Source organism: Burkholderia sp. FERM BP-3421 (assembly GCF_028657905.1).
In the GTDB taxonomy this organism is placed as follows: domain Bacteria; phylum Pseudomonadota; class Gammaproteobacteria; order Burkholderiales; family Burkholderiaceae; genus Burkholderia.
On sequence record NZ_CP117780.1, the window covers coordinates 1 to 56,127 of the forward strand.

Annotated in this window: 53 protein-coding genes and 3 pseudogenes (1 of these 56 only partly in view); 24 read left to right on the plus strand and 32 right to left on the minus strand. The window is 66.5% G+C overall.

Going from position 1 to position 56,127, the window contains the following annotated elements; genetic code table 11:
• Positions 1-732, plus strand: coding sequence for a response regulator transcription factor (locus tag Bsp3421_RS01185; protein ID WP_273995393.1), 732 nt, complete (start codon positions 1-3; stop codon positions 730-732).
• A gap of 173 nt (positions 733-905) precedes the next feature.
• Here Bsp3421_RS01185 and Bsp3421_RS01190 read toward each other — a convergent pair whose 3' ends face one another.
• Both Bsp3421_RS01190 and Bsp3421_RS01195 read right to left on the minus strand, forming a co-directional pair.
• Positions 906-1,193, minus strand: a complete 288-nt coding sequence (locus tag Bsp3421_RS01190; RefSeq protein ID WP_273995394.1) for a hypothetical protein — start codon at positions 1,191-1,193, stop codon at positions 906-908.
• Positions 1,194-1,243: 50 nt separating this feature from the next.
• A complete protein-coding gene (locus Bsp3421_RS01195) occupies positions 1,244-1,954 on the minus strand; it encodes a YadA family autotransporter adhesin (protein ID WP_273995396.1) in 711 nt (236 codons plus the stop codon).
• 832 nt (positions 1,955-2,786) lie between these two features.
• Here Bsp3421_RS01195 and Bsp3421_RS01200 point away from each other — a divergent pair.
• Together Bsp3421_RS01200 and Bsp3421_RS01205 are read left to right on the plus strand one after the other, a co-directional pair.
• Complete coding sequence (locus Bsp3421_RS01200; protein WP_273995397.1) at positions 2,787-3,110, plus strand: hypothetical protein; 324 nt, start codon at positions 2,787-2,789, stop codon at positions 3,108-3,110.
• 21 nt (positions 3,111-3,131) lie between these two features.
• A complete protein-coding gene (locus tag Bsp3421_RS01205) occupies positions 3,132-3,530 on the plus strand; it encodes a hypothetical protein (RefSeq protein ID WP_273995398.1) in 399 nt (132 codons plus the stop codon).
• 77 nt (positions 3,531-3,607) lie between these two features.
• Here Bsp3421_RS01205 and Bsp3421_RS01210 read toward each other — a convergent pair whose 3' ends face one another.
• From Bsp3421_RS01210 to Bsp3421_RS01220, 3 genes are all read right to left on the minus strand, one after another.
• Positions 3,608-4,930, minus strand: a complete 1,323-nt coding sequence (locus Bsp3421_RS01210; protein WP_273995399.1) for an autotransporter strand-loop-strand O-heptosyltransferase — start codon at positions 4,928-4,930, stop codon at positions 3,608-3,610.
• A 220-nt stretch (positions 4,931-5,150) separates the two neighbouring features.
• Entirely contained in the window at positions 5,151-5,534 is a 384-nt protein-coding gene (locus Bsp3421_RS01215; RefSeq protein ID WP_273995401.1) for a hypothetical protein, read from the minus strand.
• A gap of 631 nt (positions 5,535-6,165) precedes the next feature.
• Positions 6,166-6,846 carry a helix-turn-helix transcriptional regulator gene (locus tag Bsp3421_RS01220; protein WP_273995402.1) on the minus strand — a complete coding sequence of 227 codons (681 nt, stop codon included), beginning with the start codon at positions 6,844-6,846 and terminating at the stop codon, positions 6,166-6,168.
• Between the two features lie 475 nt (positions 6,847-7,321).
• On the opposite strand from Bsp3421_RS01220, the gene Bsp3421_RS01225 reads away from it, so the two are divergent.
• The 7 genes from Bsp3421_RS01225 to Bsp3421_RS01255 all read left to right on the plus strand — a co-directional run bounded on the left by Bsp3421_RS01225 (position 7,322) and on the right by Bsp3421_RS01255 (position 16,769).
• A complete protein-coding gene (locus Bsp3421_RS01225; RefSeq protein WP_273995403.1) occupies positions 7,322-8,377 on the plus strand; it encodes a deoxyribonuclease II family protein in 1,056 nt (351 codons plus the stop codon).
• A 79-nt stretch (positions 8,378-8,456) separates the two neighbouring features.
• Positions 8,457-11,417, plus strand: coding sequence for a phosphorylase family protein (locus Bsp3421_RS01230; protein WP_273995404.1), 2,961 nt, complete (start codon positions 8,457-8,459; stop codon positions 11,415-11,417).
• Positions 11,414-12,196: a hypothetical protein gene (locus Bsp3421_RS01235; RefSeq protein WP_273995405.1), complete on the plus strand. Its 783-nt coding sequence runs from the start codon at positions 11,414-11,416 to the stop codon at positions 12,194-12,196. The genes Bsp3421_RS01230 and Bsp3421_RS01235 overlap by 4 nt, the downstream gene beginning before the upstream one ends.
• Positions 12,193-12,990 carry a hypothetical protein gene (locus tag Bsp3421_RS01240; protein ID WP_273995406.1) on the plus strand — a complete coding sequence of 266 codons (798 nt, stop codon included), beginning with the start codon at positions 12,193-12,195 and terminating at the stop codon, positions 12,988-12,990. Before Bsp3421_RS01235 ends, Bsp3421_RS01240 begins: the two co-directional genes overlap by 4 nt.
• Positions 12,987-14,624 (plus strand): metallophosphoesterase family protein, encoded by a 1,638-nt coding sequence (locus Bsp3421_RS01245; protein ID WP_273995407.1) that lies wholly within the window; start codon positions 12,987-12,989, stop codon positions 14,622-14,624. The genes Bsp3421_RS01240 and Bsp3421_RS01245 overlap by 4 nt, the downstream gene beginning before the upstream one ends.
• 43 nt (positions 14,625-14,667) lie before the next feature.
• Positions 14,668-15,597 carry a hypothetical protein gene (locus tag Bsp3421_RS01250; RefSeq protein ID WP_273995408.1) on the plus strand — a complete coding sequence of 310 codons (930 nt, stop codon included), beginning with the start codon at positions 14,668-14,670 and terminating at the stop codon, positions 15,595-15,597.
• 23 nt (positions 15,598-15,620) lie between these two features.
• Positions 15,621-16,769 carry a ferritin-like domain-containing protein gene (locus tag Bsp3421_RS01255; RefSeq protein WP_273995409.1) on the plus strand — a complete coding sequence of 383 codons (1,149 nt, stop codon included), beginning with the start codon at positions 15,621-15,623 and terminating at the stop codon, positions 16,767-16,769.
• A gap of 126 nt (positions 16,770-16,895) precedes the next feature.
• On the opposite strand, the gene Bsp3421_RS01260 is transcribed toward Bsp3421_RS01255, so the two are convergent.
• Positions 16,896-17,912 carry a 1-aminocyclopropane-1-carboxylate deaminase gene (locus Bsp3421_RS01260; protein WP_273995410.1) on the minus strand — a complete coding sequence of 339 codons (1,017 nt, stop codon included), beginning with the start codon at positions 17,910-17,912 and terminating at the stop codon, positions 16,896-16,898.
• A 198-nt stretch (positions 17,913-18,110) separates the two neighbouring features.
• Here Bsp3421_RS01260 and Bsp3421_RS01265 point away from each other — a divergent pair, with 198 nt between their 5' ends.
• Positions 18,111-18,611, plus strand: coding sequence for an Lrp/AsnC family transcriptional regulator (locus Bsp3421_RS01265; protein ID WP_273995411.1), 501 nt, complete (start codon positions 18,111-18,113; stop codon positions 18,609-18,611).
• Positions 18,612-18,898: 287 nt separating this feature from the next.
• Here Bsp3421_RS01265 and Bsp3421_RS01270 read toward each other — a convergent pair whose 3' ends face one another.
• The 6 genes from Bsp3421_RS01270 to Bsp3421_RS01295 form a co-directional block, all read right to left on the minus strand.
• On the minus strand, positions 18,899-19,189 hold the full coding sequence (locus tag Bsp3421_RS01270; protein ID WP_273995413.1) for a hypothetical protein: 291 nt from the start codon (positions 19,187-19,189) through the stop codon (positions 18,899-18,901).
• Positions 19,190-19,246: 57 nt separating this feature from the next.
• Positions 19,247-19,756 (minus strand): DoxX family protein, encoded by a 510-nt coding sequence (locus tag Bsp3421_RS01275; protein ID WP_273995414.1) that lies wholly within the window; start codon positions 19,754-19,756, stop codon positions 19,247-19,249.
• Between the two features lie 5 nt (positions 19,757-19,761).
• The gene (locus Bsp3421_RS01280; RefSeq protein ID WP_273995417.1) at positions 19,762-20,553 is read right to left on the minus strand and encodes an HvfC/BufC N-terminal domain-containing protein; all 792 of its coding nucleotides are present in this window, start codon (positions 20,551-20,553) and stop codon (positions 19,762-19,764) included.
• Positions 20,543-21,439: an MNIO family bufferin maturase gene (gene bufB, locus Bsp3421_RS01285; RefSeq protein WP_273995655.1), complete on the minus strand. Its 897-nt coding sequence runs from the start codon at positions 21,437-21,439 to the stop codon at positions 20,543-20,545. Before bufB ends, Bsp3421_RS01280 begins: the two co-directional genes overlap by 11 nt.
• 57 nt (positions 21,440-21,496) lie before the next feature.
• Positions 21,497-21,811, minus strand: coding sequence for a BufA1 family periplasmic bufferin-type metallophore (locus Bsp3421_RS01290; protein ID WP_273995419.1), 315 nt, complete (start codon positions 21,809-21,811; stop codon positions 21,497-21,499).
• A gap of 438 nt (positions 21,812-22,249) precedes the next feature.
• Complete coding sequence (locus Bsp3421_RS01295; protein WP_273995421.1) at positions 22,250-22,639, minus strand: hypothetical protein; 390 nt, start codon at positions 22,637-22,639, stop codon at positions 22,250-22,252.
• Between the two features lie 181 nt (positions 22,640-22,820).
• Between Bsp3421_RS01295 and Bsp3421_RS01305 the strand changes: the two genes are divergently transcribed.
• Positions 22,821-24,266 (plus strand): hypothetical protein, encoded by a 1,446-nt coding sequence (locus Bsp3421_RS01305; RefSeq protein ID WP_273995423.1) that lies wholly within the window; start codon positions 22,821-22,823, stop codon positions 24,264-24,266.
• Between the two features lie 208 nt (positions 24,267-24,474).
• Positions 24,475-24,801: a hypothetical protein gene (locus tag Bsp3421_RS01310; protein ID WP_273995424.1), complete on the plus strand. Its 327-nt coding sequence runs from the start codon at positions 24,475-24,477 to the stop codon at positions 24,799-24,801.
• 379 nt (positions 24,802-25,180) lie between these two features.
• Here the strand turns inward: Bsp3421_RS01310 and Bsp3421_RS01315 are convergent, their stop codons facing one another.
• The 8 genes from Bsp3421_RS01315 to Bsp3421_RS01350 form a co-directional block, all read right to left on the minus strand.
• A complete protein-coding gene (locus Bsp3421_RS01315) occupies positions 25,181-25,993 on the minus strand; it encodes a hypothetical protein (RefSeq protein WP_273995425.1) in 813 nt (270 codons plus the stop codon).
• A gap of 76 nt (positions 25,994-26,069) precedes the next feature.
• The gene (locus tag Bsp3421_RS01320; protein ID WP_273995426.1) at positions 26,070-26,534 is read right to left on the minus strand and encodes a hypothetical protein; all 465 of its coding nucleotides are present in this window, start codon (positions 26,532-26,534) and stop codon (positions 26,070-26,072) included.
• 266 nt (positions 26,535-26,800) lie between these two features.
• Positions 26,801-27,103: a hypothetical protein gene (locus Bsp3421_RS01325; protein ID WP_273995427.1), complete on the minus strand. Its 303-nt coding sequence runs from the start codon at positions 27,101-27,103 to the stop codon at positions 26,801-26,803.
• A gap of 257 nt (positions 27,104-27,360) precedes the next feature.
• Entirely contained in the window at positions 27,361-28,575 is a 1,215-nt protein-coding gene (locus Bsp3421_RS01330) for a patatin-like phospholipase family protein (protein ID WP_273995429.1), read from the minus strand.
• Positions 28,572-29,357, minus strand: coding sequence for a 3-hydroxybutyrate dehydrogenase (locus Bsp3421_RS01335; RefSeq protein ID WP_273995431.1), 786 nt, complete (start codon positions 29,355-29,357; stop codon positions 28,572-28,574). Before Bsp3421_RS01335 ends, Bsp3421_RS01330 begins: the two co-directional genes overlap by 4 nt.
• A 221-nt stretch (positions 29,358-29,578) precedes the next feature.
• Complete coding sequence (locus tag Bsp3421_RS01340) at positions 29,579-30,511, minus strand: hypothetical protein (RefSeq protein WP_273995433.1); 933 nt, start codon at positions 30,509-30,511, stop codon at positions 29,579-29,581.
• Positions 30,512-31,591: 1,080 nt separating this feature from the next.
• On the minus strand, positions 31,592-32,698 hold the full coding sequence (locus Bsp3421_RS01345; protein WP_273995434.1) for a chitosanase: 1,107 nt from the start codon (positions 32,696-32,698) through the stop codon (positions 31,592-31,594).
• A gap of 229 nt (positions 32,699-32,927) precedes the next feature.
• On the minus strand, positions 32,928-33,743 hold the full coding sequence (locus tag Bsp3421_RS01350; RefSeq protein WP_273995435.1) for a polysaccharide lyase family 7 protein: 816 nt from the start codon (positions 33,741-33,743) through the stop codon (positions 32,928-32,930).
• Positions 33,744-33,880: 137 nt separating this feature from the next.
• Here Bsp3421_RS01350 and Bsp3421_RS01355 point away from each other — a divergent pair, with 137 nt between their 5' ends.
• Positions 33,881-34,204, plus strand: coding sequence for a hypothetical protein (locus tag Bsp3421_RS01355; RefSeq protein WP_273995436.1), 324 nt, complete (start codon positions 33,881-33,883; stop codon positions 34,202-34,204).
• Positions 34,205-34,359: 155 nt separating this feature from the next.
• Here the strand turns inward: Bsp3421_RS01355 and Bsp3421_RS01360 are convergent, their stop codons facing one another.
• Entirely contained in the window at positions 34,360-34,725 is a 366-nt protein-coding gene (locus Bsp3421_RS01360; protein ID WP_273995437.1) for a hypothetical protein, read from the minus strand.
• A gap of 165 nt (positions 34,726-34,890) precedes the next feature.
• Here Bsp3421_RS01360 and Bsp3421_RS01365 point away from each other — a divergent pair, with 165 nt between their 5' ends.
• From Bsp3421_RS01365 to Bsp3421_RS01375, 3 genes are all read left to right on the plus strand, one after another.
• Entirely contained in the window at positions 34,891-35,628 is a 738-nt protein-coding gene (locus Bsp3421_RS01365) for a class I SAM-dependent methyltransferase (RefSeq protein ID WP_273995438.1), read from the plus strand.
• A gap of 194 nt (positions 35,629-35,822) precedes the next feature.
• The gene (locus Bsp3421_RS01370; RefSeq protein ID WP_273995439.1) at positions 35,823-36,932 is read left to right on the plus strand and encodes a GNAT family N-acetyltransferase; all 1,110 of its coding nucleotides are present in this window, start codon (positions 35,823-35,825) and stop codon (positions 36,930-36,932) included.
• A 5-nt stretch (positions 36,933-36,937) separates the two neighbouring features.
• Entirely contained in the window at positions 36,938-38,332 is a 1,395-nt protein-coding gene (locus tag Bsp3421_RS01375; RefSeq protein WP_273995440.1) for an FAD-binding oxidoreductase, read from the plus strand.
• Positions 38,333-39,359: 1,027 nt separating this feature from the next.
• Here the strand turns inward: Bsp3421_RS01375 and Bsp3421_RS01380 are convergent.
• Together Bsp3421_RS01380 and Bsp3421_RS01385 are read right to left on the minus strand one after the other, a co-directional pair.
• Positions 39,360-39,971, minus strand: coding sequence for a LysE family translocator (locus Bsp3421_RS01380; RefSeq protein WP_273995441.1), 612 nt, complete (start codon positions 39,969-39,971; stop codon positions 39,360-39,362).
• Entirely contained in the window at positions 39,971-41,569 is a 1,599-nt protein-coding gene (locus tag Bsp3421_RS01385) for a B12-binding domain-containing radical SAM protein (protein WP_273995442.1), read from the minus strand. The genes Bsp3421_RS01380 and Bsp3421_RS01385 overlap by 1 nt, the downstream gene beginning before the upstream one ends.
• Before the next feature lie 298 nt (positions 41,570-41,867).
• On the opposite strand from Bsp3421_RS01385, the gene Bsp3421_RS01390 reads away from it, so the two are divergent.
• The gene (locus tag Bsp3421_RS01390; RefSeq protein ID WP_273995443.1) at positions 41,868-42,026 is read left to right on the plus strand and encodes a DUF5993 family protein; all 159 of its coding nucleotides are present in this window, start codon (positions 41,868-41,870) and stop codon (positions 42,024-42,026) included.
• Between the two features lie 15 nt (positions 42,027-42,041).
• Positions 42,042-42,620 (plus strand): disulfide bond formation protein B, encoded by a 579-nt coding sequence (locus Bsp3421_RS01395; protein ID WP_273995444.1) that lies wholly within the window; start codon positions 42,042-42,044, stop codon positions 42,618-42,620.
• Positions 42,621-43,163: 543 nt separating this feature from the next.
• Here Bsp3421_RS01395 and Bsp3421_RS01400 read toward each other — a convergent pair.
• Positions 43,164-44,591, minus strand: coding sequence for a phospholipase D-like domain-containing protein (locus Bsp3421_RS01400; RefSeq protein ID WP_273995445.1), 1,428 nt, complete (start codon positions 44,589-44,591; stop codon positions 43,164-43,166).
• Positions 44,592-45,013: 422 nt separating this feature from the next.
• Here Bsp3421_RS01400 and Bsp3421_RS01405 point away from each other — a divergent pair, with 422 nt between their 5' ends.
• Complete coding sequence (locus tag Bsp3421_RS01405; protein ID WP_273995446.1) at positions 45,014-45,901, plus strand: patatin-like phospholipase family protein; 888 nt, start codon at positions 45,014-45,016, stop codon at positions 45,899-45,901.
• 119 nt (positions 45,902-46,020) lie between these two features.
• On the opposite strand, the pseudogene Bsp3421_RS01410 reads toward Bsp3421_RS01405, so the two are convergent.
• Positions 46,021-46,254: pseudogene (locus tag Bsp3421_RS01410) on the minus strand (Tn3 family transposase); the annotation flags it as partial.
• On the opposite strand from Bsp3421_RS01410, the pseudogene Bsp3421_RS34155 reads away from it, so the two are divergent.
• From Bsp3421_RS34155 to Bsp3421_RS01425, 4 genes and pseudogenes are all read left to right on the plus strand, one after another.
• A pseudogene (locus Bsp3421_RS34155) lies at positions 46,252-46,560 on the plus strand (POTRA domain-containing protein); the annotation flags it as partial. The pseudogenes Bsp3421_RS01410 and Bsp3421_RS34155 overlap by 3 nt on opposite strands.
• Positions 46,539-46,778, plus strand: a pseudogene (locus tag Bsp3421_RS34160) (ShlB/FhaC/HecB family hemolysin secretion/activation protein); the annotation flags it as partial. The pseudogenes Bsp3421_RS34155 and Bsp3421_RS34160, both read left to right, overlap by 22 nt.
• A complete protein-coding gene (locus Bsp3421_RS01420) occupies positions 46,778-46,945 on the plus strand; it encodes a hypothetical protein (protein ID WP_273995447.1) in 168 nt (55 codons plus the stop codon). The pseudogene Bsp3421_RS34160 and the gene Bsp3421_RS01420, both read left to right, overlap by 1 nt.
• 82 nt (positions 46,946-47,027) lie before the next feature.
• On the plus strand, positions 47,028-48,131 hold the full coding sequence (locus Bsp3421_RS01425) for a hypothetical protein (RefSeq protein ID WP_273995448.1): 1,104 nt from the start codon (positions 47,028-47,030) through the stop codon (positions 48,129-48,131).
• Here Bsp3421_RS01425 and Bsp3421_RS01430 read toward each other — a convergent pair.
• The 7 genes in view from Bsp3421_RS01430 to Bsp3421_RS01460 are tightly spaced (at most 52 nt apart) and all read right to left on the minus strand, a layout consistent with a single transcriptional unit that may run on beyond the window.
• The gene (locus tag Bsp3421_RS01430) at positions 48,099-49,130 is read right to left on the minus strand and encodes a hypothetical protein (protein WP_273995449.1); all 1,032 of its coding nucleotides are present in this window, start codon (positions 49,128-49,130) and stop codon (positions 48,099-48,101) included. The two genes, Bsp3421_RS01425 and Bsp3421_RS01430, sit on opposite strands and share 33 nt — an antisense overlap.
• Before the next feature lie 34 nt (positions 49,131-49,164).
• Positions 49,165-50,451 (minus strand): lipopolysaccharide biosynthesis protein, encoded by a 1,287-nt coding sequence (locus Bsp3421_RS01435; RefSeq protein WP_273995450.1) that lies wholly within the window; start codon positions 50,449-50,451, stop codon positions 49,165-49,167.
• Positions 50,445-51,698, minus strand: a complete 1,254-nt coding sequence (locus Bsp3421_RS01440) for a polysaccharide pyruvyl transferase family protein (protein ID WP_273995451.1) — start codon at positions 51,696-51,698, stop codon at positions 50,445-50,447. Before Bsp3421_RS01440 ends, Bsp3421_RS01435 begins: the two co-directional genes overlap by 7 nt.
• Positions 51,695-52,924 carry a glycosyltransferase gene (locus Bsp3421_RS01445; protein ID WP_273995452.1) on the minus strand — a complete coding sequence of 410 codons (1,230 nt, stop codon included), beginning with the start codon at positions 52,922-52,924 and terminating at the stop codon, positions 51,695-51,697. The genes Bsp3421_RS01440 and Bsp3421_RS01445 overlap by 4 nt, the downstream gene beginning before the upstream one ends.
• Positions 52,921-55,194: a polysaccharide biosynthesis tyrosine autokinase gene (locus Bsp3421_RS01450; RefSeq protein WP_273995453.1), complete on the minus strand. Its 2,274-nt coding sequence runs from the start codon at positions 55,192-55,194 to the stop codon at positions 52,921-52,923. The genes Bsp3421_RS01445 and Bsp3421_RS01450 overlap by 4 nt, the downstream gene beginning before the upstream one ends.
• A 52-nt stretch (positions 55,195-55,246) precedes the next feature.
• Positions 55,247-55,705 (minus strand): arsenate reductase/protein-tyrosine-phosphatase family protein, encoded by a 459-nt coding sequence (locus Bsp3421_RS01455; RefSeq protein WP_273995454.1) that lies wholly within the window; start codon positions 55,703-55,705, stop codon positions 55,247-55,249.
• Positions 55,702-56,127: the final stretch of a polysaccharide biosynthesis/export family protein gene (locus Bsp3421_RS01460; RefSeq protein ID WP_273995455.1), read on the minus strand. The gene runs 684 nt beyond the window's last position; 426 of the gene's 1,110 nt are visible here — the last part of the coding sequence; its start codon lies off the right edge, out of view — the gene reads right to left on this strand; its stop codon occupies positions 55,702-55,704. The genes Bsp3421_RS01455 and Bsp3421_RS01460 overlap by 4 nt, the downstream gene beginning before the upstream one ends.

Consider the following 56,127-nt stretch of genomic DNA (forward strand, 5'->3'; position numbering starts at 1 on the left):
ATGGATACGATGAAAATGGCGGCCGTGCTCGTCGTCGAGGATGAGGCGCCGATGCGGCGCCTGCTTTGCCACTACCTCGCGGGTCACGGGATGACCGTGGACGGCGTCGGGACCGCGGCCGACGCGGTCGCTTCGGTGGCGCGGCGCGACTACGACATGGTGCTGCTCGATCTCGGCCTGCCCGACGGCGACGGCATCGACATCCTGCTGGGCTGGCGCGATTCGTATCGCTTTCCGCTCATCTGCCTGACGGGCCGCAACGAGGAAGCGGATCGCATCATGGGCCTCGAGTTCGGCGCGGACGATTATCTGGCGAAGCCCTATTCGCTGCGCGAGGTGCTGGCCCGCATGCGCGCGCTGTGGCGGCGGACCGGGCCGTCCGCGACGCCGGTGCGCAGCAGGCGTCCGCGCGCGTACCAGTTCGACGGCTGGACCCTGGACCTGGAGACGCGGCGTCTGTCGTCGCGCGACGCGCGGGAGGTGCCGCTGACCGTCAGCGAGTTCAACCTGCTCGCATGTTTCCTCGGTTCGCCGTCGCGCATCGTCACGCGCACCCAGTTGCTCGAATGCACGCGTGCGTGCGACGACGTGTTCGATCGGGCCATCGATATGCAGATCTGGCGCCTGCGCCGGAAGATCGAGCGCAATCCGAAGCAGCCGGCGCTGATCCGCACCGAACGCGGCATCGGCTATTACTTCGGCGCGCAGAAGGTGGAGACGTTATGGGCGTGACGGCGTGTCCGCGCGCGGGGCGATGCGGCGCGCGCTGCGCCTGATACGTCTGACGCGTCTGACGCGTCTGACGCGCTGACCGGCGCGGAGGGGGATCTGCGGAGACGGCCGGCTCTCGCCCGCCGCGACGACGTGGAGCCATCGATGCGCGAGTGCGCTGGAGCGGCGACGCGTCACGTGAGCAGGGTCGGGGCGTCGACGCGCGGCGGAGCCTCGATCGTGTCGAAGAGGCCCCAGCCGTGCTGGATATGGCCGTCGTTGCATGGCCCTTCCATCGAACGGAGCGTGTCGTTGAACTCGTCCATGTAGATGGGCCGCTGCGCCGTGGCCGACGCATCGCTGGCGACGTCGGGCGGACCGCCGCGCGCCGCGTCGGGGGCGGCGCGTTCGCAGCCGCCCAGGCCGACGGCCGACGCGACGAGCGCGGCGAGCATCCAGGGAAGGGGGCGGGATGGCGTCATGGGGTATGCCTTCTTGACAGGGTTCGAGGGGGGCCGTGCGCGGGCGGCGATCACCATTGCCAGCTCATTCCGATGCCGACCGTGTTGCCGCCGGCGCTCAGCGCGACGCCGGCCTTGATCTTGAGGTTCTCGCCGATGCGCGCGGTGCCGCCGAGCGCAACGGCGCGATGGCCCTTGTAGACCGCGCCGCCCACGCCGATCGACAGGGTCTTGTCGCGATCGACGTCGGGCAGCATCGCCAGCGCGGCCGCGCCGGCGACGCCGGAATAGGCGTTGCGCGCCGTCTCGGTGATGCTGTGTTGCAGGTCGCCGAGGCGTTGCTCGGTATAGGTGCGCGCGTTCGACATGGCCGCGCCGAGCTGCGCGACATTCACGGCGTCGGTGCCGTGCGTGCCCGCGGCGATGTGCGCAATCTGGCGTTCGTCGCCGGGCCGACCGACGGAGACCGTGTTGTCGCGGTCCGCGACCGCGCCCGCGCCGAGCGCGACGGCGCGCTGCCCGGAGGCGTGCGCGTCCGCGCCCAGGGCGAGCGAGCGCGCGCCATCCGCGCGTGCATGCCGCCCGCCCGCGAAGGCGTCCTGTGCCCCGGCGCTTGCATGCGCGCCGACGGCGATCGCGTGCTCGCCTGTCGCCGAGGGCGGCCCGGAGGTCGAGTGGATCGCAACGAACGACGTGGCGTCGCGCGCCGGTGCGGCGGGTTGGGAGGCAGCCGACGGCGCGGGCGACGGGGCGGTGCGCGGGCTTCGCCGCCACGATGGCACCCGCGGCGGATCGCGCAGGACGAAGGCGGGGCGTCCCGCCGCGGGGGCGACGGGCGGCGAGGCGGCCGGAGTGGTCGTGGCGGAGGCCGGCAGTGGCGAGGGCGGATCGGGCCATGCGGGTGAAGGCGGCAGTTCGGCTCCGCTTGGCGCGGGAGGCGGCGCGGGGCTGTGCGGTGACGCGTCCGGCGTGTTGGCCGCGGATGCGTGCAAGGGCGACGGGGAATCGGGCCAAGGGGATGCAGACGGCAGTCCGGAACCGCGCGACGCGGGAGGCGGCATGGCGTTGTGCGGTGACGCGTCCGGCGTGTTGGTCGCGGATGCGTGCAAGGGCGACGGGGGATCGGGCCAAGGGGATGCAGGCGGCAGTTCGGAACCGCGCGACGCGGGAGGCGGCATGGCGTTGTGCGGTGACGCGTCCGGCGTGTTGGTCGCGGATGCGTGCAAGGGCGACGGGGGATCGGGCCAAGGGGATGCAGGCGGCAGTCCGGAACCGCGCGACGCGGGAGGCGGCATGGCGTTGTGCGGTGACGCGTCCGGCGTGTTGGCCGCGGATGCGTGCAAGGGTGACGGGGGATCGGGCCAAGGAGATGCAGGCGGCAGTCCGGAACCGCGCGACGCGGGAGGCGGCATGGCGTTGTGCGGTGACGCGTCCGGCGTGTTGGCCGCGGATGCGTGCAAGGGTGACGGGGGATCGGGCCAAGGAGATGCAGGCGGCAGTCCGGAACCGCTCGACGCGGGAGGCGGCATGGGACTGTGGATCGACGCGGCGGGCGTGTTGGCTACGGACGCATGCAGGGACGAAGGCGGATCGGGCCAAGCAGGCGGAGGCGGCATGGGACTGTGGATCGACGCGGCGGGCGTGTTGGCTACGGACGCATGCAGGGACGAAGGCGGATCGGGCCAAGCAGGCGGAGGCGGCACGGGGCTGTGGATCGACGCGACGGGCGTGTTGACCACGGTTGCATGCACGGACGGCGGGCGTCCGGACCCGCCCGGCAGGGGCGGCGGCACGGGGGCGCGATGCGAAGCGGCCGGCGTCGTGACCACGGACGCGTGTGCGGGCGACGGGGAATCGGGCGGGAACGTCGCGGGGGCCGGGGACGGCCGCCCCGATCCGGTCGGCGGCTGCGTGAAGGCGTGCGGCGACGCGGGGTGAGGAGAGGCAGGCCCGTGGGGCGTGTGTCTCGACGGCGGCGGCGAGGACGCGGGGTCCTCGCTGTCGAACCATCCCGGATCGATCGGCGACCCGGGGGTCGAGGGCGTCGAGGGCATTGAGGGTTCGAGGAACTCACGGCGCGACTCGAGCGCGTTCCGCAGCACGCTGGCCAGATCATGGGATGCGGGCGGCACGCGGGTTGCCGGCCTGGATCCGGGCTGCGCGCTGTTCACCGGTCGCAAGGCGACGCCGCCCCGGATGGCCGCGAGCAGATCCGCGCGCGGATCGCCGGGCCCGGGGACGACGGCGCACGCGTCGGCCGCGAAGCCGAGCGCCAGCGGCGCGATGGACGAACAGACGAGGCGCGCGAGCCGTCGCGATCGAGGGGGTGAAGCGGCGCGCCTCGTGCCTGCTTCGTGACGGGAGAAAGAACAGCAGCGATATCTCATGGCGATGGGATGAAGCGAAAGGGGCGGGGCGAGGGACGGTTCCGGCACTCAGCAGGCGATGCCGGGAATCGCGCGCAGCACGTGCTTGACCTGCTCGACGCTGATGAGCCGCGCGCATTCGAACTGGCGCAGGGTTCCCGCGTGGCGCGGGCACGACGACGGGTCGGCTTCGTCGAACGCCGCGCCGGGATCGTTCCAGCAGCTGTTGCAGGCGTGTCCGTTCATGACCCGGTGGGCCGTGCCGAACTCGCTGACCGGGTGGGTGACGCCGCCGATCAGCACGGTCGGCGTGCCGACCGCCCACGCGAGCCAGGGCAGGTCGCCCGGCACGCCGATGAAGCATTCGGCATGGCGCAGCCAGCGCGCACGTTCGACCCACGGCAGGTCGGGTGGCAAGCCGTGCGCGTAGCGCGCGAGCACGCTGCTTTCGTCCACGAGGGCGGGCGACGGGGAATCGATGCAGACGACGTCGTAGCCGGCGTCCGTCAGGCACCGCAGCAACGCGTGCCAGCCTCCCGGCCGTTCCCAGCGCGCGGCGCGCCACGCGCTTTGCGCGGCGACGCAGACATAGCGGCGCGCGAGCGGTCGGCTGTCGTGCGCGAGCGCGATGCGCGGCGGCGTTTCACGCGGCTCGACGCCGAGCATGTACGCGGCGCTGCGATGCATGCCGACGAGCTGCGGCGGGCTCGGCTGATAGGCGTGCGCCTGCGCGCCGCCGAAGCGCCCGAGCCGATAGGTCGCGTAGTACTGCTCGGGCCTGACGTCATCGGGCGTCACGAATGCGATGTCGGGATAGCCGGGCTTCAACAGCGCAAGCAAGGGTTCCGGCATCGAGCAGGTGAGCCGGCAGTGGTGCCGACGCTGGAACTGCACCGCATAGCTGAACCAGCCGAGGGCTTCGCCGGGACGGTCCGCCTGGAACTGCATCAGCACCGGCTTGTCGCGCGCGTCGAACCGGTGTTCGAACACGCGCCGCGCCCCCGCGTCGATTTCGATCGAGAACGGCACGAAATGCTTTTTCGTGCTCGTGACCTGGCCCGCGCCGATGCGCGTGTCGAACAGCATCGTGTCGGTCTGCCCATCGCGAAGGCGCACGGTCCATTCCCCGTCCGGCAACGCGATGCGGCAACCGTCATTGAAATCGAAGCGCATCCCGTCGAAGCCCGTCCAGGTCGGGAGGTCGGGCGGGGCCACGAAGCGTCGGGTGTCCGCCGGTTCGGGAGCGGGGGCGGCTGCGGGCGGCGGGGCACAGGTGCGCGGATCGTGTACGGGCGGAGCATAGGGGCCGGCGGGCAACATCGGGCCGGATACCGTGATCTTCGGCGCGCGGGGCGCACCGTGCCCGTCGGCATAGGAGAGAGATCCGTACATGGTCATGATCGTGTCAGGAAAGAAACGTCGCGACGAGGCGGGACGTGCGACCGGCGCGGCGTGTAGCAGCGGGCGGTCGTTCGGTGCGGGCGCATGCGGTGAGCGTTCATGGCGGTGTTCGGTACGATTCGGATGACTGACGGATGGCGTGACACAGCGGCGCGGATCGGTGCAGGCCGCGTTCGTGCATCGGATCGATGAAGCATGGGCCGCGATTATTTCAGGTGGACGCCGCGTCCGCGTCGGGTAAATCACCGATATCCGGTGCGCGGCGTCGGTCGCGTGGCGCGGACGTGCGCGACAGCGCAGCACGGCAGCGTGCGCCGCATCGTCGGAAGCGGGAAAGCGGGTTGTCGAGGCGTGGCGGCATTCGCGAGGGAATCCGCCTGGGGGGACGAGCCTTCGCCTGATCGATCAGCGTGATATTCGGCGGCCCGGCTTCCTTGCCGGGCTGGTGGAGGATCGGCCCGGCCGCCGAATCTCCCGGTGCCGCCCGGATTCGCGGCAGGCGCCGGTGTTCCGGCGCCGCGTCGGGCAAGACATCACGGAACGGCCCAACCGGGCCGTCGACGGCTTCGGCGTGGTCGCGCCGATAGGGCGGCAATACAGATGCCTCCGCCGATACGGGCGGCCTCCTTTCCGTGAAACGAGGTCAATCCCCAGACAAGGCCGGCAAGCTATCGAGAAATTCAGTGATGCGATATAGATCGGCCGACGTTGAAATATACCTGTAGCGTTTATTCGCATAAACGGGAGGCGCGCCGTCACATGGATCCAGCAGGCGGGGGAGGCAGGGCGTTGAGTCGATGAGTGTCTTCAGCGCGATGCAGGCGGCGTTATCCATCACAACGATCAGATCGTCGATGTGTGATCTGACTGCTGCGTAGCGTTTTTGCCTGATCAGGCTGGCAAGCGTATCCGTGCTCGACGCGCCAGTTGCCTCGTCATCCGCGAACTCCGTGCTGTCGTGCGAGTGGAAAGGCAGCGCGCGTTCCAGCGCCTGTGCGCACTGTTCCGGTATATTTCATCTCGATCCCGTCGGGCCGGGTTCCCGGTCCCTGGTGATGCTCACGCTTGTCGTTGGCGTGGATTTTGATGCATCGCCGTTCGAGACAAGGCGCTTCATTCAATGCGTTAGCTGGAGATCGGGCGGATTTTACGAATGCCGGCCAATCCTCGCGCTTGCGATGTGGCGGTGCGATCGAGGACGGATCGGCAACCGCGAAATACGCGATTCAACCCGCTTGCCCCCTCGCGCCGGATCGGAAATCCCGGGGCGAACCGCCTACGATTCGTTTGAAAGCGTGGCTGAATGCGTTGTCGGAATCGTAGCCCGGCGATTGCGCGACCACGGACACGGACGCATCCGAACGGCGCAACATCCGTATCGCGAGCTGCATGCGCCAGCGCAGCACGTATTCCAGCGGGCCGAAACTCATCTGTTGCTTGAAGCGGGCCGCAAGCGTCGAGCGCGAGAGATGGCAGCATGCCGCGAGATCGGCGACGGTCCAGCGCCGCGCGGGTTCGTCGTGGATCGCCGCGAGCGCCGTCGCGATGCGCGGGTCGGTGACCGCCGCGAGCCAGGTGGCCTCGCTGTGCGCGTGAGCGTCCGCGTGGAGCCGCAGGATTTGCACCAGCATCATGTGCACGAGATGACGAACCATCAGGGGAGCGCCGATCGAGGTCGCGCCGAATTCCTGCGCGAGCCGCTGCAGCGCCCAGCGCAGCACCGTTGCCGGTTCCGAACGGCCGTTCACGATCACGACCGGGGGCTTGTCTGCGGCGTGCCGGCCGCCTTTGGGGAAAAGCGACGCATGCCGCCAGGGCGGGCAAGGCTGGGTCGAGCGCCTCGGTGGCCAACGGCGGCCGCGCCGCCCTGGCCGATGAGATGAATCGCGTGGCGGATACAGCGACATTTCAAATATATATTCTCACTCAAAAACCGTAAAAATATTGAAAGAAAAATACGGAAAATTGAGCGTGATATTAAATTACATAGGCAACTACTTAGCACGCGTTGCGGTTCGGAGAATGAAATTCTTACCCTTTTTATTAGCGTGTCCTATGCTGATTCGACAAGAGCGAAGCGATCCCGCAATACGTGATTTCATTGCCTGAAAATGATCATTAGGCAATGAAAAAGCCATTAAAAATAGATTGGAGACGGTATTCGACGAAGCGCAATCCCATGCATAGGGCGACGAGCGAATGAACGCAACGGCGTAGGCCGGCATGCGCGGGGCGGCTGTGTGTCCGAGCATGCCGGACCTGGCGTCGCGCACCGGCCCCGCGCGACGATCGCGCGCGCCCGGAATACTGGAAAGAGCGGCGCGCCGTCGTACCGGACGCCGATTGCCGCATCGGCGGCGTCATGATGCAACGGGGAACACCATGAGCATTTCAGCGCGCGACGAACAGAATCAGCCGGTCGATCTGTGGTTTGCCTACAAGGTGCCGAAGCTCGTGGGCAGCGCGGACAGCGCGGGCGCCACCGGCTACGAGTACGCGTATTACGACCGTACGGTCGGCGCGCTCGCGAAATCGCCGAACCTGATGAACGACAAGCAGGGCGCGCTGTTCTACACGCTCGACGCGGTGTTCGGCAATCCGGCCGGCACGTTCGGCTGGGTGCTCTACAACGACGAGATGCCGTCCAGCGCGGATCGCAGCAACAACGACACGCTCGGCCACACGAAGGGCATCATCGCCTTCGACACCGCATCGGATTCCGCCTTCTGGCTGCTCCATTCGTGGCCGAAGTACGCGAGCCCGTCCGAACCCGGCGTGCCGACGCCGATCTACGGCCAGACCTTCATGTGCCTGAGCCTCGATCTCGCGACGGCGGGCAAGCTGGCGGCGCAGATGGCGCTGAACCAGCAGCCGCAGGTGTACCTGCCGCGCACCGCGAACCTGCCGGCCGATCATCCGCTGTACGTGCTCACGCAGCCGCTCAGCGTATCGACGCCCGGCGATTCGAGCGTGGTGCCGCTCAGTACGCGCGGCGGCGTGCCGTTCACGGTGATCGCGAAGAACCGCAATTGGGGCAAGGATTTCTGGAACGCTCTCGTCGGCCCCACGTTGGACGCCACCATGAACGTCGAAACCTGGATCCGCGGCAAGATCCCGCCGATCCTCGACAGCGACGGCGTGCACAAGACCTTCGACATCAAGTACATCGATCTGCGCAAGCTCGGCGCGCCGTGGGCCTGGCCGGAAACCCAGGATCATGCGAAGTGGGGCATCACCACGACCGGCAACTGGGTGTGTGTCGGCGACATCAACCGGATGGTGTCGCAGGAGAAGCGCGGCGGCGGCACGATCGCGCTCCAGGACCCGGTGCTGTGGACGGCGCTGTCGCAGACGGACCTGATCATTCCGCCGCCGGGCAGAACCCGCGCGCAGGCGCTCGCGATGATCCAGGCGACGCACGCCGCGCCGGCGGCCTAGCCGCGCCCGTCGCGCGTGCCGCCCCGCCGCTCCTGCCGCGCCGCCCAACCCGCTGTCCTCTTCTTCCCGGAGCCTCGCCATGAATGCGAATCCCGTGCCGGACACGCCCGCGTCGATCCTGACCCGCCACACCGACGTCGTGCCCGAGGTCGTGCCGCGCGCGAGCCCGAGCCTGCCGCCCATCGACTGGCGCAGGATCGGCCAGCAGGCGCCGGCGCGCATCGCGTCGGGCGCGCGCACGCCGTACGATCCGCTGCCGCGCGCCGACATCGTGATCATCACCTGGACGAGCGCCGAGTGGTTCGCGCTCGATCACGTGTTCGTGAACAGCGACACGGTAGGCGACGCCTCGCAGTACGGCTGGCGCGACGGCTGGCTGCCGTACTGCCGGGGCGCGTCCGGGTATGCGGCCGACGCGCAGTCGGGCGCGCTGTGGGGGCTGTTCCAGATGGTGCGGATCGTCGACCGGTCGGGGCGACCCTGGAACGTGCTGCTGTTCAAGTCGAATGCGCATCTCGCGCATGCGCCCTGGCTGGACGGCCTCGCGGCGATGGTCCGCTGCATCGTCGAGGATGCGCGGCCGGACCGCCTCTATACGATCGGCACGGCGGGCGGGGCGCGCGCCGATCAGCGGCTCGGCGATACGGTCGTCGCGAACGCGACGCTGCTCGAACTGCAGCGGCCCCAGAACACGACGAGCCCCGACGACGGCAACATGGCGCGCTGCCCGACCTGGTATCCGTCGACGGCGCTGGTCGGCGCCGTGGAGCGCGAGCTGCTGTTCCGGATGAACGAGGTCGTGACGCAGCAGTCGCTGCAGCGCCTGTTCGACCAGTTGAAGGCGCAGCATCCGAACGATCCGGGATTGAGCGAGCTGACGCTCGCGGATCTGCTCAACGACGCGCTGCGGCCGGAGTGTCTGGGCGCGCCGGCGATCCGGCCGCTCAAGGACACGCCGCTCCTCACGACGGATTTCTACTACATCGCGGAGGGCCGCCGCGCGGATGCGTACGCGTGCCTGGAGATGGACGACGCGATCATCGCGCAGGAGGCGAACCGGCTCGGCGTGCGCTTTGCGTGCGTGCGCAACATCTCGGACCCGGTCGTTCCGAACCGCACCCGGCACGGCGCGCCGATCGCCGACGCCACCCGCGCCGACTGGTCGGGGCTGATCTACACGACGTTCGGCACGCATACCAGCTACAACGGCGCGCTGGCCGCGTGGGCGACGATCGCGGGCGAAGGCTCGGCGGTCTACAACCCGAGCCGCAGTCCCGCGCGGCACGCGGCGTCTCACGATGCGCACGCGCAGGATCCGCTTGAAGTCCAGCTGGCGTTCCAGGTGCGCGCATGCGGCACCTGCTCGTTCTTCTGGCCCGAGGATCTGAAGCAGCGCACCTACGGCCCCTATACGGCGTTCGATTTCGACGTCGAGCAGCCGTACGCGGCGAGCGGCGGCTACGGCGGGGCGTCGCGCTGGGTGCAGGGCCGCACGCGGCCGCCCGCGTTCCCGAACGGCGAGGTGATCGACGGCTGCCGCAAGGCGCCGATCATGACGATCGGCATCAATCCGAACCTGACCGCGTTCCTGCCGGGCCAGACGGGCGCGGCATGGTGCTATCCGGATTTCTCGTCCGACGACGACACCAGCGCGTGGGCGAAGTACGCGTGGTACTACCGCTACCGGACCGTCTACCAGGAGAAGCTGGATCTCGACTTCGTGCGGCGCTTCCTGCTCCCCGAAGGGCAGGTCGTCGCGCCGCGCGGCGGCGTGGTGACGGCGGCGCTTCGCCCGGACGCGAGCGCGGCCTGGACCATCACGGTGCGCTACGACGGCGACGCCGTCGATACGGTGGTCGCCGTGCCGGGCAGGCAGGGCGCGTTTCCGTATGTCCTGCTGTTCGATCCGTACCCGCCGCGCAACCGCTTCGAGAAAGGCGACGTGCTCGTCGCGCAGGTCTCGGTGCCCGAGGGCATCCAGGTCGACGTGTTGCAGCAGCCGCAGGGCTACTACATGCAGTTCGTCCCGGTGCTCGACCAGTTCGAGGGCGTGCTGCGGCATGCGGGGCATCCGGGCGCGTCGCTGCGCGTCGGCGAGGACGTCTGCCAGCTGGACATGGTCGCGTGCGCGTCGCCGCACTGGAACGCGGGCTTTCTCGGCGGCAGCCCCGCGAGCATCGCGACCATCGTCGACAACTGCGTGAGCCGCAACGCGTGGGCGATCAAGCAGATCGTGCAGACGCGGCCGGCGGTGCTGTACGTGGTCAGCCAGTCGAGCTGGAACATGTTCTATTCGGCGTTCGGCGCGCACGTGAAGCGCGATCCGCCGATCTCGACGCATCCGGCCGACAAGGATTTCACGCTGCTGCGCGAAACCACCGATCCGGCGCATCCGGCCTATCTCGACATCGACGCGACGATCGACGGCCAGCGCTACCAGAACCGCACGCGGCTCGTCATCACGCCGCACTTCTCGTACAACAGCAACTTTCTGGCGCAGTACCGGCTGAGTCCGACCGACTGGGCGGCGTTCGCGCAGGCGCAGCCGGCCTGCGTCGCCGCGCTCGTGCCGGCCAACGGCTTCACGGTCGTGCCGCCCGATCCCCACTACCCGAATGACTACACCGCGATCCAGCTGCCGGCCGACACCGATGCGGCGGCCGCGGCGCGCGCCTGGCTCGCGCATCAGTACCCGGACGCCTACCGCGCGCTCGCGCCTGGCTATGTCGAACCGCACGCGCTGATGGCGTCGGTGCTGGCGGATATGTACGCGCACGGTCAGCTCGCCTGGCAGGACACCGCGACGGGCGGCTATCTGGGCCGCACGCAGGGGTCGTGTCAGTTCTGCGTGAACCGGCACTGGCAGTTCCTCGGCGAATGCCGCTACGGCAAGACCAGCGAGACGCCGCCGCCGGCCGGCTGGCTCGCGAAAGTCGCCGAGTCGGTCGTCAAGACCGGCAGGCCGGCGGTGCCGTTCGCCGCCGCCGCGCTGCGCCCGGACGGGCCGGCCACCGTTGCGGAATCGGGAGAAGCGCAATGAACGGACAGGATCTTGCCGCCCCGCGGGCCGTCGCGCCCGACGCGGTGCGGGTATGGCGCGGCTTCCGGCTGCCGGCGCTGGCGCTCGACCAGTTCATGAACAAGCTCGGCACGGTGTTCGTGCCGGCCACCGTGAAGATGCAGATCGACGCGGGCCTGTGCGCGTACGCGCCGACGGTGCCGGCCGGGCTGCCGGGCAAGCCCGATGCGGTGCCCGACGAGACGGCGATCCTGTTCTGGGCGTCGCAGTCGACGTACTGGAACGGCTTCACCCGGCTCGCGGTGCGCACCTACACGCTGACGCACGGCGGCGTGTATCTGACGCAGGACAACCAGAGCCGCGCCGATTTCCCGGTCCGGTTCGCCGGTTCGCTCACGGCCGATCAACCGGTGTATCTGTTCGACCAGCCGGCCGACTGGATGCACGGCGCGGTCCGGCATGTGGTGGCGGCGCGTCCGGCCGCCGTCGATCCCGCGTCGTTCCGCGCGTCGGTCGCGAAGGCGCTGACCGAGATCCGCAACGGCGTCCCGCTCGACGGCGCGATCGCGTGCGCGGGCGACGACTACCTCGTGTACTGGGAGCTGGGGCCGGTCGCGGTGGGCGCCGCGCAGGGCGCCACCGGCGTGCCGCTGCTGCAGCCGCTGCTGAGCGGCTGGAACGCCGCGTTCGCGCCGGCGCCGACCTTCCTGCCGATCGGGCTGTGGGACGAATGGGCGGGCATGGACGTGCGCGCGGGCAGCAGCTTCAACCTTCAGTTCGAACGGGAAGCACGCGGATGAACACGCCCCGGGAATCCTTCCCCGTCGCGCCCGACGCGGTGTACGTGTGGCGCGGCTTCCGGTCTCCCGCGCTCGGCTACGCGCAGTTCGCGCAGTTTCTCGGCAGCGTGTTCGTGCCCGCCTGCGCGTTGCTGCAACCGCCCGTCGGCCTGCGCGCCTACCTGCCCGCGATGGTGCCGCAGGACGGCAAGCCGCCCGCCGTGCCCGACCAGACCGCGCTGATGTTCTGGGCGACGCCGCAGTCGCACGATCGCGCGGAGAAGGCGATCGCGGTGCGGATCTACCAGAACCTGCACGGCGACGTGTACGACATGGCGCGCAGCAAACTGCCGGAAGTGCCGGTCGCCTTGGGCGGCGCGCTGCAGGCCGAACAGCCGTACTTCCTGCTTGAGCGGCCGGCCGACTGGATGATCGGCAGCGTCGGGCACGTGGTGGGCGCGCGCCGCGTGGATCTGAGCGCGGCCGACTTCCTGACGGCGGCCTTTGCGTGGGCGTCGGCGCTGCGCGCGCAGCCGCCCGAAGGCATCGACGGCGCGCTCGTGTGCTGCGGCAACGACTACGCGGTCGCGTGGGCGCACAGCCCGAGCGCGCAGGCGCAGCCCGGCGCGGCCCTCGACGGGCTTGCCGCGCTGACGACGCCGGTGCTGCGCGCGGCCGCGCGGCCGCTCGCGCTGCCGGCGGGGCTGTGGGACGACTGGCCGGGACTCGACCTGACGCAGGACAGCTGCCTGAACCTGCAGTTTCCGCGCCCGCGCGCCTCGCGCGCCGCGCCGCGCGAACCGGAGGCGCGATGAAGCCGATCGAACATTTCGAGGCGCCGCATCTCGCGCTGTGGAAGTCGTGCGTGGCCGAGGTGCTGGCGCGCTCGCTGGATGCGGCGCGCGATCCCGCCGCCGCGATCGACTGCGGGCATCCGCTCGTCGACGCCACCGACCGCTACTGTCGCGCGATGCACGACAACCTGCCGCTCGATGCGCCGGCGGCGGACAGCGACGACGAAGCGGCGGTGCAGGCCTATCTGTCGTACCTGCATCACCGGCGCGCGCATGCGCGCATCGCCGGCGCGGCCGACCTCGAGCGCGACCTGGAACAGCAGACGCAGCAGTACAAGTTCGGCAATCCGCTGTGGCAGCAGATGTATGTGCAGTACTACAAGTATTACTGGCAGTACCCGTTCCACAAGGGCGGCGAGCCGCAGTACCGGTCGTGGCAGGCGCCCGGCCCCGGCAACGGCGACCTGGGCTACGGCGTGATCGAGTGGCGGCTGCCGTCGCGCGCGCGGATCGCGATCGTCGGCGACATCGGCACCGGCACGGACGTCGCCGCCGCGGTGCTGGTCGCCGCGCTGAAGTTCGAGCCCGACGCGATCCTGCATCTCGGCGACGTCTATTTCTCCGGCACCCATTTCGAGACCGAGCATCGGCTGGTCGGTCTGGTGCGCGCGGTGCTGCGCGGCGCGCGGCGGCGCGTGCCGTTCTTCACGGTGCCGGGCAATCACGAGTATTTCACGGGCGCGGTCGCGTACCTGCAGGCGCTCGATTCCGGCGCGCTGATCGACCAGCCCGCGCAGCGGCAGGCCGCGAGCTATTTCTGCCTGCGCAGCGCCGACGACGGCTGGCAGTTTCTCGGCCTCGACACCGGCTATCACGGGCACTACATGAACGTCGCGGCCTCGGCGCAGCAGGCGACGCTCGATCGGCTGCACATCGGCCCGGTCGAGACGGCGGGCGCGGCGGCGAGCCCGCACTGGCCCACCGACGTCAATCCGTACTTCCGCCGCGCGTCGCGCGCCGACCTGCCGCGCCGCGACACCACCGCGCCGGACGATCAGGTGTTCGTGCGCCCCGACGAGGTCGCCTGGCATCTCGACAAGCTCACGCGCTTCCCCGGCCGTTCGATCCTGCTGTCGCATCACCAGCTGTATTCGGCGCTCGACGTGTGCGGCATCGCGCAGCGGCCGTTGGCGGGATCGAGCGCGCCGGACCCGGCCGACTTCAACCGCGCGTGGGTGGACACCGCGCTGTGGCGGCAGTTCGGCGCGATGTTCGGCGACCGGGTGGCCGCGTGGCTCTGGGGCCACGAGCACAATCTCGGCATTTTCGCGGACGGCTATCGGCCGGCCGACTGGCCGACGGGCGAGGGCGACGCCGAGGGCGAGGCCGCGCAGATCTTCAAGGCGCTGCCCAAGGGGCGCTGCGCGGGCCACAGCGCGATCCCCGTCCAGGCGGGCGAGGCGCCCTACGCGCAGAAATTCCCGGTGCCGCTGCAACGGCCGGACCTGACGCTCGGCCTGACGGACGGCTGGTACAACCGTGGCTTCCAGCTGCTCGAGCTGGCGGGCGCGGGACAGCCCGCCCGGCTCAGCTATTTCCAGATCGAAGGCGCGGACCCCGCGCCCCTGCCGATTTACGTCGAATCGATCGCCTGAGCCGACGCGGCGCGATCGGTCATTGCCAGAGGAGCGCATGCATATGAGCAGCATCTATTCGATCAGTCCCGTCAAGGGATCGGACCAGGTGGCGCTGGAACAGGTGTGGAACGGCGCGCAGCTGCCCGCGGGCTACAGCGGCTTCACGGTGCTGCGGACCGGCGGGCGGAGCCATCTGATCGCCTACGACAAGGCGACGCAGAAGACCGACGCGTACGCCTTGACCGGGCGCGCGCCGTGGGTGAGCGCCGTCGATGCGGCGCTCGATCTGTCGGGCGGCCCGTGGGACAGCCTCGACACCTTCGTGCTGGGCAACGTCCCCTACCTGCTCACATACCGAGCGGACACCGGCACGTTCGGCTTCTTCACGGTCAAGGACGGCCTCGCGACCTCGCCGCCGTATACGTTCGCGCTGCCGCGCAACACGCCCACGCACCACTTCACCAACGTCGCGCCGTATACGTCGCTCGGCCAGCAATACCTGCTCGGCTACGACGCGGACACCGGACAGGTCGCCAACTTCAGCGTCGCCGTGACGCCGGTCTCGAAGGACGGCGTGCCGCCGCTGCTCGCGCTCAACGTCTGGTATCACCAGTGGGCGAAAGGCTGGACGCAGTTCTCGTTGTTCCAGCTCGGCGGCGCCAACTTCTTCTTCAAGATCAACACGGCCAAGCTCAACGTCAACATCGACCACATCCAGGACAATCCCGCGCTCGGCACCGTCGAGGTCGGCAGCTATCTGCAGGATCAGTTGCCCGACGCGCTGCGCATCAGCAGCGCCGCGTGCGTGCCGTGGGCGCACGGCGAGCCGTATCTGATCACCTACATCGCGCAGGACGGCACGACGGCCGTCTATCGGATCCACGCGGACTGCCTCGGCTGGACCCGGGCAGGCTCGGCCGCGACGCCGGCGGGGGCGGCCCGCGTCGTGCCGTACCGGCTCGACGACACCGCCTACGCACTGTTCTATTGACGCCGACCGACAGGAGACCCGCCATGAACCCGAGCACCGTATCGCCGGCCGATCGCGACCTGGCCTGGATCAAGGCCGCGCTGCAGAGCGCCATCGAACTCGAATACTCGACCTTGCCGCTCTATCTGTCCGCGATGTTCTCGCTCGAAGTGCAGAACTATTCCGCGTACAACGCGATCCGCAGCGTCGTGATGGAGGAGATGGTGCACATGGCCATCGTGTCCAACCTGCTCGCGGCGCTGGGTGGCACGCCGCAGTTTCGCGGCATCCGCATCGACTATCCGGTGCAGGGCCTGCCGGGCGGCGCGGAACCCGATCTCACGGTCGGCCTCGCGCGATACGCGAAGCCGCAGCTGCAGAATTTCATGCGGATCGAGATGCCCGCGTTCCTGCTCAAGCAACTCGGGCGCGCCGAGACCTACCCGACGATCGCGGCGTTCTACGCGGGCATCCGCGACGCGGTCGGTCGCAATGCCGACGCGGTGCGGGCCGCCGTGAAGGCGGGCGGGACCTCCAACCAGGTGGGTGACGATATCGGCTTCGCGACGGTGACGTACTCGCCCGACGCCGATCCCGTCGAGGCGTTTCATGCGGGCATCGACGAGATTCTTCAGCAGGGCGAAGGAGCGGGCAGGGGCGACGTGCTGACGCCCGGTGTGTTCGAAGGAGAAAAGTCGCACTACGCGCGCTTCGCCGAGTTGTACTACGGCGCGTGCTATCAGGCACCGGTGCCGCCGGTGCCGTTCGACCGGCACACCGAGCCGCGCTTCTTCGCCGGCGCCCCGCTCGCTGCGCCGGTGGTCGTCAACACACTCGCGGTGCCGCGCGACGGCTACGCGGCGCTGCTCGCGCTCGATCCGAACCAGGCCGCGGTGAGCGCCGATCTCGAGGCGTTCGATACGGGATTCTCGACGATACTCGCCACGCTCGACGTCGTGTGGAACGGCCCCGCGGGCGGCTCGTGGAAATCGCTCGGCGCGGCGGTGCACGGGATGGTGGATCTGCGGGTGCTGTCGTGCTTCAACATCCTGCGCCATCCGGTGCCGGCGGCGGCGCTGGCGCGGCTGGACACGCTGTATCCGGACGAGATCGCGTTCCTGCGAACCTATACCGATCTGTCGAAGCCGGTGTTCTACGGCCCGCGCTTCCGCAACGTGAATGCGCCGGCTTAGGGCCACGCCGGCCCGGGGCGGCGGAGGATCTCCGGGCGGGCAGACCGTGCCGAGGATGACGGGCGCCGTCGCGCCGCCCGCCTGCGTCTGACGATCCGCGCGCGCCGGATCGCAATCGGGCGCGCGTCACCCGTCGCGGAAAATCGCCGCGTAGGCGCTCAGCGCGGGCACCCCGCCCAGGTGGGCATACAGCACCTTCGCGCCCGCCTCGAATTCCCCGCGCCGCACCTTGTCGATCATCCCGTGCATCGATTTCCCTTCATACACGGGATCGGTCAGCACGCCTTCGAGTCGCGCGCACAGCCGGATCGCCTCCAGCGTGCCGTCGTTCGGCAAGCCGTATTCGGGGCCGGCATAGCGCGTATCGAGCACGACGTCCTGCGCGTCGATCCGGCGGCCGAGTTCCACGAGGTCAGCCGTATGCTGCGCGATGCGCGTGATCTGCGCATGGGTTTTCTCCGGCGTCGCCGATGCGTCGATCCCGATCACGCGGTTCGCGCGCCCGTCGGCCGCGAAGCCGACGACCATCCCCGCCTGCGTGCTGCCCGTCACCGAGCAGACGACGACGTAGTCGAACCTGAAGCCGAGTTCGGCTTCCTGCCGGCGGACTTCCTCGGCGAAGCCGACGAAGCCCAGGCCGCCGAGCGGATGCTCGGAGCAGCCGGCCGGCACCGGATACGGCTTGCCGCCCGCCCGCCGCACGCTGTCCATCGCTTCTTCCCAGCTGCGGCGGATACCGATGTCGAAGCCGTCCGGCGCGAGCCGCACGTCGGCGCCCATCATGCGCGACAGCTGGATGTTGCCGACCCGGTCGTACACGGGATCGTCGTAGTTGACCCAGTGCTCCTGCACGAGCACGCATTTCATCCCGAGATGCGCGGCGACGGCCGCGACCTGCCGCGTCTGGTTCGACTGGACGCCGCCGATCGAGACGAGCGTGTCCGCGCCCTGTGCGAGCGCGTCGGGGATCAGGTATTCGAGCTTGCGGGTCTTGTTGCCGCCGAACGCGAGGCCGCTGTTGCAGTCTTCGCGCTTCGCGTACAGCTCGACCTTGCCGCCGAGGTGCGCGCTCAGGCGCTTGAGCGGCTGGATCGGCGTCGGTCCGAACGTCAGCGGGTAACGGGGGAAGCGGTGCAGGTTCATCGAATCGGTCTCCGGAAAGGCGGGCTGAGCACGGAAAGCGGTGGGTTCGGAAGGCGCTGGCGCGCCGTCTCCCGATGCAAAAATGATAGGCGTGCGAGCGCGAAATGAGCTTGCGAAATGAATATCGTCGGCCTACGTTGATGAACGTCGATATGACCAATGACGCAATATGCATTCACCTCACGGGAGGAAAACCTAATGAAATTAGGCAGAAGGACGAGGGCGGCGCCCGGAGCCGTACCTGGGCTCGATCGCATCGATCGCGCGATCCTCAAGCAGCTCCAGGCGGACGCGTCGATCTCGAACGTGAGCCTGGCCGCCAAGGTGAAGCTGAGCGCGCCGGCGTGCCTGCGGCGCGTCGAGCGGCTCAAGGAGATGGGCATGATCCGCGGGATCGTCGCGCTGCTCGACCCGAAGCCGCTCGGCGCCGGCATGCTCGTCGTGATCGGCTTCGTGCTCGATCGCTCGACGCCGGAAGCGTTCGCCGCATTCGAGAAGGCCGCGCAGAAAGTGTCGGGATGCGTCGAATGCCACGTCGTGACCGGCGAGTTCGACTATTTCATGCTGGTGCGCACGCGCGACAACGCGAGCTTCAACCGGCTGCACGCGGAGCAGCTCCTCTACCTGCCCGGCGTGCGGCAGGTGCGGTCGTTCATGGTGCTCAAGGAGATCCTGTCGACGCATGCGCTGCCGGTATAGCGCAAGACGGCATCGTTGCAACGTCCGCGTGTGTGCATGGAAGCATGCGCATCGCGACGATTTTCGCTTGATCAGCGCGGCTGCGGGATCGATGGTCGTCAAGGCGATGCGGTGCGGTAGGGGGCAATGAGGCAAAGTGCATCGGTCGCGCAGCGGCGCGGCGTCCCTACGCCGACTGCGGCGGAGCCGGGGCCTCAAGCGGCCAGCGGTCATCGCTGGTCGTTGAGGCCGTGCCGTGTGGACGGAAATCGCCCGATGCCGGGGCGACGTTTCAGGCCGATGCAGCGTCAATGGCCCTTGTACAGCTCAAGCAATTGATTCTGCATCCGCATCATTTCATGGTTGTAGTCCATTTCCATTTTGGCCATCGCGTCTTCGTGGTCCATTTTCATCTGCATCATTTTTTGCTGGATCGTGATTGCCTGGGCCCGCTGATCAGGCGTCAGCTTTTCCATCATCATGCCCCAGTCGGGCCCGTACATGCCTCCGCGCCCGATTCCTCCGTCCGCGTGGGCCACGCCCGTCACCATGCACAACGCCACCATGCCGGCCGACACCAAACCTTTGACTGTGTTCATATTGCCTCCGATTGTTGGAACTGCGACCTACTCACCACACCATCACGCCCGCTCACGTCAGCGTCGCGACTCAGGGGTTGCGCGCGCCAGCACGTGATCGATCGAGATCGCGCCCGGTCCCCATGCCACGATGGCCAGCGCCATCGCTGCCCAGGTAATGTGAATCGGCCAGCCGTCCGGAATGGTCAGCTCGATGACGCATGTCATCAGAAACAGGCCCGCGGCTGCAAACCGGGTACCGAAGCCGAGCATCAACAGAACGGGAAAGCCGACCTCGCCGCAGGCCGACAGGAAGGCCACGACGGCCGGCGCCGGAAACGGATAGGGGCCGCCTGGAAGATGCAGCTGAAATTCATCGGTGAAGAGGGCGATCGCCGTGTCGTTCAATTGAAGAAAGCCATGCCACTTGAGGATGCCGGACTTCCAGAACGGCACGGACAAGGCAAGGCGCAGTACAAGCTGTGTCAGCCACGGCCGCGCAAGCTGCCCGATCCAATCGCTGGATTTTCCGATCGTCACGGCAAGACGAACGGCCAAGGCGGGCTTCGTTTCCGGTTGGTTGGACATCACGCTCAGTCTCCAGGTTGAATGGCGGTAAATACGCCGGATGAAATCATGTCCGTCAGGTTGGCCGCGAGATCGAAACAGGGCGTTTCGTCGAGCGCCGCGGCCACGGCGGCGCCCAGCGATTCGCCTGCGATCAGGGCGCTCAGAAAAGCGGCGCCGCCGGCCGGCAGGCGGAACACCGAGACGTCCTGGTCCGGTCGGGTGACGAGCGCGTCTTCCCGGTCGCTCGAACACAGCGGCTCGACCGGCCCGCTCCGGCGGTTCATCGTGAAGATGGCGACGGCCGGGTAGGCGGACCGAATGATGCGGGTCGCGGGGTGCGCGACGAAGCAGACGTCAGCCAGGCGTTCGGGCGCGATGGCTTCGAATGCCCGAGGCGGCACAACCGGTCGATCGGCCGCGTGATATGCGTCGAGCCACGCCCGTTCGATGCGCGCGACATCCGCGAGCCAGGGCATGTCCTGCGCGTATTCGTAGGCGTCGATGAAATCCGGAAAGCCGCGCCCATACTCGAACAGCAACGGCGAACTCGGCGGTGTCGCGCGAGCGTAGAAGCGGGCCAGCGCCCGGAAGAACGTGTCGCCCGTGATGCGCTGAACCGCCGGATATACTGCGGCAAGCGTGTCGATGAGGCTCACGATGACGTTGTTGCGGTAGACGTTGTAGCGTTTGACGACGTTCTTCCCCGCTGCGGCGCGCAGCTCCGCCGGCGCCTCGGCGGCAGGGTCGATCAGGCCGCGTGCGAAAGCCGCCGCAAATCCCGTCGCGTTCGCGGATGCCCGGTTGTCACGTCTCATCGTGTTCACCTGCAGTCGTCGGGATGGGATGCTTGTGCATGAGCTGGCGTGCCGCGAGCGCCTGCGATTGCAATACCGGCCATGCGGGAACCTTGCTGTCCCACTCGACCAGGGTCGGGACCGGGCCCGTCCGAGCGATGACGTTTTCATAGAGCGACCACACCGGGCTCGCCACCGCGCAGTCATGGCTATCGATCAGCAACGGTTCGCCTTCATCGTCGGTTTGCTCGGTATGACCCGCCAGATGAATTTCGCCGACGCGCCCAAGCGGGAACGCATCCAGATAGGCCGCGGCGGAATAGCCGTGGTTCGTCGCGGAAACGAATACGTTGTTGACGTCCAGCAGCAATCCGCAGCCGGTGCGTCGCGCCACCGATGCGATGAATTCCGTCTCGCTCATCGTCGACGACGAAAACGCGACATAGGTGGCCGGGTTCTCGAGCAGGATCGGACGTCGAATCGCTTCCTGGACCTCGTCGATATGCCGGCATACTCTCGCGAGCGTCTCCGCTGTATACGGCAGCGGGAGCAGGTCGTTGAAGAACGTGCCGGCATGCGTCGACCAGGCCAGATGCTCGGAGACGAGCGCCGGCTCGCAGCGCGCAATCAGGTCGCGAAAACGCGCCAGGTGCGGTTGGTCCAGCGGCTCGCTTCCGCCTATCGACATGCCCACGCCGTGAATCGAAAGCGGGTAGGCGTCGCGGATGCGGGCCAGGGCGCGATGCGGGGGACCGCCGGCGCCCATGTAATTCTCGGCGTGCACTTCGAAGAAACTGTCGTTGGTACGGTCAGCCAGGATGGCCGCGAGATGCTCGTGCTTGAAACTGGTGCCGATCCATCCCGCGGCGTCCGTTGCCGGGCGACGGGGAAGCGTGTCAGGGCGCATTGCCGCAAAGTGGATGAATTCGCTCATCGCCGTCCCCGTATGCCGCGCAGGCGGTGATCAGGACTTGATCGGCGTGAGCGAGCCGTGGGCGCCGCCCGGCACGGTGATGCTCGCGCACGTCCCGCCCTGGACGAACTTCCACGAGTTGCCCTGGAAATCCATCGTCGACGTGCCCTGGCACGTGGTGCCCGGACCTGCCGCGCAATCGTTCTGTCCTTTCAGGGCAACGCCGAAGCATTTCTCCTTGTGAGCGGCGGTGGCCGCCTTGACTTCCGCCTGGGTCAAGGGTGCAGCCTGCGCCGTCGCCGCAAGCAGGGTGGCCACTGCGCTGGCCAGCAGGGCGGAACTCACCACGGTTTTATTTGCAGACATTGAATTTCTCCATGAAGTTGATGAGGCATGCCGGGAAATTGCGGCTGCCGAAATGAATCAGGACTTGGTTCGAAGTAACGCTTCCTTGTTGTATGCCGTTTCATCGAACCCACTCCGGTGCGGCCTACTACGGAAAACACTCGAATGACGAATTCGCCATACCGCGCCTGCCGCGAAGGCTTGTCCGTGCCGACGACGGATCAGCATCATCGGACCGTGCGCACGACGCATCATTCACGCTTGAATATGGCGGAATAAAGTGAAACAAAAGCCCGTTGTATTTCTTGTCGACCGCCTGGCAGATCGAGCGCGCTGTAAGTCCTGTCGACTCGATCCGTTCAGAACGTATGGAAATACTAGCGGATGGGTGGTGTCGGATTCCTCACGAAAAATTAAATTTATCGTGATATCTGACGTGAGCGTGTGTGCGCCGCGGCATCACTGATTTTTCATAGGTATCCGCATGAAAGAACAGTAATCCGTAATTTTTCTGATCTGTGCGGGGGCATCGCGCGCGGCTGCGCGTTTCGTCACGAAGCGACGCAGCCCCATTCCCGGTGCGATTCGGCAGGCTTGGCGCGATCGCGGCCACCTGAGGGTGCCTCGGGCCCGGAAAACGATGCGCGTGCCGCTGCAGGCGCCGGGCGTATAGCGAAACGTCACCGAGTGGGTCGCGCCATCGTAGCGCGGCGTTGCGCCGGACTGCTTCACGAGCGCATCGGTATCGGCCCAGAAGAGAGGCGTGTCGGAATAGTCGGCGCGCCAATCGTAGCCGTATGACGGCAGGCCGCTCAGGATCGCCGTGTGCGTATTGGGTTCATTCACCACGCTGGTCAGCCTCGGCGTGCTGCGGCCGTTCCTGCCGTTGTATGGGCGACGGCTCGGCGTCGCGTCGCCATCCGCCGTGATTCAGTGGCCGGGCGCGACCTTCTTCGGTACGGCGATCATCGCGCCGCTCTTGGGGAAACTGGCGGCGTTGCGCGGGTCCATGGGCATGACGATCGCCGGATTGCCGCCCGCGATCGCCATCGCGGTGAGCGCGGCTGGTTGCGCAGCCGGGATGGGTTTGCGCAAGCGGATGGAGGCGCGTTGCGCGGGATCGCGAAACGGGCGTGGAATCGGGTGCCCGCCGCGCCTATCCCTGCGCTATGATGCGACACCCATTCCTTCCAAGGCGGCCATGAAACGTCTCTTTCCGTTAGCCATTCTGTCGTGCGCGGGATTGATCTGCACCGCGTCGTTCGCTTCCACCCAAGGCAAACAGCCCGTTCCCGCGTACGTGGAGCCGATCGCCGCCGCGGCGCCCGGCATGCTGGTGCAAAGCCTGGACGGGCCGGTCACGAACGCGGAAATCCAGTCGTTCGTCGATTTTGCACAAACGTTGCAGCCGCAACCGACCAATGTCGGCAATGCATGGGCGCAAGGGCCCAGCGGCGAAAACCTCAAGGCCATGTCGCTGGTCTACGACATTGCGCCGCGCAAGGAAATTCTGGACAAGATGGTGTCGTTCTGCGACACGCTGCTGTCGCAGCGCAACGACATCCTGCCGGCGCCCGCGGGGCAGCGCGTCATCTGGACGGGCCGCATCGATCCGGTGTGGCCGAACGATCCGGACGGTCATCCGATCGAGACGGGCGGCGAGCAGGGCGACCCGGTGGGGCACCTGGGCAGCTGCGCCGCGCAGATCCTGAAGACGCCGGCGCTGTACGGCCAGGCCGTCGCGGGCGGCGACCCGTTCCATTTCGGCGCGACGTACCTGGAGCGCGCCCGGCGCTATGTCGCCGAGGCGGACAAGACGGTCGATGCGCACATCCTGTCATCGCTGCTGACGCTCGACAGCGCCAAGCACATGTCGTTCGCCAAGGTCTCCCCCTACAAGTCCGGCCAGCCGGTGCCGTGGAACCAGCAGATGATGTTCGCCTATGGTTTCCTCAAGCTGGCGCAGGCGCACGATCTGCTGAAGGACGACCCGAAGCGGGTCCAGCGTTACGACCAGATCGTCAAGGCCAACCTCGAATGGTTCATCGGCGACGGCCTGACGCGCTACGCGGACAAGCAGGGGCGCACCGCCTTCGACTGGGGCTACGCGATGCCGGCCGTGTCCCGTGAAGACGGCAATCACGGCAGCCTCGATGTCGCCGGGTTCTATCGGCTGTCCCAGAGCGGCCGCTATGGCGTCGACATCACCTGGATGGCGCCCATGGTCAATACGGTCATGGATGTCCTGCGGCTCGGCGATCGCAGCTTCGCGGGCCGGTTGAACGGCACGAGCGGCGACGGCAACAGCAAGGGCACGAACTATCTGCGCAGCGGCTATCTGTTTCTCGCGCTGCTGCAGCCCGATGTCTACGCCAGGATGATGGGCGACGGCGGCATCCGGGTCGGCGGCATCAGCAACATCGGCGCCTACTCGCGCTTTCTGTGGGTGAAGGATCAGCGGGCCCGCGGCAAGTGAGGGCAAGCGGCGCGTGAGTCGTTCACCGGCGCGCGCCCGATCCCGGGCGTCGAGGCGGCGCCCGGCCGCCGCCTCGACGGCCTTCCGCCGATCCGCTTCACGCATCGTCGCCGGTTCGTTCCGGTTGTACACGCCGGACGCGGCTGCTTCATCCGGCGGGAACGCGATAGCCTAACCCGGGACCTGAGGGAGGGATGTGAGGAAGGGGATGATTCTCGCGCTTAATGCCACGGCAACATCGATCGTCGTTGGCTTTTTTCTGTCGGTTTGCTATCGGATGGCTTTTCCGCTGGGGCGGTACGACTGGCAAATCTCGATTGCCGAATTATGTTTGATGCTGCCGATGGCGATCGGTGCATTTTGGCTGTTGGCGCGAGCGTTAAGAAAAGATCGGTCAGGAACGCGCTTCTATAAGTTCATCTGCTGGATAGCCGACGGCGGGCCCACTCGCCGCCTGACCGCATCCGCGATCGGTGCAATCCTGTTGGTTCAGTGCTTGAAATTGGCGGCTTCGATCATGAGGTCGGTGTTTTAATCGGGATTCCATATGAATGGGGGCGTTGGCTTACGCATTGCCGGCCCCTCGTTCGCCGCGCGATCGGCCAGCCACGCGGCCATGACGGGCAGGCGTCGCGCGCGGTAAGGGACGTGCACCGCCTATCGCGCAGACGTGCCGGCGATCGCCGAGTCGTTGCCGCTGCAGCCGGACAGGAATGTCCGGGGGCGCATGGCGTCGGTGGTCAAGCCGTCCGTGAACACGCCGAAGCAAGGGCGGCGCAGAGGTTCGTGCCGCCGTGGTGACAATCTCGCATGGGAGAGGGCGCCTGGCCGGCAGCGTGTCGATGCCGATCGAGCACGCACAGGTCTGGGTATCGACGTGCATGACGACCCTGGGCGGACTTCAACTCATCAACTCATGGCGTCCTGGCCTGGGAACAGGTCGCGCGCGCACTCCGGAGCCCTTCCGCATACGCCGCGTCGAACGCCTGGGCCGTCATTTGCGCGCCGAACCGGGCCTGCAGCCGCTCGCGGGACCATTTGCCGTTTCCCGCCGCGGCCGCCAGCAGGTTGAATGCAATCGCCTGCGCGGGGTCCTGGGCGTTGAACTTGCCGGAGGGGTAGTTCGTGGCGAGCAGGCCGGCGGCCAGCGGGTCGCATTGGCTGGCGGCCTCCTTCAGATGGCTCAGCGCGTCGTCTTTCCAGCGTTTGACGTCCGGATCGTCCGGGTTCGCGCCGGCCGATGGAACCGTGCCGGTGCCATCCGGGCCTTCCAGGTAGAAATCGATCTGCGCGTCCGCCCGTCCCGTGCGTGCGGCCAGCGCGAGAAACCGCAGGCGCTCCTGTACCTCGGCCGGCGTGACGCCGGCGCATGGATGCGTCGTATCGGCGGGCGCGGATGACGCGCTGCCGGCGTCGCGCTGCGTCGGATTCGCGGCGCAAAGCGATTCCGCCAAGTAGACCCGATAGGCCGCATCGGGGTTGCCCAGGCGCGCCGCGCCCTCGTATTGCGCGACGTACTGCGCCACCGTCTTGCCGCCCAGGTCGATGATCCTGCCGCTGCTGCCGATCAAGGCCGGTGCATCGACGACATTCCCGCCCGCGCCCGGCGAAGCCGATGACGAGAAGGTCGACGCGCCGCGTTCCTCGACCTGCGCATCCCGGGCGCGCGCGCCCGGACCCGGGGCGGGGTCCGGGCTGCGCGCGGCGTGATAGACGCCGGCCAGCACGCATCCCGCGACGCCGAGGGCGAGCCAGTATGCGGGCTTCATGCTCGCGAGGGTGTCCGGGCGCGGATCGAGGGGCTTATTGCCAGAGATAGCAGTAGGTTTCGTTGCTTTCGAGATTGTTGCCCAGCGCGGGCTGCGACAGATCCTTGACCCAGCCGTTCGGATCCGTCGGCGTCGGCGTATCGCCGCAGTTCGTATGGACCCAGTGGATCCCGACGTCGCCGCCCGTGTAGAGTTCGCCGCACAGTTCGAGCTGATCGCCGACCTGAATCTGGTTCAGCGGCGTCGGCACGCTTTTCTGGTTGCGGGAGTAGCCGTTCGCAAAGACATTGTCCATCGCGACGTCGTAGATGACGCCGTCGGTGCCGAGCAGGCTCACGTGGGTGTGTGACAGATAGATGCCTTGCAGCGCCGAGCCGGACTTGAACGTGGGCGGAGTCTGGACGGTGCCGGTCAGCAGGGTTCCGCCTTGACAGACATCGGCGGCGAGCGCGGACAGGGAAGCGACGGATAACGCCAGGGCAACAAGAATCTTCTTCAATTGAACCCCCTCGAAATTTGAATTGAATGCGTGGAACGGAATCGTGTCGCGCTCGCAGTCGGTGAGTGCCGCGTTCGACACGATTCCAATTGTTAAGATATCGAATGAATGATGACGAGGGGATGAAAATTCAAAACATTGGATTTTAGATATTTGTTGGGCGGAGAATTAATTCGATGTTCTATTTTAATTAATGGAATTCGATGGAAAATGAAAGTGAGGCGAAAGCGTTGTGTTTGACGGCTAGCGGGGGAAGGCGGCGGCGCTCAAGGCGCGTGGTGTTGAGCGGGCTTCTGGCGCAGCATCGCGCATGATTGCGGCGGCATCGGCGTGAACCGGTCACTCGTCAAGATCGGCAAGGCTCGGATCAGGAGGCGCAAGATGCCCGGAGGGGCGGCGATCTTCCTGAGGGGATTTTCGATGCGGGGCAGTCGCCATTGAATTGTAAATATCGACCTGAATGACCTTGATCTTTCCAGTCTCGGCTTCCTCTCGTTGCCGATGATGTGCTCTTCGTTGAATCGTTTTTTCACGGCCGTTTCGCTCGGGAACGGACGCTGCGCCGTCATCGCACTCACCTCGATCTGCACGTCGTGCCGCGCAGGACCCAAGCGCGCGCGATCGCGCCGCTGAAGAACACGGCGAAACGGGATTTAGGCGTATCTCGATGCGGAAGGCGAGGCGAGCGCGTCCCGGCCGCTCAGCCACGGGCACCCTGAAACGATCCTCGACCGATTCCGGACTGCGTCGGCTCGCCGGCGCGTCGATCGGCCGCACGTCGCTCGATCCGCGCGCCGGCCATGCTGCGCGCCAATCCCGGCCGGTATCAGCGGGCTCGGTGGATATCGTGCGTGACGAAGCCGGCCTCGTTGTCGGGCGGTGCGAGGCCATCCTTGACGGCGAGCGTCTTGCGGATATCCTCCAGACCTGTCGCCCAGCGATCGCGCATGGTCGACAGGCCGAACTGCGCATCCTTGTACTGATTCTCCGAGGGCTTTTGCTGGTAGATCAGATGCTGCACGTTGTAGCGCCGGCCGGACGAGACCTCTTCGGCCTGCTGGCACCACGGATCGCTCCTGCGCACATCCTCCGGCACGTGCCCGAGCACGCGATGCAGAAGGCTGCGATAACGCTGTTCGCGCTGCAGCGTATCGGTCACGAAGCGGGTCCGGCTCGAATACTGGACATCCTTGGTGCGTTCGGCGACGTCGTCCAGCGACTGCGGCAGCGGCCCATGCGCGCTCCACAGATCGACCTGGAACGCGAGCGTGTCGCGTCGCGGCGACGCGCGCAGCACTTCCATGAGCGGCGTGTTCGAGACGATGCCGCCGTCCCAGTAGAACTCGCCGTCGATCTCGACGGGCGGGAACGCGGGCGGCAGCGCGCCCGAGGCCATGAAATGCTCGGGCCGAAGCGTCGTCTTCGTGTTGTCGAAGTAGATGAAGTTGCCCGTGCCTACGTTCACGGCGCCCACCGACACCCGCGTTTCGCCCGAGTTGATGCGGTCGAAATCGCACAGCTTGAGCAGCGTTGCGCGCAGCGCGGAGGTGTCGTAGTAGCTGACCTTGCCGGGCGGTTGGGCTGCGCCCGGCAGCGGCGGCGGGAAGCGCGGCGTGAAGAAGCCGCGCTGGCCCTGCAGGAACGCGCTGGCCGTCTGGGTCGCGGTGAGCATCGAGCGGATGTGTTCGTGGCCGTTGAACAGCGCGTATTCGAAAGCGGCCGGCAGTGCGGGGAGGAACGCGGGCTGGCAGATCGTTTCCCAGAATTCGCGCAGGCGCTCGACGCGCCGTTCCGGCGGATTGCCGGCGATCAGCGCGGTGTTGAGCGCGCCGATCGAGATGCCGGCGATCCAATCGAGCGGAACGCCTGCTTCATGCAGGCCCTCGAACACTCCCGCCTGGTAGGCGCCGAGCGCGCCGCCGCCTTGCAGCACGAGCGCGATCGTCTCGTACGGCAGCAGGTGAGCCGGCCGCCCCCCGGCCTCGCTGTGCAGATCGGCCGGATCGACGGTCTGTTTTTCGGTACGGGCGCGCGGCTTCATTGCATGAACCATCCGTGACTGACGATGAACGACTGGCCGGTCAACGCGGCGCTCGGGAACGCGGACAGGAACAGCACCGTCTGCGCGACGTCCTCGACCGTGGTGAACACGCCGTCCACCGTGTTGCCGAGCATCACATGCTTGATCACGTCGTCTTCGCTGATGCCGAGTTCCTTCGCCTGCTCCGGAATCTGCTTGTCGACGAGCGGCGTGCGCACGAAGCCCGGACACACCACGTGCGAGCGCACGTTGTGCTTCGCGCCTTCCTTGGCCAGCACGCGCGCGAGGCCCAGCAAGCCGTGCTTCGCCGTCACATAGGCCGACTTCAGCGGCGACGCCTCGTGCGAGTGCACCGAGCCCATGTAGATCACCACGCCGCCGCGATCGTCCTTGTACATGTACTTGAGCGCCGCCTTGGTCGTCAGGAACGCGCCGTCGACGTGGATCGCCTGCATCTTCTTCCAGTCCGAGAACGCATAGTTCTCGATCGGATTCACGATCTGGATGCCCGCGTTCGACACCAGGATGTCGATCGTGCCGAAGGCCGCCGCCACCTTGTCGATCCCGCTGTTGACCGCTTCCTCGCTGGTCACGTCCATCGCGACGCCGATCGCTTTGCCGCCCGCCTGCCTGATCTGTTCCGCCACCGCGTTCGCGCCGTCCTGGTTCAGGTCCGCGATCGCCACCGCCGCGCCCGCCTTCGCCAGTTCCAGCGCGATCTCCTTGCCGATCCCGCTCGCCGCGCCCGTCACGACAGCGACTTTTCCGTTCAGATTGCTCATATCAATGTCTTGTAAAGAGGGGAAGGGCCTCGGCCGCCAGGCAAGCATCGGTTGACCCGCCGGCCCCGGCATCGGTGCACGCGCCTCGATGCATGCAGGCGCCGCCGGATGCCCACTCGCGCGACGGGCGTGGCCGGGCGCGCTCGCTGGTCCGGTGCATGCACGATCACGCGGGAGAACCCGGTACGCCGCGCGTACCGATCCGCTCGGGCAAGGCCCGTTTAACGCTCCGCGTAGTCGATGCCGGTCAGCGGACCCAGTTGGGCAATGGTCGTGAAGTGCGCTTCGTGTTTCGTGTCGATATCGAGCACCCGGACGTTGCCGCCGAGATCCGTCACGAACGCGCGCCGACCGCGTGCGTCGAGCGACACGCCGATTCCCTCTTTCAGATCGCGCGCGAGTACTTCGCGATCGATCAATCCGGACGCGGTGATCCTGGCGCGGTTCAGCGTGTTGCCGTCGTCCGTGTCGCTGCCGCGATCGGTCCAGTACAGCACGCCGTTGTCGTGATCGAGATCGAGATCGATCGGCTCCGGCAGGTCGGCCAACAGGCATTCGACGTCCGGGCGCTGGTCGGGGCGCGCGCCCGCGGGCGGCTCGATGTTTGCCCTGAAGATACGACCTTGGCCGGCGTCCGGCGGCCCCTTCTGGGTCCAGTAGACATGACCGTTCGCCTTGTCCAGCACGATGCCGACGCAGTGGCGGGTCGCGTCGGCCGTGTCGGCGGGGAACTCGCCCGTGCGCACGAGTTCGGTGACCTCCGCGCCGTCGAGCCGGGCACGCATGACGCGCATGCCTTCGCGGTCGCACCAGTAAAGATGGCCGCCCGGCTTGTCGAGCACCAGTTCCTTCGGCGTTCCGGCCTGGCCGCTCGGCACCAGCACGCGGTGGCCGGTCCCGTCGAGATACGCGCATTCGATCGTGCCGTCGTTCGGCGGAACCGGACGGCTGGTCGGATCGCTGTCGATCAGGTGGATGCCGGTGCCCATGTTGGTCCAGTACACGATGTTGCTTTCGGCATCGACCTTGATGCCGTCGGGCGTTCGGGTCAGATTCCCGAGCACCGTTTGATGGGACCCATCGGGTGACAGGGCAATGATCGCGGGCGGGCGCGCCTGCAGGACATACAACGTACCGTCATGCTGTGTCGTCACGATAAGGTTTCCTAATGTTGTCGCGAGGATTGCCGTCGGTTCGCACGGGCGGATGGAATTCATTTCCATCGAACGGGCTGTCGATAGCGTACACGCGTCAGGCCTTCGAAAGCCTGGCCTGAGCGGCGGGCATTTGTTAACGATTGTCAAGATAAATTGGGGGAGTATTAATGGCGCGATCCGATGACGGATGAGGCGCTCCGAAAATTTCGTACGCCGTGAGACCGGGCGGGCGCGACGGATTGGAACGCGCCATAGGGCGGATCGCGAAGCGGCGACACATGCCGGGATTCGAGGCACGCGACGATGAACGCCTCACATTGAACGAATCGCCCGGGAACGGGACCGTGCCGGTGGTTGGTGGCGCGGGAGGACGGCGATGCGCCATCGTCACCGGAATGGTTCGGCCCCTGGACGGCACCGCTGCCTCCCCGGGGAGGCGCTCGAAGCGATTCCGGATGAATCGATTCGAGGCGCACTCAAGGAGCGGACTTTCATATACGTAAAGAGCGAGGTGACCGTTCTAATTCGATCGGCTTCTTGCCCGGCAGCTTCCGGTCTACCGGCGATGATCGGCTGTCGACTCAACAAGACCGCTGGAGTCGATGCATCGATTGATGCCAGGGGGTGTGCAATTCTTTATATTTGTTTTATTGAGTGAGCAGTGATTGGCAATCGGTTTCATCAACGCGAATCTATAGCAAGACGAAACATCAGGGGTGCGATGCCGGCATGAGCGGGTTGAGCGGTTTTCCGTCGTTCTCCGGATACATCAGCTTCGCTGATGCAATCCGGAGGGAGCGGAGCAGGCCGTACGAGAAGGCGCTTCACCGACGCATGCAAACGCGAAGCCGGACTTCCGGCCGCCTGTGCGCCGGCGTGATGGGCGTGCCGCAGGCGAACGGTGCGGTGTCGATCGTGTTGTTCTCTGGTTCGACCTGCACCGGCAAACTGCATCGGGATCGACAGCACCCGGTCGAACCGCCGGGCGGCAAGCTACGTGTCGCGACCGTCCGCGGGAACGCCAGCCGTTCCGGACGACAGGCCGGCGTCCCGCTGTCTCGATCGCGTCGACACGCATCAATGCATCGTCCAATTCGTGACCTTGACGATGGCGGCATCGACATTCTTGAGGCTCGTCTGGCCTTCCTGCATCAGGATGCTCCATTCCTGCACGCGATGGGTGCCGTTCGGCGGTTGGTTGAAATCGTGCGTGTCGACCACCTTCGCGCGCTCGGCATAGAACTTCGTCATGAACGTCTTCTCGTCCACGCTGTTGCCGGAGCGGGCCAGCAGGCCTTCGAGCGAATTCTTGTCGCCCGTTGCGCCTTGGTTGAGCGCCGTGTCGACGAAGGAGCCGATGGTCAGCGCCGAATTGAAGCCGCGCTGCCGCGCCTGCGCCACGCTGTATCCGATGTAGACGTTGTAGAACGTACGCCACATCGCCTCGCGCCAGTTCGCATTGCTTTGCAGCGCGTTGATCTTTCCGCAGAACGTCTTCGCGCTGTCGGTGATCTTCAGGATCGATCCGGACATGCTGCCGTGTACGCCGATGCGTGACAGCCCGCCCTGGATCGAGGGATTCGAGGCGCCGCCGAAGGCGTCATATTCCTTGAACAGTGCCGGCGCATCGGGGCCGGTGTCGTTCGGACCGCCGGTCGTGGCGCCGAAGATGCCGATGGTGTAGCCCCGATCGTCACCGATATTCTCGCAATAGCCGTAGAACTTCGTCCATTCGAGGGTGTCCTGTTCCGGCTTGTTGATCAGCTTCATGATGTTGTCCCATTGCTCGCCATCGAGTTGGGTCTTCGATTTCAGGAACTGCAGCGTGGCCGGCGAGAAATTGGCGTCGTGGTCGAGTAGCCGGGCATCGATCCGGGTCGGCGTGCAGGCCGCACCGGTTACCCACGGCTGCCCGCTGCCGTCGAGACCGCTGCTGAGGGACGGCGCGTTACCTTGCGTCCGGTAGGCGGCCGTGTAGTTCACGCCTGTGTCGCTGACGACATTCCCGGGCTGATAAATGCGGTTTCCCGACCAGGGCGCATCGCAGATCTCCGCGTTCGCGGACTGTCCCGCATCGCTTCCGGTGGCGAGCTGCGCATTGGCGCTCCAGGGAAAGGAAAGCAGCCCGGACAGTGCAGCGGAAATCGACATGATCTTCAGCGTTTGAATCGACGTTTTTTTCATCTTGAACGCTCCGTTGTGAATGGTATTTTTCAATCAATTCAAGAAAATCGCGACGAGCAGACGGCGCGATTTTTACAGCACACGACATGGCCGCGCGCGATACGTGCGCGCCAAGGTGTTGATGCCGGTGGGAAACAGCGACCAACGTGTCACGGTGGATTCGACCGGAATGCCGGAGCAGGCGAATCCGCCGAGGATGCAGAAAAATCCGCTGCGCGAAACCGCGCTTCTAGCGATGGGTCAGGGAAAGCGCATGGAATTTGACGACGGTGCCGGGGGCTGTCGTCGGTGTGCCCGAGCTGGCCGTTTGGTCGTAGTTGCCGGCCTTGAAATAGAAGTCCTCTCCCTCGAAGCTCGCATCCATCGTGAAGGATCGGGTGGTGTGATTGATCTTCACGCCTATCGTCGTGCCGGACAGACTCAGTTCATAGCTGAACGGCGTCCCGAGCGTGACGTCCGCGATCGGATAGGTCGTGGATTTCCCACCCTGGTTGGTTGCCTCGAGCAAGAGCTGCACGACGCCTTTCGATGTCACTTGTATTTCACACAGCGGCTTGCTGGGCCCGGAGCCCTGGAAAATCTGACCGATCGTGGTGTGGTCGGGCACCTGGACCACGGAGACGGTTGCCTGCAGGAGATTCGTTCCGGCGGGGGGCCATGCCGTATTTTCACGCAGCTCGGTCCGGGGATGCTGCGATCCCGATGTGGTCCATCCGCGCCGAGGGTCCATCATGACCATCGCGCCGTCCGACTTGTCCGTGTAGAAGTAATACGGATTCGTATATCCCGCCGCGAGGCTATCCGCGTTCACGGTGTCGACGCTGCCCGATGCCCCGGTGGGGAGTTGGAGCGTGAAGGGCGCGAGGTTGAAATTCAATCCGGGCGGGTTCGCCGGGCTCAAGGCAGGAAGCGCCGCATCGATCGTCTGCCCGGCTTGCATCAAGGCGGCGGGAGAAACCGCATGGCCTGGGCTGTCCCCCCCGCACGCCGAGAGCATGCCTCCAAGCAGGGCGGCGACAAGGCAGGCTGCGATCGAATCTCTCATGGGGTCGTCTCTCGTTGTTTGAATTAATCTTGGATGGCGAATAGGTTACCTTTATTTTCAAATCGACGGTGAATAAAAATCACTATTTTATTTTATAAAATATTGTTAATTATTCTATTGTCCTATGATTCAATAGGATGATTTTATTGGTGGGTGCTTCCAATAAATTCATGGTGGCGAATGAATTTTTGGTGAACCTTGCAATCAGGATTGCCAGCGCAATGGCACGGGATGGATGGCTGATCGGCGAACTTCGTCGTGGCATGGCCGGATGTTTCGAATTGCATGATCGGCGCACGGCGCGACCCGCCATGTTCGAGCGACTTTTCTGTGCACCGGAGCCGTTGCGAGGCGCCGTTCGGTTTGTCGAGCCGTGTCACGAGGTGAGACCGTGGACCCATCCGGTTCAAGCGATCGTCATCGCGACCGTCCCGGTTGCGTTCATCACCAGTGTTCCCTGAGGGCGGCGGCGATCAACCTATATGCTCAAACACGACATTTTTATTGAGCGGAAACGCGACATCTGAACCTGGGACCCATACTTAATGTCGAGGCCGGATTCAGATGTCGTAGCGCGGGCTCAATATAGATGCCGCATATTTCATCGGTCGCTCCATCATTTAGCGAAGCGCCGAGCTTGAAGGGGCAGGACGCTGACATTCGATCCATGCACCTTGCCAGGCCGTCGGCCCGCTTGATCGGCTTGAGGCGCGCCCCGTGGAGCCGCCGCTTCGATGTCCAATTCCGTGAAGGCACGCGGTGCCATGCTGCGCTTGGGTTGTTCGGACCCGATCCAGAGCGGATCACGATCGGCTGTCTTTCCTGGCACGGAAGCGTGGAATTCGGGGGCGAAGCACCAAGCCGTATCGCTGCTGGGTAAGCCTACACTCAGCAGGGAAGCCGCGGGAATCAAAACCATCCCTGCCATTACAGGGTCGACTCCGGTTATCTGATAATCCATGGAATTAATAAAGAATTTCATTTAAAGTTTGAAAATATTTCTTGATAAAAATAAATAATATTTATATATTGATACCGTCATCCGCTGATCGAATAAAAGCGGCTGCGTGCGACACGTCTCGACCTCGCCAAATCCAAGAGAGATCTGCGGGCCTCCGATGTGTCATGCATTTACGGGGAATCCGACATGACGTCCGCAACGCATAGCCAGTTCGACGGGCTGGCCGCTCTATACGAAAACATGGCAACGTGGCCATTTCGAAGAGATATTGAAATACCCAGCGTGCTGGAAGTAGTGGGAGACGTGGCGGGCAAGGATATTCTCGATTTCGGCTGTGGAGACGGTACCTACTCGCGCATCCTTAAGCAAAGAGGCGCGCGCAGGGTGACCGGATTCGATGAGGCCGAAGGCATGTTGCGGCATGCGTGCGATCGCGAGTCCGGCGAACACCTGGGCATCGATTTCGTGTCGCGGCTCGATCCGGATCTCGATCACCGGTTCGATCTCGTATTGGGCGTGTATGTGTTGCCCTATGCGGCGGACAAGTCGGCGCTCGAGCAAATGTGCGCGAGCATGAAGCGGCTGCTACACCCCGGCGGCCGGCTTGTCACGCTTCCGATTCATCCCGAGTATGTCGCAGACCCTGCCTACTACGCGTGTTATGGCTTTTCGCTGACGCAGACCCCCGCGCACGAGGATGGCGGAGAAGTCCGGATCGAGCTGTTTCATTCGGGATACGGCGGTACCGTGACCGCATGGTATTGGTCCAAGGCGTCACTCGATGCGGCGTTACGGGCGGCCGGCTTTGAGCATATCGTCCATCGCAACCCTCTGCCGTCGGCGCTGACGCCCATCGAGCACGCACCCGAGACACTTCGCCCATATCTGTCGCGACCTCACGCCGTGATTCTGGATTGTCGGTAGACATCGCACATCGCGCGCCACCGACCCGCGTCACCGCCGCTTTTTTCCCAACGTCCCGGAGTTTTCCATGCGTTGTCACACACCGTCTGTCCGCTGAGCGGTACCGGGAAGAGGTTGGCGCGATGAGGAACGGCACAGCGGGCAAGGTCGTGCTGACCTGGCGCGCCTGAACGAGACGCAAGGGGGCGCAGGCTATGCAACTGTCGGTGGAAATCATCGAGTCGATTGAACGGATTGTGCCCGGCGCATACGAATCGTTCTTTCACGCCAGTGGCGCCTCTCTTTTTTACGATCCGCAGTTCCTGCGTGCGGCGGAACGTTCACCGCTGCTGCCGGCGCTCGGTACCTACTATGTTCTCGTTTTGCATGGGCGGCGGATCGTCGCGTTCATGCCCGTCTATCTGCAAAGGCTCATGGTCGTCGATCCCCTGGGTGTGCTGAGGCAGAACGCGGGACTCGTGGACGACGGCTGCGACCTTGCGCTGCTCAGTCATATCATGCACTGCTTCACGAGCACTATCCCGTCGATCGTCGGATCACCGCATGTATATCCGCTGATGTTCGATGCGCTTGCGGACCTCGCGCAATGCACTGGCGCCCGATACTACGGTTTGCTGAACGTTTGCGACGAAATGCTGCTTGCGGCTGCGATCGATCGCGGCATGCATGTGAACTACATGGTGGATCGCTTCTATACGGATCTCGACAGGTTCGGCGACTTCGACGATTTCGTCGAGCAACTACCGGCCGACGGCCGAAGGGAGATGAATCGCCAGCTTCGGAAATTCACCGCCAGCGGCGCCTGCTCGCAGATCATCGCGCCGCCGTTCGACGGCCGACTGCAACAGCTCGCCGCGCTGTGCCACGCGACCACGTCACGCCATGGGACGCCGCAATACTTCCCCACCGTTCCGTTAGCGGAGTTTTGCCGACTTTGCGGCAGCCTCGTGCGCCTGTGCACGATCGAAACCGGAGGGCGAGTCGTCGGCGGCCTCATATGTTTCGAGGGCCCCGATACGTTCTACACGTGGTCTGCTGGCGTCACGTACGACCAGACGGATTTCAGTCCATACACGATCGCGTTCGCGGCGTCGTACCGGTATGCGTTCGAACGCAACCTGCATCGCCTCGAAGGCGGCCGGCTCAACGCGAGAATCAAGACCCGGCTGGGGATGCGGCCGGGCCGGCTCTATGCCGTCACGAGCGACGACCTGAAACCCGCTGCCGCTCGCGTCGCCTCACTCAATCACATGGCAGTTTCGGAAACAACTGATTCTATCGACTCTTCGTTGCGAAAGGAGTAAGCCCAATGACTATGCTTAATACGGTTGCATTGGCGGACGATTTCCGCACATTCCCAGCAAGAGTCAAAGGCCGGGTGCGCTCGCGGCACCATCCCGAGTATGCGGGCTGGCACCGGCGCTCGACGTGGAATGGACGTTCGTTCGAGCGCTATCCCGAGTACATCGTGAAAGTGGAGTGCGAGGACGACATCGTTCAGGCGATTGACTTCGCGCACGCGCACGGGATGCGCATCAGCGTGCGGGGCGGCGGCCACAGCTACAGCGGCTGTTTTCTGCGCGAGGGCGGCATGCTTCTCGACCTCTCGGAGATGCAGGACATTCGCGTTGAGGTCGCCGCGCGCCGGGCGATCGTTCAACCTGGCGTGACGAGCCGCCAGTTGAGCGAAAGCCTCGCCGCGCATGATCTCGCCTTTCCGACTGGCCATGGAGGCGGCGTCGCGATCAGCGGGTTTCTGCTCGGCGGCGGACTTGGCATCAATTGCACTTCATGGGGTGGGATGAGCCTCTTCAACGTGCTGGCCATGGACGCCGTCACCGCCGACGGCCGGATCCGCCACCTCAGCGCCGACAGCGAGCCTGACCTTTTCTGGGCCGCCAGAGGCTGTGGCCCGACCGCGTTCTTCGTCGTCACCCGCTTCTACCTGGCTTGCGAGCCGCTGCCGCACGCGATGACGACCAATACGTATCGTGTGCCGTTCGGAAGACTCGCGGCGCTGTTGACGGAAATCGAACGCATCCGACCCGCCCCGGCCTTGCAGGTCATGCTCGCGGTGGTCCCATCGGCAAGCGTCACCGCAGCCGAATGCAGCCGCGAAGGCCTGCTCAGTACGATCGCGTTTGCCGACAATGCATCGCAGGCGAACGCATTGCACGCGGCGCTCGTCTCCAGGCTGCCCGACGGTTGGCTCACGCCGGTGGAAGAAGATCAGGCATCCAGCTTCGAAGCCATTTATAGGCAGACGGATGCCATGATGGCCGCGAAGCGCTTCCGGACCGACAACATTCTCACGGACAGGGCGGAAGACGCTGTTCGGATTCTCGCGTCGCATTTGCCTCGCCAACCGTCTCCGGCAAGCGTGCCGCTCTTCATCTGGCGTGGCATGCACGCGTTTGAGGACGCGGCCTATTCGGCGCACGGCAGGTTCTTCCTGTCGACTTACGCTCAATGGAACGACGCCGCCGACGACGAAGTCAACCGGGAGTGGCTCAAGTGCTTGTATGACGAGCTCGCGACAGTCGCGTCCGGATGCTATATCAACGAATTTGACATCGAGACGCGCGCACTGGACATCGCCCGCTGCTTCTCCGCGGAAAACTGGCGGCGGCTGGTGGAATTACGGCGGCGCTATGACCCGGACGGCGTCTTTCACGATGTCACCACATTGACGCCGCGCGTGTGACATACAACTCGGAAAGAGACCTGCATTTGCCGGAGCGTCACGTGCCGGTGCGTCGCGCATTGCGGTCGCGCCGCAGCGATCGTGCGGCCACAGCACGCGACCCGCTCCGACCCGCTCCGACTCGGACGCGTCCTCGATGCCGATCGCTCTTTGATGAGGCACGCGAAGCTCGATGCGGCGGAGCGGTCGATCGATCCGGCCCGGGTCAAGCGGCTCGATCTGTTCGGGAAGGCGGGGGCCGCGATGGACGGCGCACGCCGAGCACAATTGACGTTGCGGGCCGGTGACGGAGGCGGAGATCCGGCCGTTCGTCGACTTCGCGCAAGCGCTCCGGCCGAAGCCGGCCAACCTCGGTAACGCAAGGGCTGAGCGGAGACAAGCTCAAGGCCATGTCGCGGGTCTACGACAGGGCGCCGCGCAAGGAAATTCCGGACAAGGGGGCGTCGTTTCGCGACACGCGGTTGTTGTTGCGTTGCTCGCCGGCGTCCCCCAATCGGCCAGGGCCTGTCCGCCACGCAATCATGAGCCGACTCGCGCGGGCTGCATGCGTCAGGACGCTTGCGGACAGCAGGTCAGCGCGCGCGGTCAAACGCCGCCGGACATCGATCGCGCCGACGCATGGCCGCCCGTTCGGCTGGTTGGAACGCGCCCGCCGCCTGCTTTCCGGACCGGGTCCGCCATCGCCGCCCATTGAAGAAAAGACGATCGCGAAAGTATGCCGGCGGATCACCTATGGATGAATCGCGGTGTTTTTCCTACCATGACTTCGCCGAAACGACACGTATCGAAGGAAGCCGCCGCACATTTCGGCGAGGAGGGGTCTGGGGAGCAACGGAACAGGGAAGTCAGTTAAGCCCGGCGAACGTACCCGAAGTACTTCATAGATCGCTCCCCCCGGTCAATGGGCGCAGCTCTCCACGCGCGATGGACTTCGGCACCGAGAACGAATCGGGAGCGCGACTTGCGTTTGAGCGGTCCCGGTGTCGGGCTGTCGGCGCACTTGTCGTCGCCTCGTGCGGGCCCCGCGCTAGTCGCTGACGATCGCGATCGCGCCCAGCACGACGAACAGCGTGCCGGCGAGAAACTGGCCGATCCGTAGCGCGTGGCCGCCCGGCGACACGCGGGCGCGCAACGGATGGGCGAGCAGGATGCAGAACACGTCGGCGGCGGAAAACAGCAGGTTCGCGCAAGCGCCGAGCAGGAACAGTTGCCAGCCGAGCCCGATCGACGCGTCCGGATCGGTGAATTGCAGCAGGAACGAAAAATAGAACAGCGCCGATTTCGGATTCGACGCCTCGATGAACGCGCTCGACGACACGACGTTGCGCGGCACGTCGATCGCCGCGTCCTGCCCGACGGGCGCGCGGATGCGCTGGATACCGAGCCAGACCAGATAGGCGCCGCCGACCACCTTAAGCACGTGATACAGCATCGGCGACGTCTTCAGCACCGCGACCGCACCGAGCGCGACGATGCAGATCTGGAAGAAGGCGCCGAGATGAATGCCGAGCGCGGACAGGAAGCCGGCCCGCCGCCCGTGCTGCAGCGTCAACGATACGGTCTGCAGCAGCGCGGGCCCCGGGATGAAACCGAAGCCGATGCAGGTCAGGCCGAAGAACAGCGCTTGCTCGGGCGACATCAGAGATCGTCTCCGATCACGATGCCGAGCCGGCCGCATTCGCCGCGCACCCGATCGCGCGCGATGGCAAGCCGCTCCTTCGACAGCTCGGGCATGAACACGCCGATATAGTCGTCGATGGCGGCCTCGCGATCGAAGATATCGACGTTCCGGTAGCGATCGGCCACGTCCTGCCGCCGTGCGCGACTTCCGATCGCGAGACCCAGTCGGGCCGACATCGTTTCAGCCTCGTCGGGATCGGTCAGATAGCGAAATTCCTTCGAGCCCGGTTCTGGCGACAGCAATTCGATGTCGGCGCTGATGATCACATCCCGCCCGACCTTGAGGAATGCGATGTAGGTCTCGATGTTTTCCTCCAGCAACGCCTCGTTCATTCCCAGATGCCCCAGCACGAATCCCGCCTTGATCGCCACGCCATGCGTGCGCGCATTGTGCAGCGCACGCAAATTGGCGTCGGCCATCCGCTTCGCGGCCGCCACCGGATCCTTGTTGCGCAGTGGCTTGTTGAGCGCCTGCAGCGAACGCGCGGCGCCCGCGTCGACGCCCACGAACAGAATGCGGAAGCCGATCCCGCGCATTGCTTTCAGTACCTGCTCCTTCTCCATGCCGTCCGCGCGCGCGTAGCCGACCAGGACCGGGCGCGCGTCCGCCGGTAACGCGCGCCACCACGACGGCGTCGACTCCGCCATGTCGAGCATCAGCCGCGCGAACGTGAGCGGCAGTTCGTCGGCCGTCACGTACAGGTAATCGTAGCCCGCCTCCCACGCGCTGCGGATGACGGACCACGCGTGATCCGCCGGCAGTTCGTTCTTCCACATGCTGCCATACTGGATCGAGCAGAACGAACAGGCATCGTCGCCGCTGAACTTGATGCAACCGCGCCCGATTTCGACCGGCACGCCCTTGCGTACCTGCCGCCCGGTCAATGCCAGGATCCGCCGGCCCAGGCGCCGGGTGAAATTCTCGGTGTAGACGGCGGTATGCGGCAAAGTCCGGTCGATCAGGCTGTAGTCGATGACGCGGTTCACCGCCTCACGAATCGTCGGATCAGCGACGATTCGCCCGGATTCCAGACGAACCGACCCGGGATAAACGCTGGCGGCTCGCGCGTGCTGCCGATCCCTCAGGAAATCGACCAGACCGCCATACACTTCGTTGCCGACGAATCCGCAGTCGATCAGTTCGCCGTGACGATCGAGGATCTCGCGGCTCAATGCCGTGAAGTGATCGTTGCCGACCACGATCGCGATATGCGGATCGATGGATTTGACCGCGTGAGCGATCCGGATAGCGGCTTCGTAATTCGCCGTGATCGCACTGAGGCAGACGGCAAGGGTGCGGCTGGCCCGCTCGCGGACCGCCGTGAGGATACGGTCGAGCGGATGAATCACGCCATCGACATAATGGCCCTCAAAGCCCGGCAGCGCGTCGACATGAGAAGCCAGCGATAGGATGCCGAGATGCGGGAAATTGGCCCAGTCGGTATGTTGAATGCCCTTCGATACGACGATATTGTTCGCTTCGCCCGCGCCGTCCGCATCCAGATCGTTGCTGTTCGGCGGATTGATGAAAAATACGATGGCCCTCGGCTCACTCATGGCGCAGTTCTCTCGATATTGTGGATCTTGTCTGGAAACTACTACAACCGGCCAGCCCATGCCTCCGCGGGCAGACGGAACCCTCGGGTGACGACCTTACCGCTTTTCTCGTACGCACGGAAGGGCCCGCGACGGCATCCGGCAACGGATGCCGTCCGCCGATATCCGATGCCCGGACCTGGCGTCGACAGGCATGCTGCGCGACGCGCCGCAGACGACATGATAGGCTTGCGGGCGCCAGATCCAGTCAAGGGCTGTTGTCTGGTGATCGATATGGATTATTGTTTAGGAATATGAAATGTTTATGTTTTTGCCGTTCTTACTGGCGCTTGCCACGATGGGACAAGTCGCTCGCGGAAAATATACGTCGAGTCTCGTTCTGTTTCTCGTCACCCTGGTCGTGACCCTGGCTTCGTTCGAGCATCATGCAACTGATGCGCTCCAACTGACCTTCTAGTCGCGGGAACAGCGCATGAATGCAACTATCAATCAGCAGGCGGCGCAGCCCGCGTGGAGCAGCCGGAATCTGAACAGCCTCGCGCTGTTGGGCGTTTGCCTGGCGTTGGGCATTGCCTTTTACTACCAACTCGCTTTCGGCGAATTGCCCTGTCCGCTTTGTCTGTTGCAAAGGGCGGGTTTGATTCTCATCGGGATTGGCTTGGCGTTGAACGTGCGGTTCGGCGTACGCGGCCTGCATTACGGCGCGGCGCTCGTCGCAGCCGTGGCGACGGGCGCGATCGCGGTTCGTCAGGTTCTGCTGCACATCGTTCCCGGCACCGGCGCGTATGGGTCATCCTTGCTCGGCCTCCATTTCTATACCTGGGCCGCCATCGCCTCGATCGTGGTCGTGGTGTTCGTCGCGCTCATGCTGCTCTTGCCGGGTGACGAGCGTTCCGGATCGCCATCCAACGATATCAATACGATGGGCAAGATAGCCATTGCGCTCTTTCTCGTGATGATCGCGGCGAACCTGGCGTCGACCCTGCTCGAATGCGGATTCGGCCAATGCGCCGACGATCCCGTGGTCTATCAGTGGTTGAGCCATACCTGACGCGAGCGCGTGATCTGTCCAGGCCGACGCCTTCCTGGAGTAGATCGGAATCCTGGAGGTTGGCGCGACTGTGTTGAGTCGGCGCTTCACCTCAACAAGGGGTGGGGCGCCCTCAGCATCGAGGTCGGATGATGGACGGAAGTAAGGTTCGTCGCGGAAGACCGCGACGGCGGCTTTCGGTGCAGTGGGCAATCTGACGCCGGCAGCAATGCGATCGGGATGCTGGATGGGCCACCGGGTTGACCGAGTGGCATGGCCGTCGGAGGCACGCCGAGCCTTGTCGCTGTATCGGATACCGGTTGGCGGCGCGCCGCGCTGCCGGGTTGCCCGTCCTCGCCGGTGCGCTGCGTCGATTTGTCCGTCGCGGACGCCGACCTTCATGCTTTCCCTTGCCGTCGCGCCTACGCGCTCAGTCGAGGGGCCGCGACGTCCCCGAGCCATTTCGCGGACGTCTCTTCTGTCCCGGAGAGACGCGCGACGCGCGCGGCCGCACGCGCCGGCGGCGAGGCCCGTCAAATCGGCACGGATGGCGCACGCCGAGGCTCAGAGGAAATCCCTGATCAGTATCGTCATCCACCGCCAGGCGCCTCCGCAGCCGGCGGCCCGGCAGCGCGCATCGGGATCCGCCAGCAAGCGGCGCTTGGCATCGCTCACCGGGCTGGCGTTGCGCAGGTAGTACGCCGCGCTGTCCTGCAAGGGATCGAGGCCGTCCTCGGGGATATCCATCCACAGGCCGTTTTCCGTATTCAGGCGGGCCGACAGCGGATCGAAATTGAAGCTGCCGAGATAATACCGATGGCCGTCGATGCGGATCAGCTTGGCGTGCATCATGCGGTTCTCCCGGTCGTTGTACTCGCGCACCTCGATCCCGGCATCGACCAAGCCGGACAGGTCGTCGGCATAGGCGCGGCCGACCGCGGGAAATTCCTGCGTGATGCTCGCCAGCGAGGCGCTCACCAGGATCACGCGGACGCCTTCGCGCTGCTTGCGCTCAAGCGTCTCGCGCAGTTCCGGCACCAGGATCAGGTAGGGGGTGATGACCAGGATCTCGCGTTGTGCCGTATCGAACGCGGACAGCATGTCCTGCAACGTGCCGGGCGAGCGCTTGTCGGGCTCGTCGTGGACATAGCGCAGGCGCTCGCAGGCGATCGGCATCCAGCCAGGATCGACATCCGCACCGGAAGCGGGCGCGGCGTCGGGATCGGCAGGCCTGTCGGAGGCGGTCGGCGTATCGGCCGCGGCCGGGTTCGCCGCCGGGGCCGTACCGTCGGGCGGAGCCAGCAGCCACTTGCGCCAATAGCGGATGCGCGCCGGGTCAAGCGTGGCATAACCCCGCGAGAGGCCATAGGGACTTTCGATGCCGAGGAATTTTTCCGGCTCGGGGTGCACTGCTGCCGGGCTGTCCCAGAACAGGTCGAAATGCCGGTGCATGGCGTGCAGGGCGGAAGCGTCTTGGCCGGCGTCGCCCGACACCATCAGATCGCGCTCGCTGAGCCAGTTGCGAAAGCTTGGATCCCAGATCGAGGTGCTGCCGATCACGGCCGTGTCGCCGACCAGGAACAGCTTGTCGTGCATGCGATGCGCGATCCCGATGAGATGGGATCGTGGGTGGAAGATTCGCAGTTCGATGCCGGGCGCCACCTCGTGCAGCGCGACGATGAGCTCATCCTCGAGGGGAAAGTGCGGCTCGGGGCCGATGCCGTCGATCAGCAGCTTGACCGGCACGCCGCGGCGCGCGGCCCCGGCCAGATGACGCAGCAGCAGGCCGCCGGTCTGATCGATTTCGAAGATGTAGGCGAGGACGCGGATCTGCTCGGCGGGCGTGGCATGGTCGACCAGTGCGATCCGCGACTGCATCAGCTGGCCGTCGTCGAGATTGGCGACCAGGTCGACGCATTGCGCGTGGCCCTGCAGGGAAAGGGCAAGCATGCATGCCGGGATGAGCGCCAGGCTTCTTCTTGTGGCGGTCATGATGCGGTGAATGGGTTCAAGATGTCTCGGGCCCTGCGTTCTCAAATGTCTGGAATGGCGGAAATCAAATACCTTACGAGTACCTTGTGTTCAGGCACGGCCGAGGCATCGTGTCCGGCTGCGATGCGTATTTCACCAGGCCGCCCCTATGCCGCGCACAGGGGGAAGGCATTTGCGTCAAGGATATCTTCATTGGCGAGTGGGGCGGAAATCCGGCGTTCCGGCGTTCCGGGGCACCGGTGAGCCGCCGGAGACGGCTGAAGCGTGGCGCAAGCGGGCACGCGTGTCGAGGTCCCGGCTGCTCCGGGCGTTGCCGACTGAGGCAGGCATGATGCGAATTGAGCTGCCTGGCAATTTGTGCGAATCTGTCTCGCCGACCTCGGCGTTCATCCTTTCCTACTGGCCCGTTTTGTGAGACAAGCATGGTCTTCGATCGAGGTGCGCGTCCGAAGCGGACCGCTTTCGTTTTTGCAGGCGGGGGCAGCCTCGGTGCGATCGAGGTGGGCATGCTGCGCGAACTGCTCAATTACGGTGAACGGCCCGACTTCGTGGTCGGCGCGTCCGCCGGCGCGATCAACGCCGCCTATTTCGCCGGACAGCCCGACCGCGACGGCGTCGCGAATCTCGAAGCACTGTGGTGCAACATCCGCCGGCGCGACATCATGCCGTTTTCCATGCTCGGCCTGTTGAGGACCATTCTTCAGAATCGCGCACACCTCGTCGAAACGACTGCGCTGCGAATGCTGCTGGAAAGGCATCTGCGGTATCAGTACGTGGAGCGCGCGTCGCTGCCGCTGCACGTCGTCGCGACCGATATGCTCAGCGGCAGCGAAATCGTGCTGTCGTCGGGCCTCGTCGTCGACGCCGTACTCGCCAGCGCGGCCATCCCGGGCGTATTTCCGCCGGTACGGATCGACGATCGGCTGATGGTTGACGGCGGCGTTGCAAACAATACGCCGATTTCGATTGCCGTCGCACAGGGCGCGACGCGTATCGTCGTGCTGCCGGCGGGCTTTGCATGCGCGTTGCATAAGCCGCCGGCGAGCGCAATCGCCCAGGCGATGCATGCGCTTACCCTCGTGATCGCACGCCAGCTCGTACGCGATTTGGCGTTCTACGAGACGCGCGCCGATATCTTCGTGGTGCCCCCCTTGTGTCCGCTCGACGTTTCGCCGTACGACTACACCCGGTGCAGGGCGCTGATCGAACTGGCGGCCGAGCGGACCCGTGCGTGGCTCGGCGATGGCGGTTTCGAACGGACCTGCATTCCGGGCGCGCTGCACGAGCATACGCACTCGGTTGAACGGTGACGTTGGTGCTTAGAGCCTGACCGACGCCTCGCGCCCGAGGATGGGGTCATGCCGATTGAACACGATCCGGCGATCTATGACGACAGGGGCGCCTTGTGACGGCTTCGACCGCGGATGCCGACGATCCACTTCGTGCCGTCAGCCGAGATGCGCTTGCCGGAGCCTCGAAACCTCGGCGGCGCAAATCGGTTGTAGGCGCTGATGACTTTCACGATCGCTTTGTCGAGGCGTGCCTCGGTCACGCATTTCAAATTCAGCCACGCGACTTGCTTTCGGCTGAGATTCTTGACTGACCGCGCCGTCTGCGTTGGCCCGAGATTGCAGCCGCAGCAGAACAGCGTCGTGATGAAGCGTTTGCGCGGCTCGTCGAGCTTCGCCTCGAATCCGGAAGCCAGTGTGCCGGTAAGCAAGGCATCGATATGATCGTCAAGGCGTTGTCGCGGGAAATCTTGGCACGCGGCAGCATCACGACACGCGTGTTGCTGCCGGAACAGGATTTGACGACCGGTACGCTGACGTTCTCACTGATTCCGGGTGTGATTCGGCAGGTCCGTTTCGCCGACGAGAAATTGCGCGGCACGTGGAAGACCGCTTTCCCGGCCGGTGACGGCGAAGTGCTGAACCTGCGTGACCTTGAATCGGCCAAACGGGTCAAGCGATCTACGCCGGGCTGGACGATGGACGGGTATGGGGGCCGCAGCCGGTCGTGCTTGTCGGCAGGCAACTCGCGGGTGCGGTGATAGGTGTCGGGGGCAGTGTCGCAACGCGCTTCGGCGGGTACGGTTACGACCGGTTTGTCGGCACGCCGGTGTACAAGCCATCCGGTTTCCCAACGGCCCGGGCCACGCTCGGTTTCCAGGTGACGGCGCAGTTTTGATGAAGAAACAACTGAACTGCTCGGTGCGTCGTGGCCCCGACGACGCTGGCGAGGACCGGGAACTGACCGCGTTTCCGACCGCGCAGATCGCCTTGGTCTTGTCCGCGGCACGCCGTTTTGGCGTACCGGCGGCGGATACAGACAGGGAATTGGCTGAATTATCCTAATCCGGCGCGCTAAGATCGCCGTGGCATGCGTCGTATCCCGACGGTATGACGCGTGCCGACCGTTCTTCCAGGGAGCCCCCTCATGACATCACGCTTCCAGCGCCGGCGCGGCGCGCCCGTCGTCGCCGCCTCATTCCCGCCGTCTCGTGCATGCGCGTTCGTTTGCGCCGCCATGCTGCTGACGGCCGCCGCGACCACCGCGCACGCGCAGCGAAACGCCGCGGTCGCGCACCCGCTGCCCACGACGACGGGCGAATTGCGCGTCGGCGTCCAGGTCGACGTCGGCAGCTTCACCATGGACGACGCCACGCGCATTCGCGAAACCGGTTTCGAGTTCGTGCGGTTGGGCGTGTGGGCCGACAGCCTCGGATCGCGCAAGTATCAACAACAGCTCGAGACCGCGTTCGCCCAGGCGAAAGCCGCGAGCCTCGGGGTATTGATGACGGTCCGGTCGTTGAACCCGTTCGGCACGCTGCCGGTCGATCCGTCCCTGCGCGCCGCCGTGCTCGAAAGCGCCGGCGCGACCTTCGGGCGCGCGGTCGCGGGGCTGGTCCAGGCGCATGCGGGCCAACTGCTCGCGGTCGAGATCTGGAACGAGCCGGACCTCGCGAAGTACTGGCCGCCCGGCGACGTGGAGGCGACCTTGCCGCCTTACATGCAGGCCGCCTGCGCGCAGTGGACGACGCTCGGCCGGCAGGTGCCGGTGCTCGGGCTGGGCTTCGCGCGGCCGCCGTCGAAAGGCTCGCTGCCCGACGCGCTGCTCGCGCAGGTCGTGCAGCGCGCACCCGGCTGCCTGGGCGGCGTGTCGTATCACGCCTATGGGATGACGGGCCCGCAGATATCCGCGGTCAGCGCGGACCTCCACGAGCGCTACCGGTTGCCCGCCGTCATCACCGAGTGGGGGGTGCCGTCGATTCCGGCCACGGGCGGCGACGCGGGTCAGGCCGCGCAGGTCGCGGCGTTCCTGTCGGCCGTGCGCGGCACCGGCGCGCCGCTCGTATCGATCTACGAATGGAAGGATTCGCCGAACGGCATCGACCTCGCCCAGCGCAACTATGGGCTCGTGACGGTCGGCGGGATGGCGAAGGCGGCGCTCGGCGCGGCCGGCGCGGAACTGCCGCGCGTCGAGGATCCGGTCGACCCGCCGCCGCAGTCATCGGGCGGCCCCGCGCCATCCCACCCCTGACCCGGATGCCGCGCTCGACGGCCGCGCGCGGGGCACCAGCAAGGTCATCGACAGCAGCGCGACGCTGGACAGATGCCGCATGTAGCTGCCGAGATCCGGCTCGAACAGCATCGACACCGCGACGTGCCCGATCACGAGACTGGCAAGCACGATGTCCGACGGTCGCCCCACCGTGTCGCGCGTCCGGCGCAGCGCCCGCAGCGCGGGCGCGACGGCGAGCGCGACGAACGCCTGCATCGCGACTTCCTTTGGCCCCGGCGAAAACAGCGGCGCGAGATTGAGCTTGCCGATCGCATACAGATAGTCGACGACGAATCCGTGGAACGACGACGGATCGACCGGATTGTAGAAGCTCGTGCGCGCGCCGAACGGCGACGCGTACACCAGGTAGTCGACCGCCATGTCGCGCGGATGCAGCAGCGCGTAGTAGACCCAGCCTGGCAGCAACGCGAAGCCCGACGCGGCGGCCGCACCCAGCACCAGCCGGCCGCGCGTCGACAGGGCGTAGAACGCCACGCATCCGAGCGCGATGACGGCGATCAGGGCGAAGTAGCTGCGGATGAACCCCGCGTACAGGCCGTAGAGCCCGAGCGCGGCGACGAGCGTGCCGCGTACCCCGTGACGGCGCGCGGCTGCCGCGACGAGCAACGAGATCAGCACGACGAGCGTGTCCTTGCTGGCCACGAACAGATTGAAGAACACACAGGGCGCGGACAGCACGAACGCCGCCGCCATCAGCCCGAAGCGATTCGCCGGACCCAGCATCGCCCAGATGAACCACGCGCCGATGCCCGCGATCAACAGGTCGACGCCGCCGCCGAACCATCCATAGAGCTTGCCGACGGCGTCGAACGAGGTGTCGGCGAAGGTGTCCGCGCCACCCATCTGCGCCTGGATCTTCTCGGCGTCGCGAAAGATGAACTCAGGCAGCAGCGCGCCTGCATTGCGATACAGCACCAGATAGCCGAACACATAAGCGGCCGCGACGGCGCGTACCACACCGCGGCTGAGTCGCCGTCCCCTCGGTGGGTGGTCATAGCGCATGGCGCTTCACTTCCCGCGACGGCGTGAAGCGTCCGGTTCGGCCGCCCGCGTCCGCCCGGACGAGCAGCCCGCCGAAGCCCGCGGCGAGCAGCACGCTGACGAGCAGGTGGCCGCAGGCCGCGCCGAGAACGCCGTGCGCGCGGATCGCATAGCCGATGACGGGCAGGCTGCCTGCCGTGAACAGCGCCGTGGCAAGCGCGAACGCGCGGCCTGCCCGCAGTGCGATCGCGGCGGCCCACAGCAGGTCGATCGCGCCGCGCAGCACGAACGACAGCAGCAGGATCGCGAGCAACAGCGTGCCGGCCGCGTCGAGCGGTTCGCGCGCCATCCGGAACAGCGGCTCGCGCACCGCGAGAATCGCGGCCGACAGCAGCAGCGTCGCGCCGAGCGACGCGAGCAGCGCACGCCGCAACGTGGGCGCGAACGCGTGCGGCTCGGTCGCGGCGGCACGGGTGAGCGCGGGGCCGGCCGTCGACACGATCGCCGCGAAGGCGATCGTCTGAATCGCGTTCGCGATCGACCACGCGAACACGTAGCGCCCGAGCGCATCCGCGTCGACGAGCCGCGAGGCGATCAGCCGCTCCGCGTATTGCAGGCCGGCGAGCAGCGCCGCGCCGACATAGAACGACAGGCCGTCTCGCCAGAGCGCAAGCGTGCCGGCGGCGCTGTCCACGCGGGTGGCCGCCGAGCAGGCGTCGGCCGCCGACGTGGCGAGCACGCGCCACGCCCAGCCGATCACGGTCACGTTGACCGCGACCCAAAGCCATAAAACAGTATCAAGCCGAACGATCGCGCCCGACGCGAGGCCGGCGATCGCGAGCGCCGGCCACGCGCCGGTGCGCGCGAACAGCATCAGCGACGCCGTCCGGGCGCGATGCAGCGAGAACACATATGTGTTGCACTCGAATGCATAGTGCTCGGCGATCGCGACCGCGACGATCGTGAGCCCGATGGCGGCGCGCGGCCCGTGTGCGGCCGAAAGCAGGTTCGTGTGCATCAGCAGCAGCGCGCCGGCGCCGAGCAGCAGATACGCCAGCGCATAGACGAAGCCGACCGAGCGCGCGTCACGGATCGCCTGGCGCGGCGCGGGCAGCGCGAGCCGACGGTTCAGTTCCGCGCTGAAGCCGAGGCCGAGCACTTTCGAGGTGATCACCGAGACCGCGATCGCGATCCCGTAGTCGGCGACCGCCGCGAAGCCGAGTACGCGCGCGATCACGATCGTCAGCGCGAATTTCGCGCCGAGCGCGGCGATCCGCAACGCGATGCGCATCAACATGGCGCGGTCTCCAACGGCATCGCCGCGTCGCGCAGGGCCGCGACGAGACGCGCGCGTTCGACCCGCAGCGCATCGGCTCGGCTCGTCGCCGCCTCCCAGAAGCGTAAGGCGGCGCGCGGCGCGTACAGATGGTCGGCGACGGCATCGGCGTCGAAATCGGCCGCGTTGACGACCCAATCGTCGAGACCCAGATCCGCGTAAGCGCCGAATCCTTTGCGTTCGTAGCTGAGATGGAAGGCCGGCACGCCGGCGAGGATCGATTCGAGCGCGCCGTGAAGTCGCACGGAGACGACGAAATCGGGCGGGTCGTCGGCGAGCACCTGGCGCAGGGACGGCAACGGGCGGGCGACGCCGAGCCGGCGGTAGAACGCCGCGTCGTCGTTGCCGCGCCCCGTGCTTTGCACCGCGAGCGTGATCCGGCTGCGGGACTCGAGCCGCGCGATCAGGCGATCGAGCGCGCGCCGGTAGCGGGTGCGCTGCGCTCGGCTCCAGCGCGGCGCGTCGCGCAGGACCAATGCGATGTGACGCACCGGCGCGACGGCGCCCGGCGCATCGGCGCCCGGCGCGACGGCGCCCGGCACATCGGCGCCCGGCGCGACGGCGCCCGGCACATCGGCGCCCGGCGCGACGGCCGGGCCCGGCAGCCGCATGCCGAACGCGAGCACCGCGAGGTCGGGGGCGCGGCGCGTGTTCCGATTGCCGCCCAACATCGCGAGCGAGCGGTCGTCGCGCACGAACACGACAGCGCACGCGTCGAGCAGCGAGGTGACGTGCTTCCGCCACGCGCGCGACATGAACGGCAGGCCGGCGCGCGCGGGACCGATGCTTTGCGGCAGATAGACCGCGGGCTTGCCCGACGCCCGCGCGGCGCGCAGCTGCAACAGATGGCCGGCTTCGAGCCGAAGCGCTTCGGTGAGCGTGCGAGCGCGCAGGTAGCCGCCGCCGACGCCGACGATCAGATCGGCATCGGCGAGCACCGGCGCGAGCGCGGCGGGCCCGCGCGACGACAGCCAGGCGCGCGCCACGGCCGCGAGGCGGCGCGCGACGCCGTGCTGCGCGAGCACGGGCGCGCCGAGCGGGTCGCCGGCGTCGGCGAACGAGTCGGGATCGGCGGCGACGATGGTGGTGCGCACGCCGTCGCCGAATGCCTCGCGCAGCAGTTCGACGGACAGATCGACGAGCAGTCCGTCGCCTGAGTTGCGACGGCTGTACGCGTGCAGCAGGACGACATGGAAAGGGCGTGTCATGAGCGGGTTCCGAAGACAGTTTCGTGATAGACGTTCAGCGTGCGGCGCACCATGCGCGCCGCGCTGAACCGTTCGATCGCGCGGTCGCAGTTGGCGCTGAGGCGAGCGAGCGCGCGCCGGTCGTCGTACAGCGTCCCGATCGCGGCGGCGAGCGGCTCGGCCGTCTCCTCGTTCGCGACGACGACGCCGATCCGCTCGGCCGCGACCAGTTCCTCGGCGCCCGCGACGCGGGTGGTGACGATCGGCAGGCGCGCGGCCATCGCTTCCAGATACACATACGGGAAGCCCTCGTAGCGGCTCGGCAGCACGAACAGGTCGAACGCGTTGAAGTAGCGGCGCGCGTCGGCGATCTCGCCGAGCGGCCGCACGTTGGGCGGATACGCACCGCGCGGACGGGCGGCGCTTTCCTCCAGGTCGCCGCTGCCGATCACGGCGATCTCGATCGCCTTGCCGTAGCGCTCGGCGAGCCGGTCGGCCGCGCTCATCAGGCGATCGAGACCCTTCTGGAACGAGAAGCGCCCGACGAAGCCGACCGTGAAGCCTTCCGGCGCGAGGCCAAGCGCTTCGCGCGCGGCGGCGCGCGGCAGGCGCGGGAAATCGGGCACGCCGTTGTGGATCACGGTCGTGAGGCCGAGCGGCAATTTGAGCGCGTGACGCGCGTGATGCGCCTCGTCGATCGATACGGCGATCAGTCGATCCGTCAGCCACTTGCCGAGCAGGCGCTCGATCGCGCCGTAGAACAGGCGCTGCGCGCGTGTCAGATGCGGGTTCAGCGTATAGAGTGCATGCGGCGTATAGACATGCCGCCACGATCCGCGGCATGCGCGGGCGAGCGCGCCCGCCTTCGAGCTGTGACTGTGCACGACGTCCGGCGCGATGCGCGCCAGATGCCGGAACAAGTGCGCGAACGCGCGAGTGTCCCGCCACGACACCGCGCGCCCCATCGGCACGCGTGCGAACGACGCGCAGCGGCTGACCGTGCGTTGCGTGAGGATCTGCGCATCGAAGCGATTGCCGGCTGGCGCGATCAAGTGGATCTCGACGCCGGCGTCGGCGAGCCCGTCGATCAGGTCGGCGACATGGACGCCGACACCGCCGCCCGCCGCCTCGACGACAAGCGCGACGCTCAGCGGGCGTCGCGCGTTCGCCGCGTCGCGCGGGCCGGGTCGTGGAACGGGCGTCGCAACGGCGACGTGCTGCGAGGTTTCTTTCTGCGACGTGGTCATGGTCTTCTCCATCGAGCGGCGGCTTGCAATACGCGCCGTACCCACCCGGGATGGGGCAGCGCGCCGTAGTCGTATTGGGTGTAGCGGTAGCCCTCGTATTTGCCGCCGTAGCCGCCCAGGCGCGGTGCGAATCCGTTGAGCACCGCGCCGGCGGACGTGACGCCGCCGCGGCGCAACCGCTTCAGCGATTCGCGCAGATCGCCGATGCGGGTCTGTCCCGCGCGGACGATCATCAGCACGATGGGCGCGTGGCGGCCGATCACGGTCGCGTCCGCCGCGGCGAGCACGGGCGGCGCGTCGATCAGCACGTAGTCGTAGCGGGCGCGCAGCGTATCGAGCAGCGGGCCGAGATGCGGGCCGAACAACAGCGCATCGGGATTCGCGGGCAGCGCGCCGGTCGTCAGCAGGTCGACGTGCGGGGCCACCTCGGGGCGCAGCGCGGCGTCGACCGGCATCGCGCCGTCGAGCACCTCCGCGAGGCCGGGCTGGCGCGCCAGACCAAAATACTGATTCAGATGGCCGCGCCGCAGGTCGGCGTCGACCACGGCGACGCGATGGCCGCTGCCGCCGAGCACGGCGGCGAGATTGGCGATCACGAACGACTTGCCCGCGCCCGGCTCGGCGCTCGTGATGAGCAGCGTACTGTTGCTCGCGCCCGACTGGCCGAAGCGCAGCGCGGTGCGCAGGCTGCGCAGGCTCTCGACCGCCGGATCGCCGGGCGCGTTGACGGCGAGCAGATGCTGGCCGCCCGCGAGCGCGGTGATGTGGCGATGGAGCGCGCGCTGCGCGGCGGCGGCGGGCACCACGGCGTAGACGTCGAGCGGCAGCGCGCGCTCGATCTCGTCCGGGCTCGCGACGCCGCCGAACAGCAGGTCGCGGGCGAATGCGAACGCGATGCCGAGCACGCAGCCGGCGAGCGTCCCGCCCAGTATCAGAACGAGTTTGTTCGGCTTGACGGGATCGTCGGGCACCACCGGAAAATCGACGATCCGCACGTTGCCGACTTGCCCTGCCTTGACGAGTTGCAGCTGCTGCACATTGTTGAGCAACGCCGTGTAGAGGTCGGTGTGAACGCGCACGTCGAGCGTGAGACGCGCGACGTCCTGCTGAAGATCCGGCATGCGCTTGATCTGGCGCTCGATGTCCGCCTGTGCCGCGCGCAGCGCGCCGATCTGGCGATCGAGCGCGACCAGGCTCGGGTGGCGCTGATTGAAACGCGTCGTCAGTTCGTCGCGCTTCTGTTGCAGCAGCAGAAGCTGCGTGCGCGTCTGCGCGTCCTGCTGCAGGCTGAGACGGGCTTCCTCGGGCAGGTCGATGGTGCCGTTCTGGTTGCGCATCGCTGTGAAGCGCGCCTCGGCGTCCTGCAACTGCCGTTTCATCGTCGGCAGCTGCCGTTCGAGGAAGGCCAGCGATTGCGCAGCGTCGGCGGACTTGCGCGCGACGTTCTGCGCCGCGTACTGGCGGCCGATTTCACTGAGCAGGCGTTCGACGCGGCCGGGATCGTCGCCCGTCAGCGTCGCGATCACGACGCCCGACTGCTTGACGCGTTCCTGGACGGTCAAGGCGTCCTGCACATCGCCGATGATCTGGCTGCGCGACTGGCGCACCAGCGCGAAGCGCGTGCCGGGCGGCGCCTGGAACCCGGCGACGTCGAGCGTGAGCGGGCCGTACGCCGACGCGATGGTCGCCGGCGCGCCGACGCGGCCTTGCACCGGCGCGTCGACGCCGGGGCCGCTCAGCAGCCAGACGCCCGGGAGCGGCGTCGTCAGCGTGAAGCGCTCGCCTTCCAGCGCGGCGGGCACGTCGAAGCGCGCGATGTCCGCGCTTTCGGCGCCCCACGCATAGCCCCCGAAGCCGGCGAGCCAGGCGGGCGGCACGCCGCCGATCAGCCGCGACAGCGGCGCGCCGATCAACGGCAAGCGCTTGGGCCGCGCGTCGACGAAGTAGCGGACGCGATCGACCGAACGGGTCACGACAAGCCGCGACGCGACGATCTGCGCTTCCGCGGCGGCGGACGATTTCACGTCGAAGAGCGCCGAGACGTCCGCGACCAGATTGTTGGCGGCCGCGCCTTCGGGGGCACTCTCGACCTGGATCATCATGTCGGCCTGATAGCGGGGCGGCAGCAAAACCGCGCCGAGCGCGCCGAACAGCAGGCCGGCGAGGGTGGCCGCGACGATCCAGCGGTGCTGGGCGATCAGGATGTCCAGCACGCCGACGAGATCGAGTTCGTCGCGGAGATCGTCGGGAAAATCTGCAGCAGTGGACATGGCGATAATCAGTGGGTGGGTCGTCGCGGGCGGCGGAACGGAAGACGGGGTTTCAAGGCCCGGACAGGGCGGCGGCCGCGTCGATCCGATCGCGCCAGTGCGTGACGCAGCGCTCGAGGTGATCCAGGCACGCGGCGAATGTCTCGGGCGGGCCGCCGTATGGATCGGCGACATCGGGTGGGCCGACGCCGGGCCCGGCGAGATTGAACACGCGGCCGCGCGTGAACGGGTAACGCGCCTCGAGGCGGCGGCGCTGCGCGGTTTCCATCACGAGGATCAGGTCGGCCCGTGCGCAGGCGAGGGCGGTCAGCGCTTGCGCGCGGTGCACGGACAGATCGAGCCCGCGAAGGCGGGCCGCATCGCACGCGCCTTGCGCCGCGGGGGCGCCGCCCCGCGCGGCGATGCCGGCCGAGCGGATCGTCAGGTGCGGCAGCGCGCGCCGCAGCAGCGCCTCCGCGAGCGGGCTGCGGCAGAGGTTCGCGTGGCAGACGACCAGGATCGAACCGATCACCACCAGCCTCCCTTCGCGGCATTCTGCACGTTGTAGGCCGCCGTCGTGCCACCGAGAAGCTGCGCGATCACGCGGTTCCAGCGCACGATGCCGGGCGCGTCGACGTAGACGACGTCGTCGGGTCGCAGTTCGATCTGCTGGGCGAGCGCGAAGCCCTGCGGCGATTTCGCGTTCAGGTGGTACACCTGGGCATCGATCGGGCGGCTGAGCGCGAGCGGATCGCGGCGCACGTCGCGCAGTTCCCGGACATTCTCGGGCGGGCGCACCAGATAGATCTGTGACGGATCGCTCGTCTCCTGGCTCGGTTGCGCCATGCCAAGCGCTTGCGACAGCGTGAGGCGGCCATCGGAGCGGAACTTGACCGCGCCGGGACGCTGCACCTCGCCGAGCACGAACACGTTGAAGTCGCTCTGCGGCGGCAC

Excerpts from the sequence above, each read along its gene's own strand:
- Bsp3421_RS01185 (WP_273995393.1), top strand. The coding sequence starts at position 1 with ATGGATACGATGAAAATGGCGGCCGTGCTCGTCGTCGAGGATGAGGCG.
- Bsp3421_RS01190 (WP_273995394.1), bottom strand. The coding sequence starts at position 1,193 with ATGACGCCATCCCGCCCCCTTCCCTGGATGCTCGCCGCGCTCGTCGCG.
- Bsp3421_RS01200 (WP_273995397.1), top strand. The coding sequence starts at position 2,787 with ATGGGACTGTGGATCGACGCGGCGGGCGTGTTGGCTACGGACGCATGC.
- Bsp3421_RS01210 (WP_273995399.1), bottom strand. The coding sequence starts at position 4,930 with ATGTACGGATCTCTCTCCTATGCCGACGGGCACGGTGCGCCCCGCGCG.
- Bsp3421_RS01220 (WP_273995402.1), bottom strand. The coding sequence starts at position 6,846 with ATGTCGCTGTATCCGCCACGCGATTCATCTCATCGGCCAGGGCGGCGC.
- Bsp3421_RS01225 (WP_273995403.1), top strand. The coding sequence starts at position 7,322 with ATGAGCATTTCAGCGCGCGACGAACAGAATCAGCCGGTCGATCTGTGG.
- Bsp3421_RS01230 (WP_273995404.1), top strand. The coding sequence starts at position 8,457 with ATGAATGCGAATCCCGTGCCGGACACGCCCGCGTCGATCCTGACCCGC.
- Bsp3421_RS01235 (WP_273995405.1), top strand. The coding sequence starts at position 11,414 with ATGAACGGACAGGATCTTGCCGCCCCGCGGGCCGTCGCGCCCGACGCG.
- Bsp3421_RS01240 (WP_273995406.1), top strand. The coding sequence starts at position 12,193 with ATGAACACGCCCCGGGAATCCTTCCCCGTCGCGCCCGACGCGGTGTAC.
- Bsp3421_RS01245 (WP_273995407.1), top strand. The coding sequence starts at position 12,987 with ATGAAGCCGATCGAACATTTCGAGGCGCCGCATCTCGCGCTGTGGAAG.
- Bsp3421_RS01250 (WP_273995408.1), top strand. The coding sequence starts at position 14,668 with ATGAGCAGCATCTATTCGATCAGTCCCGTCAAGGGATCGGACCAGGTG.
- Bsp3421_RS01255 (WP_273995409.1), top strand. The coding sequence starts at position 15,621 with ATGAACCCGAGCACCGTATCGCCGGCCGATCGCGACCTGGCCTGGATC.
- Bsp3421_RS01260 (WP_273995410.1), bottom strand. The coding sequence starts at position 17,912 with ATGAACCTGCACCGCTTCCCCCGTTACCCGCTGACGTTCGGACCGACG.
- Bsp3421_RS01265 (WP_273995411.1), top strand. The coding sequence starts at position 18,111 with ATGAAATTAGGCAGAAGGACGAGGGCGGCGCCCGGAGCCGTACCTGGG.
- Bsp3421_RS01270 (WP_273995413.1), bottom strand. The coding sequence starts at position 19,189 with ATGAACACAGTCAAAGGTTTGGTGTCGGCCGGCATGGTGGCGTTGTGC.
- Bsp3421_RS01275 (WP_273995414.1), bottom strand. The coding sequence starts at position 19,756 with ATGTCCAACCAACCGGAAACGAAGCCCGCCTTGGCCGTTCGTCTTGCC.
- Bsp3421_RS01280 (WP_273995417.1), bottom strand. The coding sequence starts at position 20,553 with ATGAGACGTGACAACCGGGCATCCGCGAACGCGACGGGATTTGCGGCG.
- bufB (WP_273995655.1), bottom strand. The coding sequence starts at position 21,439 with ATGCGCCCTGACACGCTTCCCCGTCGCCCGGCAACGGACGCCGCGGGA.
- Bsp3421_RS01290 (WP_273995419.1), bottom strand. The coding sequence starts at position 21,811 with ATGTCTGCAAATAAAACCGTGGTGAGTTCCGCCCTGCTGGCCAGCGCA.
- Bsp3421_RS01310 (WP_273995424.1), top strand. The coding sequence starts at position 24,475 with ATGATTCTCGCGCTTAATGCCACGGCAACATCGATCGTCGTTGGCTTT.
- Bsp3421_RS01325 (WP_273995427.1), bottom strand. The coding sequence starts at position 27,103 with ATGACGGCGCAGCGTCCGTTCCCGAGCGAAACGGCCGTGAAAAAACGA.
- Bsp3421_RS01330 (WP_273995429.1), bottom strand. The coding sequence starts at position 28,575 with ATGAAGCCGCGCGCCCGTACCGAAAAACAGACCGTCGATCCGGCCGAT.
- Bsp3421_RS01335 (WP_273995431.1), bottom strand. The coding sequence starts at position 29,357 with ATGAGCAATCTGAACGGAAAAGTCGCTGTCGTGACGGGCGCGGCGAGC.
- Bsp3421_RS01345 (WP_273995434.1), bottom strand. The coding sequence starts at position 32,698 with ATGAAAAAAACGTCGATTCAAACGCTGAAGATCATGTCGATTTCCGCT.
- Bsp3421_RS01350 (WP_273995435.1), bottom strand. The coding sequence starts at position 33,743 with ATGAGAGATTCGATCGCAGCCTGCCTTGTCGCCGCCCTGCTTGGAGGC.
- Bsp3421_RS01355 (WP_273995436.1), top strand. The coding sequence starts at position 33,881 with ATGATTTTATTGGTGGGTGCTTCCAATAAATTCATGGTGGCGAATGAA.
- Bsp3421_RS01360 (WP_273995437.1), bottom strand. The coding sequence starts at position 34,725 with ATGAAATTCTTTATTAATTCCATGGATTATCAGATAACCGGAGTCGAC.
- Bsp3421_RS01365 (WP_273995438.1), top strand. The coding sequence starts at position 34,891 with ATGACGTCCGCAACGCATAGCCAGTTCGACGGGCTGGCCGCTCTATAC.
- Bsp3421_RS01370 (WP_273995439.1), top strand. The coding sequence starts at position 35,823 with ATGCAACTGTCGGTGGAAATCATCGAGTCGATTGAACGGATTGTGCCC.
- Bsp3421_RS01375 (WP_273995440.1), top strand. The coding sequence starts at position 36,938 with ATGACTATGCTTAATACGGTTGCATTGGCGGACGATTTCCGCACATTC.
- Bsp3421_RS01380 (WP_273995441.1), bottom strand. The coding sequence starts at position 39,971 with ATGTCGCCCGAGCAAGCGCTGTTCTTCGGCCTGACCTGCATCGGCTTC.
- Bsp3421_RS01385 (WP_273995442.1), bottom strand. The coding sequence starts at position 41,569 with ATGAGTGAGCCGAGGGCCATCGTATTTTTCATCAATCCGCCGAACAGC.
- Bsp3421_RS01390 (WP_273995443.1), top strand. The coding sequence starts at position 41,868 with ATGTTTATGTTTTTGCCGTTCTTACTGGCGCTTGCCACGATGGGACAA.
- Bsp3421_RS01395 (WP_273995444.1), top strand. The coding sequence starts at position 42,042 with ATGAATGCAACTATCAATCAGCAGGCGGCGCAGCCCGCGTGGAGCAGC.
- Bsp3421_RS01400 (WP_273995445.1), bottom strand. The coding sequence starts at position 44,591 with ATGACCGCCACAAGAAGAAGCCTGGCGCTCATCCCGGCATGCATGCTT.
- Bsp3421_RS01405 (WP_273995446.1), top strand. The coding sequence starts at position 45,014 with ATGGTCTTCGATCGAGGTGCGCGTCCGAAGCGGACCGCTTTCGTTTTT.
- Bsp3421_RS01420 (WP_273995447.1), top strand. The coding sequence starts at position 46,778 with ATGAAGAAACAACTGAACTGCTCGGTGCGTCGTGGCCCCGACGACGCT.
- Bsp3421_RS01425 (WP_273995448.1), top strand. The coding sequence starts at position 47,028 with ATGACATCACGCTTCCAGCGCCGGCGCGGCGCGCCCGTCGTCGCCGCC.
- Bsp3421_RS01435 (WP_273995450.1), bottom strand. The coding sequence starts at position 50,451 with ATGTTGATGCGCATCGCGTTGCGGATCGCCGCGCTCGGCGCGAAATTC.
- Bsp3421_RS01440 (WP_273995451.1), bottom strand. The coding sequence starts at position 51,698 with ATGACACGCCCTTTCCATGTCGTCCTGCTGCACGCGTACAGCCGTCGC.
- Bsp3421_RS01445 (WP_273995452.1), bottom strand. The coding sequence starts at position 52,924 with ATGACCACGTCGCAGAAAGAAACCTCGCAGCACGTCGCCGTTGCGACG.
- Bsp3421_RS01450 (WP_273995453.1), bottom strand. The coding sequence starts at position 55,194 with ATGTCCACTGCTGCAGATTTTCCCGACGATCTCCGCGACGAACTCGAT.